Source organism: Pseudomonas sp. 18.1.10 (assembly GCF_024655625.1).
Lineage (GTDB): Bacteria > Pseudomonadota > Gammaproteobacteria > Pseudomonadales > Pseudomonadaceae > Aquipseudomonas.
Genome location: NZ_JANLGL010000028.1, coordinates 1 through 44,556 on the forward strand (window position 1 = coordinate 1; position 44,556 = coordinate 44,556).

At 57.3% G+C, this 44,556-nt stretch carries 30 protein-coding genes; 11 read left to right on the plus strand and 19 right to left on the minus strand.

What is annotated here, in order from left to right; genetic code table 11:
* Positions 1-73: 73 nt before the first annotated feature.
* On the minus strand, positions 74-1,789 hold the full coding sequence (aceK, locus tag NUV89_RS07515; protein ID WP_257780811.1) for a bifunctional isocitrate dehydrogenase kinase/phosphatase: 1,716 nt from the start codon (positions 1,787-1,789) through the stop codon (positions 74-76).
* A 403-nt stretch (positions 1,790-2,192) separates the two neighbouring features.
* Here aceK and NUV89_RS07520 point away from each other — a divergent pair, with 403 nt between their 5' ends.
* From NUV89_RS07520 to NUV89_RS07530, 3 genes are all read left to right on the plus strand, one after another.
* Positions 2,193-3,803, plus strand: coding sequence for a methyl-accepting chemotaxis protein (locus tag NUV89_RS07520; RefSeq protein ID WP_374684462.1), 1,611 nt, complete (start codon positions 2,193-2,195; stop codon positions 3,801-3,803).
* Positions 3,804-3,855: 52 nt separating this feature from the next.
* A complete protein-coding gene (locus NUV89_RS07525) occupies positions 3,856-4,752 on the plus strand; it encodes a DMT family transporter (RefSeq protein WP_257780813.1) in 897 nt (298 codons plus the stop codon).
* Between the two features lie 331 nt (positions 4,753-5,083).
* Complete coding sequence (locus NUV89_RS07530) at positions 5,084-6,550, plus strand: hypothetical protein (RefSeq protein ID WP_257780814.1); 1,467 nt, start codon at positions 5,084-5,086, stop codon at positions 6,548-6,550.
* A 137-nt stretch (positions 6,551-6,687) separates the two neighbouring features.
* On the opposite strand, the gene NUV89_RS07535 is transcribed toward NUV89_RS07530, so the two are convergent.
* The 16 genes from NUV89_RS07535 to NUV89_RS07610 all read right to left on the minus strand — a co-directional run bounded on the left by NUV89_RS07535 (position 6,688) and on the right by NUV89_RS07610 (position 29,152).
* On the minus strand, positions 6,688-9,012 hold the full coding sequence (locus NUV89_RS07535) for a hypothetical protein (protein ID WP_257780815.1): 2,325 nt from the start codon (positions 9,010-9,012) through the stop codon (positions 6,688-6,690).
* A 173-nt stretch (positions 9,013-9,185) separates the two neighbouring features.
* Positions 9,186-9,587 carry a GtrA family protein gene (locus NUV89_RS07540; protein WP_068937140.1) on the minus strand — a complete coding sequence of 134 codons (402 nt, stop codon included), beginning with the start codon at positions 9,585-9,587 and terminating at the stop codon, positions 9,186-9,188.
* Positions 9,584-10,870 (minus strand): NAD(P)/FAD-dependent oxidoreductase, encoded by a 1,287-nt coding sequence (locus tag NUV89_RS07545; protein WP_257780816.1) that lies wholly within the window; start codon positions 10,868-10,870, stop codon positions 9,584-9,586. The genes NUV89_RS07540 and NUV89_RS07545 overlap by 4 nt, the downstream gene beginning before the upstream one ends.
* Before the next feature lie 2 nt (positions 10,871-10,872).
* Positions 10,873-11,823: an NAD(P)-dependent oxidoreductase gene (locus tag NUV89_RS07550; protein WP_257780817.1), complete on the minus strand. Its 951-nt coding sequence runs from the start codon at positions 11,821-11,823 to the stop codon at positions 10,873-10,875.
* A 28-nt stretch (positions 11,824-11,851) separates the two neighbouring features.
* Positions 11,852-13,891: a hypothetical protein gene (locus tag NUV89_RS07555; protein WP_257780818.1), complete on the minus strand. Its 2,040-nt coding sequence runs from the start codon at positions 13,889-13,891 to the stop codon at positions 11,852-11,854.
* A gap of 103 nt (positions 13,892-13,994) precedes the next feature.
* Complete coding sequence (locus NUV89_RS07560) at positions 13,995-14,735, minus strand: SDR family oxidoreductase (RefSeq protein WP_257780819.1); 741 nt, start codon at positions 14,733-14,735, stop codon at positions 13,995-13,997.
* The gene (locus tag NUV89_RS07565; protein WP_257780820.1) at positions 14,732-16,045 is read right to left on the minus strand and encodes an FAD-binding oxidoreductase; all 1,314 of its coding nucleotides are present in this window, start codon (positions 16,043-16,045) and stop codon (positions 14,732-14,734) included. Before NUV89_RS07565 ends, NUV89_RS07560 begins: the two co-directional genes overlap by 4 nt.
* On the minus strand, positions 16,042-17,532 hold the full coding sequence (locus NUV89_RS07570) for a UbiA family prenyltransferase (protein WP_374684461.1): 1,491 nt from the start codon (positions 17,530-17,532) through the stop codon (positions 16,042-16,044). Before NUV89_RS07570 ends, NUV89_RS07565 begins: the two co-directional genes overlap by 4 nt.
* 275 nt (positions 17,533-17,807) lie before the next feature.
* Positions 17,808-22,505: a glycosyltransferase gene (locus NUV89_RS07575; RefSeq protein WP_257780821.1), complete on the minus strand. Its 4,698-nt coding sequence runs from the start codon at positions 22,503-22,505 to the stop codon at positions 17,808-17,810.
* Positions 22,498-23,853 (minus strand): ABC transporter ATP-binding protein, encoded by a 1,356-nt coding sequence (locus NUV89_RS07580; RefSeq protein WP_257780822.1) that lies wholly within the window; start codon positions 23,851-23,853, stop codon positions 22,498-22,500. The genes NUV89_RS07575 and NUV89_RS07580 overlap by 8 nt, the downstream gene beginning before the upstream one ends.
* Positions 23,843-24,670: an ABC transporter permease gene (locus NUV89_RS07585; RefSeq protein WP_257780823.1), complete on the minus strand. Its 828-nt coding sequence runs from the start codon at positions 24,668-24,670 to the stop codon at positions 23,843-23,845. Before NUV89_RS07585 ends, NUV89_RS07580 begins: the two co-directional genes overlap by 11 nt.
* A complete protein-coding gene (gene rfbC / locus NUV89_RS07590; RefSeq protein ID WP_257780824.1) occupies positions 24,670-25,215 on the minus strand; it encodes a dTDP-4-dehydrorhamnose 3,5-epimerase in 546 nt (181 codons plus the stop codon). The genes NUV89_RS07585 and rfbC overlap by 1 nt, the downstream gene beginning before the upstream one ends.
* 104 nt (positions 25,216-25,319) lie before the next feature.
* The gene (rfbA, locus tag NUV89_RS07595; protein WP_257780825.1) at positions 25,320-26,204 is read right to left on the minus strand and encodes a glucose-1-phosphate thymidylyltransferase RfbA; all 885 of its coding nucleotides are present in this window, start codon (positions 26,202-26,204) and stop codon (positions 25,320-25,322) included.
* Between the two features lie 2 nt (positions 26,205-26,206).
* Positions 26,207-27,103, minus strand: coding sequence for a dTDP-4-dehydrorhamnose reductase (gene rfbD, locus NUV89_RS07600; RefSeq protein ID WP_257780826.1), 897 nt, complete (start codon positions 27,101-27,103; stop codon positions 26,207-26,209).
* Complete coding sequence (rfbB, locus tag NUV89_RS07605; protein ID WP_257780827.1) at positions 27,100-28,170, minus strand: dTDP-glucose 4,6-dehydratase; 1,071 nt, start codon at positions 28,168-28,170, stop codon at positions 27,100-27,102. The genes rfbD and rfbB overlap by 4 nt, the downstream gene beginning before the upstream one ends.
* 4 nt (positions 28,171-28,174) lie before the next feature.
* Positions 28,175-29,152: a glycosyltransferase family 2 protein gene (locus tag NUV89_RS07610; RefSeq protein WP_257780828.1), complete on the minus strand. Its 978-nt coding sequence runs from the start codon at positions 29,150-29,152 to the stop codon at positions 28,175-28,177.
* 955 nt (positions 29,153-30,107) lie between these two features.
* On the opposite strand from NUV89_RS07610, the gene NUV89_RS07615 reads away from it, so the two are divergent.
* The 4 genes from NUV89_RS07615 to NUV89_RS07630 all read left to right on the plus strand — a co-directional run bounded on the left by NUV89_RS07615 (position 30,108) and on the right by NUV89_RS07630 (position 35,284).
* Positions 30,108-30,899 (plus strand): CPBP family intramembrane glutamic endopeptidase, encoded by a 792-nt coding sequence (locus NUV89_RS07615; RefSeq protein WP_257780829.1) that lies wholly within the window; start codon positions 30,108-30,110, stop codon positions 30,897-30,899.
* Positions 30,900-30,972: 73 nt separating this feature from the next.
* Entirely contained in the window at positions 30,973-32,538 is a 1,566-nt protein-coding gene (locus tag NUV89_RS07620) for a PAS domain-containing methyl-accepting chemotaxis protein (RefSeq protein WP_257780830.1), read from the plus strand.
* 1,486 nt (positions 32,539-34,024) lie between these two features.
* The gene (locus tag NUV89_RS29900; RefSeq protein WP_374684463.1) at positions 34,025-34,729 is read left to right on the plus strand and encodes a methyl-accepting chemotaxis protein; all 705 of its coding nucleotides are present in this window, start codon (positions 34,025-34,027) and stop codon (positions 34,727-34,729) included.
* A gap of 126 nt (positions 34,730-34,855) precedes the next feature.
* On the plus strand, positions 34,856-35,284 hold the full coding sequence (locus tag NUV89_RS07630) for a hypothetical protein (protein ID WP_257780832.1): 429 nt from the start codon (positions 34,856-34,858) through the stop codon (positions 35,282-35,284).
* On the opposite strand, the gene NUV89_RS07635 is transcribed toward NUV89_RS07630, so the two are convergent.
* Positions 35,231-36,007: a TatD family hydrolase gene (locus NUV89_RS07635; protein WP_257780833.1), complete on the minus strand. Its 777-nt coding sequence runs from the start codon at positions 36,005-36,007 to the stop codon at positions 35,231-35,233. The two genes, NUV89_RS07630 and NUV89_RS07635, sit on opposite strands and share 54 nt — an antisense overlap.
* Before the next feature lie 2 nt (positions 36,008-36,009).
* Positions 36,010-37,005: a catabolite repressor/activator gene (cra, locus tag NUV89_RS07640; RefSeq protein ID WP_257780834.1), complete on the minus strand. Its 996-nt coding sequence runs from the start codon at positions 37,003-37,005 to the stop codon at positions 36,010-36,012.
* 293 nt (positions 37,006-37,298) lie between these two features.
* Between cra and ptsP the strand changes: the two genes are divergently transcribed.
* The 4 genes from ptsP (at position 37,299) to NUV89_RS07660 (ending at position 44,473) form a co-directional block, all read left to right on the plus strand.
* Positions 37,299-40,157: a phosphoenolpyruvate--protein phosphotransferase gene (gene ptsP / locus NUV89_RS07645; RefSeq protein WP_257780835.1), complete on the plus strand. Its 2,859-nt coding sequence runs from the start codon at positions 37,299-37,301 to the stop codon at positions 40,155-40,157.
* Complete coding sequence (pfkB, locus tag NUV89_RS07650; protein WP_257780836.1) at positions 40,158-41,078, plus strand: 1-phosphofructokinase; 921 nt, start codon at positions 40,158-40,160, stop codon at positions 41,076-41,078.
* Positions 41,079-41,089: 11 nt separating this feature from the next.
* On the plus strand, positions 41,090-42,802 hold the full coding sequence (locus tag NUV89_RS07655) for a PTS fructose-like transporter subunit IIB (protein ID WP_257780837.1): 1,713 nt from the start codon (positions 41,090-41,092) through the stop codon (positions 42,800-42,802).
* Between the two features lie 129 nt (positions 42,803-42,931).
* A complete protein-coding gene (locus NUV89_RS07660; protein ID WP_257780838.1) occupies positions 42,932-44,473 on the plus strand; it encodes an alkaline phosphatase in 1,542 nt (513 codons plus the stop codon).
* Positions 44,474-44,556 lie beyond the last annotated feature (83 nt).

The window sequence follows — 44,556 nt, forward strand, 5'->3', positions numbered from 1 at the left end:
CGGTGTGTCAGTCAGCGCATGCATCGCTGATACACCGCATTCGCGGGCAAGCCCGCTCCCACAGGGGGCCGCGTCACACCGGTTCTCTGCGCCGGTACGGGAACACATCGATGACCTTGCCCGCACGAATCGCGTCCTGCAGGCCTTTCCAGTAGTCGGCGTTATACAGCTCGCCGTGCAGTTCATCGAACAGCTTGCGCTGGCCGGCATCGGCGAACAGGAACGGCGGGAACTCTTCGGGGAACACATCCAGCGGGCCGATGGAGTACCAGGGCTCGGAGGCCATTTCGTCCTCGGGGGTGCGCGGTGCGGGGATATGGCGGAAGTTGGCTTCGGTGAGAAAGCAGATTTCGTCGTAGTCGTAGAACACCACGCGGCCGTGGCGGGTAACACCGAAGTTTTTCAGCAGCATGTCGCCGGGGAAGATATTCGCCGCCGCCAGTTGCTTGATGGCCAGGCCGTAGTCTTCAAGGGCTTCGCGTACCTGGGCGGGGTTGGCGTTTTCCAGGTAGAGGTTGAGCGGGGTCATGCGCCGCTCGGTCCAGCAGTGGCGGATCAGCACCGTATCGCCTTCGACTTCGACGGTGCCAGCGGCGACCTCCAGCAGTTCGGCCAGGCACTCGGGTTCGAATTTGCTGAGGGGGAAACGGAAGTCGGCGAATTCCTGGGTGTCGGCCATGCGTCCTACGCGGTCGACGCTTTTGACCAGGCGATATTTCTCGATCACGGTGGCGCGGTTGACGTTTTTCGACGGCGAAAAGCGGTCCTTGATGATCTTGAACACGGTGTTGAAGCCCGGCAGCGTGAACACGCTCATGACCATGCCGCGCACGCCGGGGGCCATGATGAACTGGTCATCGGTGCTGGCAAGGTGGTTAATCAGCGCGCGGTAGAACTCCGACTTGCCGTGCTTGTAGAAGCCGATGGAGGTGTACAGCTCGGCAATGTGCTTGCCCGGCAGGATGCGCCGCAGAAAGCCGATGAACTCCGCCGGCACCGGCACATCGACCATGAAGTAGGAGCGGGTAAACGAAAAGATGATCGACACATCGGCTTCGTCGGTAATCAGCGCATCGATCTGGATGCCCTGCCCTTCGCGGTGCAGCAGCGGGATCACCAGCGGCCATTGCTCGTCGCGGGTGTAGATGCGTCCTACGAGGTAGGCGCCTTTATTGCGGTAGAGCACCGAGGAAAACAGCTCGACCTTGAGGTCGGGGTCTTTGCACACCCAGTCCGGCAGGTTCTCGCGCAGTTGGGCTTCAAGGCGGCGCAGGTCGGCGGGCAAGTCGGCGTAAGGCTCGCCGAAGCGATAGTCGGCGAAGATCTGCGCCAGCATCGCGCCGATATTGCCCGCCGGTGCATAGGTGCGCGTTTGCGCCGCGCGGGCCCGGCGCAGGCTGGGCCGGGTGGTGTGGATGAACATGCAGCCGTCGCTGATAAGGTCATGGCTGAACAGGCCGCAGAAGATCGAGTTGTACCAGGTCTCGGAGAGTTCATCGTCAAAGCGCAGGTCGATCAGGCCGATGTAGGCGCTTTTCACCAGGGGCCACAGGTCGATGTCCAGCAGCACCGTGGCGTCGAAACCGGCGTGCAGGCGCGTGGTCACTTCGCCGACCTTCTCTTCATACAGGTTGATCCGCGCCGCCGACGCCGCCTGCCCCTGCTGCCACTGGGCCTTTTCGAAGCGCTCGCGGGCGCCATCGGTGATCTGGCGAAAGTGCTCACGGTAATCGTCGAAGCCATCAAGGATCATCCGGGCGATGGCGAGGGCGGGGGTGGATGGCGACATGCGGGAAACCTCTACGGGTATCTGGAAGCCCTGAGCTTAGCCAGTGTAGGAAGGCAGGAGAAGGACGATTTTTCCGGGCGCGTTGTACAACTTCGTTCATCTCGTACATTTATTTTCAATTTTTTAATTCGACCAATCGGTCAATAAACGCACCAAAAAGTCGCAGGATGTTTTCGCCAGACGCCTACAACGGCGCTGCCTGGCGCTGTGCGGGCGAAAACCCGGCAGCGCAATGGCCGGCATCGCTCTGTAACCATCTTGATACACCGTAAGGGAAACCCTGATTACCTCATTAGTGGCACTTTGCTATACAGCGCGCCCTTTCCCCCTCTAACAAGGCTAAAAGGCCGGCCCGGGAACAGGTTCTAATCGCCCAAGGAGCATTGAGATGTCATTGAGGAATATGAGGATCGGCTTGCGTGCTGGTCTGAGTTTTGGGGTTTTGGCCAGCTTGCTGGTGATCGTTGGCCTGTTTGGCCTGGGGCAGATGGCCAAGCTGCGCGAAAGTGCGCTGGTGATCGAGCAATCGTGGATGCCGAGCATCGAGAATATCCACGACAGCGCCGCCTACGTGGCCAGCATCCGCCTGGAGGCTTTGCGCCTGGCGACCACCGACGAATCGCGGATTCGTGACACCAGCAAAAGCCTGCTCGGCCGCTACCGCAGCGAACTGCAAACCCTGCTGCAGCATCACGAAAGCCTGCTCAGCGACGCCGAAGAAGGCGAAAAACTCAAGCAACTCAAGGTCAACGTGGACGCCTATCTCAACCTGGTCGGGCAGATCGTCGCGCTGGTGGACAAGGATCAGCAACAAGACGCCATCGACCTGCTCAACACGCGCCTGGCGCCCCAGGGTGTGATCCTCAGCAAAAGCCTGGAAGAGCTGATCGTCTTTAACCAGAACGGCGTCGAAGCCGCGGTGGCCTCGGCGGCGCAGATGTATGTGAACGCACAATGGGTGGTCGGCCTAATCATCGCGTTCGCGCTGCTGGCCACCCTGGTCCTGGCGTGGCTGTTGACCCGCAGCATCACCACGCCCCTCGGCCAGGCGCTGAGCGTGGCACGCACCATCGCTGCCGGCGACTTGAGCCAGCCCATCGTCGTGCGCGGCCAGGATGAGCCGGCGCACTTGTTGACGGCCCTGGCCACCATGCAGGCGCAGTTGCAAACCACCATTCGCGGCATCAGCGAGTCGGCGCAACAACTGGCCTCGGCCGCCGAAGAAATGAGCTCGGTGATGGAACAGAGCACCCGTGGCCTGCAAGCGCAGAACGATGAAATCGAACAGGCCGCGACCGCCGTGACCCAGATGAGCGCGGCGGTGGATGAGGTGGCGGGCAATGCGGTGTCCAGCGCCGAGGCGTCCAAGGCGTCTGACGAAGACAGCAAGCACGGCCACTACCAGATCAGCGAAACCATCAGCTCGATCCAGAACCTGGTGGACGAAGTGCTCGGCGCCTCCAATAAAGCCGAAGGCCTGGCGGTGCAGGCGCAAGACATCAGCAAGGTGCTGGAAGTGATCCGCGGCATTGCCGGGCAAACCAACCTGCTGGCGCTGAACGCGGCCATCGAAGCCGCCCGCGCGGGCGAAGCCGGCCGTGGCTTTGCCGTGGTCGCCGACGAGGTGCGCTCGCTGGCCCAGCGCACCCAGGACTCCACCGAAGAAATCGAGCAGATGATCACCGGCATCCAGCAAGGCACCCAGGACACGGTCGGCGCGCTGAACAGCAGCGCCGAACACGCCGGGCAAACCCTGCAACGGGCCAACAGCGCCGGCAGCGCCCTGGAGAAAATCACCGCGGCCATCTCGCAGATCAGCCAGCGCAACCTGGTGATCGCCAGCGCCGCCGAGCAACAGGCCCTGGTGGCGCGCGAGGTGGACCGCAGCCTGGTGAACATTCGCGACCTGTCCACCCAGACCGCCGCCGGCGCCACCCAGACCTCGGCGGCCAGCCAGGAACTGTCGCGCCTGGCGGTGGACCTCAATGGGATGGTGACGCGGTTTGTCCTGTAATCAGTCGAGGTGGCGTGCAACACTCGCCGCCTGATTGATGTAGGAGAACTCCGTGAGACCTGTCGACACCTTGTACCTGCTGGGGCTCGCCGCCATTTGGGGCGCCAGCTTCCTGTTCATGCGCATCATCGCGCCGGAGCTGGGGGCGGTGCCGACCGCGTTTTTCCGCGTGTCGATTGCCGCTGCCGGCTTGCTGGTGATCCTGGCGGTGATGCGCGTGAAGTGGGATTTCCAGGGCAAGTTCAAGACCGTCCTGCTGCTGGGGGTCATCAACTCGGGCATCCCGGCGACGATGTACTCGGTGGCCGCCCAGGTGCTGCCGGCGGGTTACTCGGCGATCTTCAACGCCACCACGCCGTTGATGGGCGTGTTGATTGGCGGGCTGTTTTTCAGTGAGCGCCTGACCCCGTCGAAACTCGCCGGGGTCAGCCTGGGCCTGCTGGGCGTGGGCGTGCTGACCCGTGCGGGGCCGGTGGCGTTTGACCTGGAGCTGCTGATGGGCGCGCTGGCCTGCCTGGTCGCCACCACCTGTTATGGCTTTGCCGGGTTCCTGGCGCGGCGCTGGCTGGATCAGCGCGGTGGCTTGGACAGTCGTCTGTCGGCCCTGGGCAGCATGCTCGGCGCGACGTTGTTTCTGTTGCCGCTGTTTGCCTACAGCGCCATCAGCCATCCGCCCGCGAGTTGGGGCGGCTGGCCGGTGTGGGGCTCGTTGCTGGGATTGGGCCTGGTGTGTACGGCGCTGGCCTACGTGTTGTATTTCCGCCTGCTGTCTTCCATCGGCCCGGTGCGGTCGATGACCACTACGTTTTTGATCCCGCCGTTTGGGGTGTTGTGGGGGGCTTTACTGCTGAATGAGCCGTTGTCGATGGCGCATGTGTATGGCGGAGTATTGATTGCTGGAGCGTTGTGGTTGGTGTTGCGGGTGGGAAGGTTGGCCAAGCCCCTCTAAGCAAGTTGCAGATAGGCGCCCAGGGACGTGAGTTCTCACCGCCCCTTAAAACTTCGAACCCAGAGGGTTTCAGATCAAGCGACGGTGTTCCCGTCTTACCCCCAATCACCCTTGATTCCGTGTATGGCAGGAGGTATGGTTCCGCGCCCTTTGAACATAGCCAAACCTCACGGCCTCAAGTGTGAATGACGGGCCGCAGCCATCGTCTTTTATAAGGTATATGGCTGCCCACGCTCGACAGAGTTAAGTACTGGGCCGACACGCATTTGGCCCACAAAAATACAGGACTGAAATGCCGATAGCTCGGCCCGCAATTAAATGGATAACGGATATGGCAACTTTCAAGAAGTACCGCACCAGCACGCAGTTCCTCTTGTTCGCTGTAGCGGTACTGGCATTAATGGCGTTGCGTTATGGAACATTTGACGTCGTCAGCAACTCTCTCTGGGCAGAAGATGGGGCAGAGTTCTACCCACAAGCTCTTCGTCATGGGCTCTCCTCCCTGTTTATTCCCTATTCCGGCTACTTGCACCTTTTCCCCCGACTTTTCGCCATTCCCGCAACCGTCGTCAGCGTAGCGCTGATCCCCGTGGTGTTCTTCACCGGATGGCTAATCTCTACGCTTTTACTGTATTGGTCAGTAAGAAAAATTACACTCGACCGACCGCACTTCGCGCTGATCAGCTTTGTCATCCCCCTCGCGGCGCTGCTACAGCCCCATTCTGGAGAAACGTTCCTAAGCCTCACCAACGCACAGTGGTGGCTTGGTTGTGTGCTGGCCATCATCGCATCAATGCCTTGGGCGTTTGGCAATCGTTCTATCCCCGTAGTAGCCCTTCTTTCACTGACTGGGCCCTTCTCCATACTGGTGTTACCCATTGCCGCCATTCAATGCGTGCGCCATAAGCGTTATGCGCTCTTGGGCACCCTCGCAATAGGTGCCGTTATACAAACCGCGGTTCTGTTGAATAACCCGAGGAATGTGCAAGAGCTTGATACCAATATAGATCACTGGGTTTCGTGCCTGGAGACCTTCCTGACGTTTGGATCAAACACCCTCTTTACGCGTACAGCATCGGCAATCTTTTGGGTTGGATTCCTGATAACCATGGTGCGCCCATCCAAAGGCTCATGGCCGCTGGTTGCCTGCGGTCTTGCAGCTTTTTTTGCGGCACTTTACTCATTAAAGGGCATGCCGCAGGCATTGAGCCCGGTATTTAATGGTGGCCGATACTTTGTAGTGCCTTACACCCTTATCATCATCGCCACTTTTAACAACATGCGGAGTCTGTCAGCACTTAACGCTATTACACTGAGCGCCTTGGCATGTGTACTGATTTCCTCCCTGCAGACGATACGGCAGGTCGATACCAACTATCGTGGCTATGCGAAGTTTTCAAGGTTCGAGAAAGAATTGAAAATCCCGACCGCCCCGATCATTGACAACAGCAACGGCTACTCAGTGTCGCTAACCAATACCGGGCAACAACCAGGCATCGCCATCGAGCCTGCTGACATCAGCCATGGTTCGACAAAAATAGCCGAGGGCATTTGCGCGGACAAGCGCAACGTTGGGTACGCGGTTAGCCTCACGCTACCGCAGGGGGAATACGTCAAGATCAAGTGGCAGCGCGAGGGAAACCCTGAGTTCAAGAGCGTGAGCAGGTACTACGATGCCGGCGAAGCGCGTGTGCAGATCACGTTCACCAAAAGCAAAAAGCCGGTTGATCTCTTCATAGAAACCACCGGCACCCGCTCTACAACAGCCGTCGACAAGCAAGTTGTCGCGTGCTTCTAACGATTAGCTGTTTGTCCAGGGGTAGCGCTCACGCCCTACCCCGGATAGGCAGTGAAGAGGCTGGGGATTGAAACAGCCTCCCCAATCCCGCTCCACACTTTCAGCCTGTCCTCAATCGCCCCAAGCTGTGAAATCTTTTATCTAACGAAGATTTCAACCGGAGGCTGGGGGCAACGGATTACGTGTCCATTGCGCAGCATCCCTGTGGTCAACTGATAACGACCTTGCAGGTCCGTGACATCAATATAGCTGGTATAACCCGACCTGAGCATTTGCGGCGCGTTAAAGTGAACGGCTACGTCTGCACGTGCCTCACTGTTAACATTTGCCATGAGCAAGCCCTTATCCCCCTCAATAAAGACAACACGCTGAATTTGGTCCATGTTGGAGTCCACTTTCTCAGCGTTCCAGCCTCGAATGGAAATGAAATTCTTCACCTTGACAACACCATTAAGCACTGGACCGCCGTTAATAGCGTCCAGCGAGCCTACGCACTCCGCCTGCGCCGGTTGAGCAGACGCGTTAAGTTTAACGATATTCAACAACTGACCGGCGCGTTCACTCTGCGGGTTTTTCATGCCATAAAAATTGATAGTTACCGCATCCAGCCAACCACGATCGTTAACTTGCTTGCTATATATCGTGATGCTGTCCACCTTCTTTACATCAATAAAGTCAGCACTCACATACATCGACAAAAACTCTTTCGAACTCTCGACCAATGGTGACACGAGAAACGGCGTCTGCATCATTCCTGAGATAACCCGATACTCGAAGGCTTGCCCGCTTTTCAGCGTTACTCGGCTCAAAAGATAGCTAGGTTTGAATAGCAGAGACTTCAGTTTACCCAGCACACTGGGACGTACTTTAGCCGTCATATAAACTTGGCCGTCAAATTCAGGAATATTGACCGGCTGCCCCATTCGAGTGTCAATCTGTCCAAGGTCCACCAGCGTTGGAGCAGGATTGCTATTACGTGAAAGAACAATTCTCTGGCCAGCAACCGCTTGGGGTTCGTACTGCTGGAACAATGCAGGCCAGCTTGCACCATCTTCCTGAGATGGCATGCGCCCGTCGATGGTCTCTATATTGAAAACGATATTTTTGGGTGCCCGATTGCTTTGTAGAAAGTCGGCATTTTTTTCAAGCAACACAGGCGTGTACGCCGAGTAACTTTGAAAAATCGGTCGTGGCAACCACTCATTATCAGACGCGAGCAACGCAGCCTGACCATAGGAATAGATGTCGGTCGAACCGGCCAATTTAGGAATAGGATCGCTCGCTGCGATTGCTTGTTTGGCAGCCTTAAAGTCTGCTGCGAAAACATCCGGGTCCAATACTCGAATCAGAATGCCATTCAGGCTCGCTTCTGCGCGCCAAAAAAAGTAACTGGTGACTCCAACAGGATGGCTGGACAGACTCACAAAAGCCACTGCCGAACCCGCGACAATCGCGATAGTCGCTGTACCAAGGGTGCGTAACGAATGGGTCATGGGCCAAGCCAAAAGGGCAAGAATCATGATTCCAATACCGGTCATTGCAGGGTGCGTGTCCTGTCTAACGAAGCCTGCCTTGAACAGCAAAAATAAATAAGCGGCCCCTAATATCGCCGCAGCAACTGCGAGCAATTTGGGCAGTCGCGTGGTGCTGAACACACCATATAAAACCGCCACCGAGCCCACTAAAGCGACAGCAGGCAACAACAGGCTGCCGTAGATAGCCATGGCTTCGGTATAGCCGGAAATGATTGGAAGCGCATTCACAATGTACAGGGGGAGTTCGGTAAGCTCTTGCCCGACCAATACCCACAGTCCAACAAGGGTGACAATGGGCATCAGTATGACCGCTGGTATTACCTTGTATTCACGCTGGCGTACCAGAAGTAAAATCCCGATCAAAGCACTAAAGCCGCAAATAACCGAAAAACTAAGTTTGATGAGAGGTAAAATCCCAAAGGCGGGCAACAGAGCAATAAAGGCGTATAGACGGCGCCCCTTAAACTTCTCCCCCTCCAAATTCGACCCAATCAAATTAAACAAAGCTACCACTGGCAGCACCATGTAAAAGGCGTCTTTACGATCACCAAACCATGCGAAAATTATCGCCAAAACTATAACAGGTATCGCCCGACGCTTATCTACAAAGAGCGACCACAGGCCAAAGGACATTGCAACAGCGAGATACAAGGACAATATAAAATAAAGACCTCCGTACACAGATGAGTACATCCAAGTGTATACATTAGCCAGCGGACCGTAGGTAAAAATAATATCCTTGCCTAGACTGACCCCAGTATCAACTGCATGGCTGATCGCCCAAGCCCAAGACGGATCGAGACCATTTTCAGGCATCCGCGGAGCGAATGAAACGAAGGCTATAAGCACTGTAATAAACAAAAAGGTGCATGATGCTAGCCATACTTTTCGTGATGACATCAGGGGGACTGGCCCGGTACTGCTCATGCTCTTATTTCTCCAAATCTTTAATTGCACCCCGTCATCCGTGCTGCCCTTCTGCACAAAAAAACGACCGCATAAATATCACGTCATTTGAACAACGAAATCTTGCACGTATCGCCAACTGCCACGTTGTGAGCAACGACAGCAGTGACGATAGTTGGCAACACGTTAGAGCCTCAACGAAATGACCAGCGCTTGTGCCCCAGGTAACTGGTAAACACTGGCACAGCGACGCCGACTGCGTGAGCGATTTCATCAACAAACGTCTGCACGCCCAGAGCAGGCAGGACATAAAACGCCAACCCCATGCTGATCAACCACGTTTGCAGTGCCGCAACGATATTGACCAGGACAAAAATCACTGCAGATCGCTGGACCGATTGTTCACTGTCTTTGAAAACAAATAGTTTCGCGAGCACAAACGCTGTGATCATGCCGGTGATATAGGCGAGGATGACCGCTGTCGAAAATCCAAACCATTGGCTATAGATAATTCGTGAGCCGAAGTTAACGGCCGCAGCCGTTCCGCCGGTAAACAGAAACGTCAAGAACTGCCGGGACATGAACTGCTGAATCACTTCACAGCATCCCGTGCCATCTTCCGACCGAAGTCAATGCTTTCCGAAATGCCGCGATCCTCAGGATAGTAGTAAGAGGTGTCCGCCACCCACAGCCCATCCACTGGCAACGACACGGGAGGCAGCCTATCCAGATAACTCGGATCACAAATCGGTTGAGCATACCGATAACGGCTGGCACGCAGGTCGATAAAGTCATCGTCTGTCAGCGATGGATTGATCTTTTTAAAATAGCGTCGAACCTTGTCGAGAAACACTTCGTCCGGCTCGGCAAATTTAGGGTGTTCACCCGGGACATAGAACGGCACATAAACGATGTGCTGATCCAGAGGTCTCAGATTGCTGTACTCGACCAAACCAGGAATATCCATATCTGGATCATTGGTATTCAGCCAAAAGTTTTCAGTCAAGGGTTTGCGTAACTTTGCAATCACGCAAACCACCGCGACGTTCTGCAATGCCTTGAAGCGCTGAAGAATGTCTTCGGGCAAATCCGGCATGACCTTAGGGACGTACGGCAATGGAATGGTGCTGATCACTTTGTCGAACTGTTCAACTTCGCCATTTACCTCGACGCCTTGAACCTTCCCACCTTCGATCCGCACCTTTGTCACAGGTGACTTCAAGCGAATTTCGCCACCATGGGCTTCAATATCCCGCTTGATCGCCTGCAACAGCGTTTCTGAGCCGCCTTCCAGATAACCCAATTTTTCGCGGAATAAGCTATATCGGGAACGGCCTATACGGCGAATACGGCTCCAGATCCAGGCAGCAGAAAGATTGCTGGCGTAGCCATAGAACTTGTAATCAAACAAACGGCGCCATAGCACTTCCCAGGCCTCGTCACCGACCCAGCGACGGATCCAACCGGTTGCCTCAACATCGTCCAAAGGCTTCCAGTCATTGCGCTTGGTGCAAAGAAACGCGTGCAGGCCGTAGCGAACCTTCGCAACCAGGCTCAAACCCTTGAACTTGAGCAGCGCAATGGGGTTACCCCACGGTTGAAGACGGTTCTGGTACCAGTAACCCATCTTGGTTTCGACCCAGCGCATCTGGTCCGCCAGGTTCAACTCATCCAGCATCGTGAGGAACGCGTGGTCCGAAATGCAGTGAAAATGGTAATAACGTTCGATGGTCAGACCGGAAAAGTCGAACGCTGCCGTCATTCCACCAACACGATCATCGGCCTCGAAAATAACCGGCGTGTGACCGTCACGCGCCAACTGATACGCCACGGCAAGTCCCATGGGACCTGCACCCAACACTGCAATTCGCTGCCCCATGCTCAAAACTCCAGAACCACTTTGCCGTAAGTAGGATCGTTAAATGTCTCATCTACCGCCTCGGCAAAGGGCGTGTAAGGAACCCCGAAAATACCAGGCCAATCGATAACTTCGAACTCATCCTTGGTACTCAGCGCCGCTAGCTGCTGGGTCGTGAAGGGTGGGTTTTTATCGAACAAGGCCCAGGTCCAGATCAAGCCGTAGAACAGCGCATACGGGATTCGGACGATCGGGGTCTTGGCTCTTATGGCCGTCTTGATCACACGAATCATATCGATGTAATCGATTTTCTCGTGCCCGGAAATATTGTAGATGCCGTCTTTAATATTATTTTCTATGCAACTGATAATGACGTTACTGAAATCACCGACGTACAGGGGCTGGCGCATATAGCGGCCATGACCTGGAATAGGGAAAACCGGGACTTTCTTCATGAACCGCGACAGCCAGCCCAAATGCTTGCGGTCGAACCAGCCAAACATCAGGGTAGGTCGCAGGATAGGGCAAGGGACACCACTCTCAAGCACCATTTTTTCCTGGTCTTTTTTCGTCCTCGTGTAGAAGTCATCCGCCATCGACTCCACAACGGACGAGCTGATATGCACCAGGCAAGGCACATCATTTAACTTGATGGCGTCAAGGATCAGCGCGGTAGCGTCAACGTTGTTACGGACAAAATCCTGGTAATCGAGGCCGCCAATCTGCGCCTGCAGCATTACCACAACATCGGCACCTACGAAGTGACGCTGCCATTCTCCCGGCTCGGCAAGGTCGGCATACTCGACAGTGATGTCGGGCTGAACCTGCTTAAGCACCTGTAGATTCGCGCGATGCTTATCCAGCACCACGATATCGGTGTAGCCCTTTGCCTTAAAGCGGGCTACCAGATTTTGGCCCACGAGTCCGGCACCGCCTGGAAGAATGATTTTTTTGTTCAGCATTGCTTGTTGCATCAAATCGGCCTCACCCGTGGGCGGAAAATTAATTGTGCTCAGTCTTGAGCGCTATCGCAGACCACTCACCCCAAGCGTCCCCGTTGTCTGAAAGCTTAATAGTGAAACTTTCAGGGAGTCGCTTATCGGAGAAATCCAACGCCGCCCATTCGGTCGCAATAGGAAGCACAGAGATTGTTTTAGGATCTCCGTTCAACTCCAGCAACTGGCGGCCGCCAGTGGGGCCTGATCTATACAACAACTTATCGCCTCTGTTCATACGCAATACCATCGAGCCAGTATCTGCGTCTGTTTGTCGAAAACTTCCCATGACCGTCAGCCCATCAATCTTAGAATGCCAAGAGTCACTACCGCTCCATTGCGCGCCCTCAACAACAGTCGAAGTCGTCACAGCAGTGGCATTCACGTTGGCATTGACCAAACTGAAACTGTAAAGAATCGGGGTGGACAACACATTCAAATAACATGAGCCGCTGGAAATGACCTTCAATGGACCGCCCAGACCACCTTTGAGAACATAGCCCTTTAACTTGGAGCGAGCAGCACTGGCACCCTGAAGTTTGGCTATATCTTCGCGATCACCGCCCGTTATCGCGTACCCCACGACAATATTTTTTTGGTCAAGGATAACGACTGAACTAGGAACTGTTTCAGACGCTTCATCATAAATCCATCCACTTACCGCAGCCCAACGGTCCTCACCAACAACAGGAAGGATTTGCTCGATAGCACCCAGGCACTGCTTCCCATCAGTACGATTAGATAAGCTGCCGATTTTTTCCTGAGCGCCCAGAATAGGTTTAGCATCAAAAATAGAAATATTATTTGCAGATGCGATTCGAGCAACCTGAAGGGCATGTTCAACGCTCGGGTACACATAATTGACCTGAGTTTTGTCGCTGACCTTGAGTTCAAGTGCCAATGCTGCGACGAGCCGTTCAAAATGCAGATCGTTTTTCGATCCAAGCGCGCGCGTCTGGCCAATCAATAGAGCAACTGAGAGCATCAAGAAAACGGCGAGTATGGCTCGACTTTTTTCGGCCCAGCGAGACAGGATCGGCATCATCATTACAAACAAAGCCGCCCACACCATAAGCGCCGGTGTCGTGTATCGACTACTCGTTGCTTGCTCGACGCCAAGTTCAAGGCGCCCACCCGCAGTGCCCAGCGCCGTCCCACCGATATAAAGAATAAATAACAGCAGACTGAGATGGAGGTAGTTTTTCCGCACAGACCGGATATTCAAATAGGCGTAAACAGCGACGGCAACAATAAAGAAAAATCCAGCCACAGCGGCAACAGCCACCTTAAGCGAAATTTTTGAAAAAGGCGCAATGTAATAAAACGGGCTACCCACGTAGGCAAATATGTAATGTGCAATCCCCAATGGGTCGCTCAATACGGTATGCAGCAAAGAGCCTTCTTTTACCGGGGCCTTATAAAAGTAAAAACTTGCACAAACGACCGCAAGAACTCCTAATACCACGTTCTTACGCCAACCGATCCGACAAAACAGCCCATACAGCAACAACAGAGGCATGGCGATCACACCGTTCGCCATGGTACCGACAGCGAGCACACCGAACAGCGTGGCAAATGTAAAGTATTGCGTCGCCTTTTGCGGAACACTGGACATTTTATAAATAAAATAAAATGCACACAGCGGAAACAACTGCGCCATGAAAAATTGGCTTTGGAACCCAACCGTGAAATTTTCGTACTGACTCCAGCAAAACAACCAACTCACTAGCACGCACATGAAAAAAGGGCGAGTGTCTTTGTTCGGCAGTTGTTTAAAAGCCTCATTTAGAAACTGGGCAAATACGACACAACCCGCAGCTGCAAGCAGGTAGTTGATGACGATAAGCGAATAACTCAACCCACCAAACCAGCGAATATCACTCCAGAAGAAAAGCCTGGACAATACAATTCGATGCTCGTTATGCGGCGCCCACCAGGCTGCATAATCACCCGCTTGCACTTTTGAATAGAAATCCAAAAAGCCATCCCACATATCCCAATAGGGCACTGGGGAAAACCAGATTACACCGCCGATGAGTGACGTCATGACGATGAGGCCACACAAAATCAGTGCGAGTATTGTGAAGCGCCGAACAGCATTAGATGTCAAAATATTTCCCCCAACAAAACCCATACCCCAAGATAAAAAATTAAAGGCTGAGCCTTTTAAAGATCACACTGGGTACACTTTTTATAATCAACATTATCAAACGCCAGAACCCCGGCACATACAGTGTATCTTTTTGCTTTTCAACGCCCTTGATAATGAGCGCCGCGACCTGCTCCGGCGTCGCCAGCAACGCTGCTGGCAATGCCAAGCCCCGAGTCATCGGCGTATCAACAAATCCTGGCTTGATGGTCATCACATGAACGCCCACCTTGAACATCCGCGCGCGCAGGCCTTCACAAAAGGTCGACACCGCCGCTTTCGCCGTACCATAAAGATAGTTTGAAGGCCTGCCGCGGTCGCCTGCCACCGATGAGATCACTGCCAGCGTGCCACAACGCTGGGTCTCAAATTGATTGGCAAGCAGCGAAAGCAATCCAATTACCGAGGTACCGTTGTTACTGAGTTCTGCCAAGGCAACGGAGACATCCTGCTCACAGGCTTTTTGATCTGGCAACGTGCCGTGGGCAATGAGCGCAATATCAATCTGTTGCATTGTGCCCGTGCAGCTTTCAAGCATCGGGCCATGGGCGGCAAAATCGGTGGCGTCCATGCAGTGGACCGTGACCGTTTTTGCACCGCGCGCGGTTAGGTCTGCCGACACCTGTGCCAGCTTTTCGGCACTGCGGGCCACGAGAAAAAACTCACTGCCTTGTTCTGCCCAGAGGCGAGCGCAAGCCGTGGCAATGCCCGATGTGGCACCAATAATTAGAATTCGTTTCATTGAGTAACTCGTTTCCAGAAGTGGGAATTCAGAGAGGGGTCGCGCAAGGCTTCCAGCCGCTCCCAGCCTGCATAGGCCTGGCGAAAATCAGCGCCGCTCATGTGAGCATCCTTGGCCGGGTACAAGCGCCCGCCTCCTTCGCGAACAATGGCATCCAACCGCGCAAACAGCCGCGCCAGATCCGCCTTCTGCGGAAAGTCCAGCGCCAGGGAGGTGCCCGGCAAGGGAAAAGAAAGCAGCCCCGGAGAAGCAATGTCGCCACAGCGTTTCAGCACGGCGAGAAACGAGCCCTGGCCTGACTCGGCAATAGCGCTCAACAAGGCGCGCATGACCACATCAGCCACGGCGTCGGGAATCACGCATTGGTACTGCTGGAAACCTCGACGCCCGTAAATACGGTTCCAGTGCAGGATGCGATCCAAAGGGTAAAAAAACGGTTCGTAGCTGCTGCGCTTGCGTGTGCTCTGCGCAGGATGCACCCGCCAGTACAGATCATTGAACGCGCGCAACGAAAGATTGTTTATCAGAGAAATCGGCGGTGTCAGCGGAACACTCAACTTCGCCCGCTCGTCCACCTCCAGCGACCCATAACGAGCGTGGTCACCCACGATGAATACACCACGCCCCGTCTGAGCGCCCTTCGCCAGGCAGTCGATCCAGGCAACACTGTATTCATGCTGGTGATCCAGCTCAGCGGACAGGCTGAAAAACTCGGCCAGGTTGTCGAATCGCACCACTTTGCTGTCTATCTGGCTCGCGCGGATCGGGATCAACTGGATTTCGGCCCAGGTAATAATCCCAGTCAGGCCGAGCCCCCCGATTGTAGCGGCGTACAGCTCTGTATTTTCGTTAGGGGAGCAGCTCAGAGGTTCTTCGTTGTGGCGCAACAAACCAAAACATCGCACATGGTTGCCAAAGGTGCCGCGCAGGTGGTGGTTCTTGCCGTGGACGTCATTCGCGATAGCGCCGCCAAGCGTTGCGAACTGAGTGCCTGGGGTGACGGACAAGAACCAGCCCTGCGGTATGGAGATGGCCAGTATCTCGGCGAGCGTTACACCCGCCTCGGCTCGCACCACACCTTGCTGCCAATCCACGTGGATGAAGCGATCAAGGGTGCGCATATGCAACACATGATCGCTGGCGGCCATGCAGCTGTCGCCGTAGCTACGCCCGTTGCCATAAGCCAGGGTCGTCCCATGCGCGGCGAGCACACCATCACGTAAAGCTGCGACATCACTGACCCAACTGCACGCATGTGCAGCCTGTGGTGTATGGGGATAACGCCCCCATGAATGCAGCGGGCTACTCATGCTGCCACCCAGAACACCAACCCAAACAGTACGCCAACGACCAGGCTGATACGATCGCGAATGGCGAACACCACAGGGTCGTCATGCATTTGCCCGCGATGCGTGAGCATCCATACGCGGGTGATCCAGAACAACAGCAATGGGCAAGCCAACCAGATGACCTGCGGATGGGCATACAGACCGGACGTTGCCTGATCGTGGATGTACAGCGCCAATACCATGACCGCCAGATAACCGGAAGATGCGCCCAGCGAGGAGATCATTTCCAGGTCTGCGGGGTAATAGCCTCGTCCGCGAGTTTTCCCGGTATCGCCCTTTCGCTTTGCTTCACGCAGTTCGGCGTAACGCTTAACCAGTGCGAGGCTAAGGAAAATGAACATTGAGAACGCCAGAATCCAGAAGGTCAGTTCCAATCCGAAAGCTGCCGCGCCGGCAATGATGCGCAAGGTATAAAGTGCCGCCAGAGCGATCACATCGATAGCCATCTGCCGTTTCAAGGACAGTGAATACGCGAGCGTCAATATGTAATACACAATCAGCGCTGCCGAAAATTCCCACGGCAGAAGCCATGATGCTCCGGCAAACGCGCCGACCAACAGTATCGGAAAAACCAGCAATCCGTGCTTGATCGACAATCGCCCCGAGGCAAAAGGACGATTCCTTTTGGAGTGATGGTGTCGGTCATCCGCGAGGTCCAGCAAGTCATTGAGCAGGTAAACGCTGGACGCGCAAAGCCCAAAAAACAAAAAAGCCAAAGCCCCCTGCCATAACAACAAGGGGTTGGTCAGTTGATGAGCCGCCATCAGGGGTACAAAAATCAGTGCATTTTTCATCCACTGATGCAACCTGAACGCTTTCAGCCAGTCTTTCAGCCCGGAGGTGTTGGAGTGAATGACTTGCTGAACATTGCCGTGCAACCGGGCACGGCGTTCAACGCCGGATTCCGGGTTGACGACGTAGGCTTCACGGGCCGATGCCCAGACGAGGATGTCGTCGTGGGAGTTACCCACGTAGTCGAAGCCGCCCTCTCCGTAGCGCTGGACCAGAAGGTCTCGCTTGCGCTGGGCGGACAGATTGCGACTGGCATCCGAAGCCAACACTTCGTCAAATAACTGCAGATGTTTTGCAATGTCTTCGGCAAGGGTGTGATGACTGGCTGTCGCCAGCACGATGGTCCGCCCCTTGCGCCGCTCGCTTTCAATCAGTTCGATAACCACCGGATCGAAAGGCAGGACGCTAACATCAATAGGGTTGGCAAGCGCAAGCCCCTCTTTTAATGCAGCCTTTCCCTTTGCCAACCAGCCAAATACCTTGAACAGGCTAAATGGCTTATGCCGGACAAAAGCCATACCTGTTTCCAGCAGCATGTCGGAGCGCAGCAGTGTGCCGTCGAGATCGATAACTAGCGGAAAGCTGGGAGGTGTGAGATGGATAGTCACAAGAACTCTTCCCTGAACATAAGGTAACCCACTACAAAATAAATTCATGAAAATAACGGGAAGCGAACACCGGGGCCTACTCGATGGCAGCGCCCTTTATTCGCGAGAAACGTTACCACAGACGACATATTTCTTCATAAAAATGACCCGAGGATTGGCCGGAAGCGGCACCGTCACCAAGTGGTGGCGTCAGCCCCTCACCTACCGGCAGACGAGTGCCAGTAGGAGGGACTGATTCGATCAAAACGAAGAATGGGCAGTATTGCATCACGCTCACTACCGCTCGTACCGCCGCCTATATATCCGGCCCACCTCTAAGCGGATTAAAGTTTAACCCTGGGTGGCCACGCCAACCCAAAGTCCTCATGATCCAGAGTCAGATTCGGATTGTAAGCGTAGTCTTCCTGAATATTCGGCCAACGGCTTTGAATATAAACGACCTCGTTGGAAAACCGCTCCTTCTTCTCCGGCGTATCTTCCAGGCCGCGTGTAGCGGACTCGTGGTGATAGAGCTCGGCAAAAGGCGTCCACACGTTGATGTATCCCGCCTCCTGAACCCTCAGGCAGAAGTCGACATCATTGAAGGCAATCTTGAGGTTTTCTTCATCCAAACCACCGACCTGCTCAAAAATGCTTTTCTTGATAATCAGGCAAGCAGCGGTCACCGCCGAAAGCTCTTGCGTCAACGCGGCCCTGCAGAAGTAACCGTAGTCGCCTTTTGGCAAGTATTTATGCGAGTGACCTGCAACCCCACCCACGCCAACCACGACACCACCATGCTGCAGGCGATCATCGGGATACCAAAGCCGTGCCCCCACTGCACCAACGTTTGGCTGCAGTGCGATCGACACCATCTCATCCAGCCACTCCGGCGTAATGACTTCAATGTCGTTGTTAACAAGGCCAATCAGCTCGCCGCGCGCCATTCTGACGGCGCCATTATTCAGCGAGGAATAATTGAACGGCCCGTCATCACGCAATACACGAATGTTTTCTTGCTGAGCAAGCGCTGCAAAATAATCAAGAGATACCGCATCGTCCGAGCCGTTATCGATCAAGATAATTTCATAGTGACTATAGGTGGTCAGCGCCTGAATACTGTCAATGCATTGCTTGACCAGTGCGTAAGCGTTACGGGTGGGAATAATCAGTGTGACCAAAGGCGGCGTAACGGGACGCGTGTAGTGAACACGATACATACCCATCGGCAAAAGCTCTGTGGTACCGATATTACCTTTGCGCTGGAGATGCTCATCCAAGGCTTTGACGCCAGCCAGCGCGGCATAAGGTTTCTCATCGCCAGCCATGGCGGTACTGCCAGCATGAATCCGCCAGTGATAGAGAATACGCGGGATATGTACGATGTGGCTGCGATCAAGCTTCTCTATGCACCGCAAGGCCAGGTCGTAGTCTTGCGAGCCTTCAAAACCTGTGCGGAATCCACCGACTGCCTTCACCAGATCCGAACGGTAAACGCCCAAGTGGCAAACCATATTCTGTGAGCGGAACAAAAACTCATTCCAGTCCGACTTGAAGTAAGGCGAGCTGCGTTTACCGGCAGTGTCGATCTTGTCCTCATCAGAATAGATAACGCCAACATCCGGGCAATCATGAATGGCACGAGTCACCCAGTACAAGGCGTGTTCCGCAAGCAAGTCGTCATTGTCCATCAGCGCGACATACTGCCCCGATGCCAATGCCAGCGCCGAATTACTGGCATTGGAGATATGACCGTTTTCTTGGCGAAATACAACTTTAATGCGCTGATCCTGTTGCTTGAGCAACTTGAGATAAGCGATAACCTCGGGGTCACTGGAGGCATCGTCTGCGATGCACAATTCCCAGTTTTTGTAGAGCTGTGCTTGAACGCTCTCAACCGCTTCACGCAACAAGTCTAGAGGCGGATTGTAGACGGGCATAATGATCGAAATGAGTGGTTTTATTTTCCACTTACGAACTTCTTCGCTGATCTTCCAACGACCGTTATCGTCAAGAGTGTCGTAATACTGCACCCACCGAGAGTAGTCATGACGATCAGGCACCTCGCGCGTTTCCGTGCCTATAAAAGCAAAGTTACTTGCACCAGAGACCCACACGACTCTCGCCTTCAGACCCGCAACGCCTTGTTGGCGCCACACTGCGATAGCCTTGCGGACGGTACTGCGCAATCCGCCGCCCCGGCGGATAACAGCAGGCAACAGGCCCCATAGCCGTTTAACCTGCCTAACGCGCTTGACGAGCTTGCGCAGGGGCGCTGTGATCTTCCAACTCGACGATGACTGCATCTCTATGATGTGCAGGTTCAAGTTATGGATATGCGTATCTTTCTGAACCTGCTGTACACGCAATCGGTCTTCAAGGTTGGAGATGTGAACATCCTTCTCCAGCAAAGACTCTTGCCATTTGGCCAGCGTGTTCTGCAGCACTTCATCCTTGAGTGACGCCTGTTGGTGCAGCGTCGCAAGGATCTGACGACGCTCAGCCTCAGAATGCGCGTGCTCAAGTGCCGTCGAGGCTATGAACTCTTCAATTTGCGAGTCTTTTTCGTCCAGCTCAAGTTTTCTCTGTTCGGCCAAGCGCTGGAGGGATGCCTCATGTGCCTCAGCCAACAGTCGCAGTTGTTCGACGACCGCTTGAACTTCCTTATCTTTGTCACGAACAACTTGCGCGATTACTTCAGCATGACTGGACGTAATCGATGCTTTCAATAGCTCCAAAACGCCGGAGATCTCGCGATTTGAATCAACCAATAGGTCGAGCTTGTCATTCGAACCCAGGATAAGGTCGAGTTTACTGTTTGAGTCAGCGATCAAGTCCAGTTTGCTACTTGAATCCAGAAATTGGTCGAGCTTATTTTGCAATTCGTCATTATTGCGTGTGAGGCCAGATTGATTCAGCACATCGATCTCTTGAGCCAGTTGCTCTTCCGTGAATAAAGTGAAGCTTACTTCTAGCTCTACTTGATCAGTACCACTAAGCGTTTCTGCTTTCAGAGGAATCATCACGCTCGGATCGTCACTCAGCGCTAGATAAAGCGTGTCGCGCCCGACTTCGGAAATCCGCATCGCGGATGCAATGACAAGCGGCTGACTGATGTCATCTTGCCACTCCAAAATCTTTTCGGCGCTAGAGTACACCTTGATCGCGTGAATCGAAAAGCTTTGACGTCGATTAATCGGGTCAAACCGCAGCGACACCCCCTTGGACAGCGCGCGAGGAAGGGTGAACCTGATCAGTTGAGGCCCATCATCGACCACTCGGAGCAATGCGGACTCCTCTGAAAGATTTCCCGCCTCATCACTTATATAGAGCTTGGCGTGCTTGGACGGAGTGTGCGTCGCGCCGAGCTTGTGAATCATTGCTTCGGGCGACCAGTTGAGGAAACGATTCGCGTCAGCGCCAGTTACCCGCTCTTGAAAAGCCGCCTCGGTAGCGATGTAGCGCGTGAGGTCTTCAGGACTGATATCCATGCCAGCGCTTGCCAACAGCTGGGTCACGAATTCTTGCCGACTGACCGACGAAGTGCTTGGATAGAAGGGGCTCGCCGCCGCCATCAGCAGTAGCAGCGCGCGCATCATCAAGTAGCCGAGTTCAACCCCCTCAGCACTCTCCCACTCAACATCGATGAACTGCGGGATGTCGCCCGCTCCGACAACAATGTTTTGAGGGACGGCGTCAATATAACGCCCCGGAAGCAACGACTTGGTCGAGAGCAGGTCAACGTTGACCCCCTCCGCTTCCAGAAGTGCTTTCAGGCAGGCGAGGTACTTCTGCAAGAATGGCGTAAAGCCCTCTACGCTCCAGTCACGACGTGCTGCAACATCGAGAAACTCCAGGCTGAGCACGCTGCCTTTGGCGTAGGCATCCACGCTTGGCAGCACATATTTAAAACCATCCTCAAGGCTCGCCTGCGCCTCATCACTCACAACACTTCCCAGTTTTTTGTAGCGAACCTGAATCCCTTGTGGCGTTTTGACGAACACTGATTCCTTGCAATAACGGATCTTCCTGCCAGTACTGTAGTGGTAGGCAAGTACGTCACCGTCCAGCGATTCGTTTTTCTCGCAAGACGCCACAATCAGGAAGGAGTTCGCCAGATCCATCCCCAGGCGGTTGTCTATGACGACCGACCAGGCTTTTTCCAGGTTGAACGTGGTCTGCTCTGGAAGCTGCGGATCCTTCTTGACGTTCTGCCACGCCAAGGCCGCTGCGTCGAACTCGTCACACGCAAACCCCTCCTCCGTGATGATCGAATTGGGCAGTTTGTAATCGGGGCTGGGGGCCATGAAGCTGGAAGAGGTAAAACCAGCGCGCGCAATGAGATCTTTGAGTTCTTTCTTGCCGTAGGTCTTGGGTTGGCCGTGCTCGTATCGACCCTCAATACCGTACATGGTGATACCGACATGATCTTCGGGAGCCCCTGCAAAATACTTGAGCCCCAACTGGTTTTCGATAGCGATAAACAGATGCCCATCGGGCTTCAATAGTTTGCGGACCCGCATAAGCATTGCCAAGGCAGGATCATCGGCATTGCTGAACATACTGGCGTATTCGAGAACACCGATAAGCGTGACAACGTCAAATTGCTCTTCGATTTTAAAGTCGTCGAACCGCTCGGCCAATACCGTGACGTTACTCAGATCCCGTGTGCGACTGGCAGCAATCGCCGCGCGACGCGGACTGCCTTCCAGGCACAACACGTCCGCACCACATTCACCAAGGTAGCGACTGATGGCACCACAACCGGCACCGATCTCGAGCACACGCGACTTCAATAAATGTTCGAACGGACGCAGGATATTGGCCCGCGTTGCGCTCAAATGATAAAGCTTTGCCCAATCGGTACAGTACTGCGGAAGTTCATCCGACAACACGGAAACGTCTTGGGCGTTGTGGACGATGCTTGCGAGCTCGGTTTCGGCATTATCACCATCACTGTAGGCGATACCCTGAAAATCAGCGCGCACCCACACGTTCGTGGCGCAATCCTTGGTATAGCCATGTACATCGAGTTTAAACATTTGGATCTACCGGATCGATTGTCATGGCAGCGCCGAGGTCAATGAGCCCCAACAGTTTAGGGGTGGGTTCAACAATAAAGTGAATGGAGTCATAACGCCTATCATGGGGGATGATGTCTTCACCTTCTCTGGAGGCAATGCCCAAGGATATAAAGTAATCACCCGTCGCGAGTCTATTCACAAATTTGACATTCGCCGTCGCAACGCTTCCAGACTCTCCCATCGTTCTGCTCTCGGCACACGCCAATAGATAGGAATTGGTGCCGTAGACCGTGACACCCTCCTTGGTTTTAATCGTGAAACCAAGAATTGGATTAATCACTGAACGGTTAAATCTAAGTGCAAAACTCAGCACAATCTCATCACCTGATTCAGCGCTGGCCGGAAACTCACGACCGTTCGCGCTCAAGTGGAAATCCAGCAGCGTGGCCGCACCATCGCCCCAGCGATACTCATGAGGGTTGTACCCGATGCGGGATGCGTAAACGTCGTGCTCTAGAGACAATTGTGCCTCTGGCGTAACGGGCACTACCGCTTCTTCAGGCACCTCCAAAGGTGCGCATGCCTGGTCATCGTCAGCATTACGCCCGAAGAGAATATCGGTGTAGCGATTAATAACCGGGCGTGACTCGCCGATCATTTCCACGCGACTTTGCTCCAACAGAATTGCGCGCGAGCAATGCGTGACCACCTGCTCACTGGAATGAGTGACCAGCAGGATGCTTGTTCCATTCTCTTTAAGCTGACGTAGACGCTCGAAACATTTAGCTTGAAACCGCGCATCACCGACCGAAAGCGCTTCGTCTACCACCAGGATCTCTGGGTCCACCTGGGCCTGGACGGCAAAAGCCAGCCTGACCGCCATGCCGCTGGAATAGGCCTTGACCGGCTGATCGAGGAAATCGCCAATGTCTGCAAAACTGGCAATGGCATCAAAGCGATGATCCACTTCTTCACGGGTCAAGCCCAGGACTGCTCCGTTGAGATACACATTCTCACGCCCCGTAAACTCAGGGTTGAAGCCTGAACCCAATTCGAGCAGTGCAGCGATGCGTCCGCGGGTTTCAATCTCGCCAATCGTCGGCGCAAGGGTGCCGCAGATAATCTGCAACAGGGTCGACTTACCCGAGCCATTTCGGCCTACGATGCCGACTGTTTCGCCTTTCTTGACCTCGAAGCTAATGTCCCGCAACGCCCAGAACTGCTTGCCGTAAGTGTCGACCGGATCACCGACCCAACGCTGCAATTGCGGCACGATCGCCTGCTTCAACCGATCGCGCGGCTTGTCGTAGGTGTAAAAACATTTGGAGACGTTCCGAACGCTGATTACCGACTCATCAGATGACATCAGCGAACCCTTTGCGTGTTTTTTGGAAAAACCAAAAGCCAATGGCGGCAACCACTGCGCCAATGATGATAGCGACACCCAGACTTGACCAATCTGGCAAGTGCCCGAAAAGCAGGACGCTTCGGCTCTCCTCAATGATGTAGGTCAGCGGATTGAGCTGTAGCCAAGGCCTGTAAACTTCCGGCAGTGCTGCGATCGGGTACAGCACAGGGGAGAGAAAAAGAAGTACGGTCGTCAGTACCGTGATGACATGACCGACGTCTCTCAGGTAAACCCCCAGCGACGCCAATAACCAGCTGACCCCAAGCGTTGCCAGGATCAAAGGCACCAGAATCAACGGAAATAGAAGTGCCGTCCAATAGAGCTGCCCCATAATCAACAGCTGGGCGGCCAATAAAACGACCAAGCTGATGCAGCTATGAAACAGTGCCGAGCCCAGCGTAATGACCGGCAGGATCTCCAGCGGGAACACCACTTTTTTCACATAGTTACTGTGGCTCATCACCAACGAAGGCGCGCGGTTGGCACACTCGGCAAACAGCCCATGGACGATCATGCCGACAAACAGCAAAACCGCGAACCCTCCCTTGCCTGTTTCCACACCCGCCCAACGAGCCTTGAAAATCTCGGAGAACACAAAGGTGTACACGGCAAGCATAAGGATCGGATTGAAGAAGGACCATGCCAGGCCCATAACCGAGCCACGATAACGCCCAATGACTTCACGCGTCGTCATCTGCGAAATCAACGAACGGTTTTTCCAGAGGCTGTTAACCAGGCTGATAGGCCCCGCAGGCGGTGCGCGGTGAGGGTCCACTAGGCAAACACCTCGGCATTCAGCAAGCGAGGGGCGTTGGCATCTTTAGCGGACAGTGTCGGCGCCTCGCTGATCGGCCAGTCAATCGCCAGATCGGGGTCGTCCCAGGCAACACTTCGCTCGTGCTCAGGCGCCCAATAATCCGTGGTTTTATAAAGAAATTCAGCACTCTCCGAGAGCACGACGAAACCATGCGCGAAGCCTTCTGGCACCCAGAGCTGGGCTCTGTTGCTCGCGCTGAGATGGACGCCCACCCACTTGCCGAAATTCGCCGAACTTCTGCGTAAATCTACCGCGACGTCAAATACTTCACCGTGGGTAACGCGTACGAGCTTTCCCTGGGCCTGCTTGACTTGATAGTGCAGCCCACGAAGCACGCCTTGGGCGGAGCGTGAGTGATTGTCCTGGACAAAATGAACTGGTTTTCCGACAGCCTCTTCAAAAACTTTCTGATTGAAGCTTTCGTAGAAAAAACCACGCTCGTCCCCAAACACTTTTGGCTCAAATAGAAGAACGTCCGGGAGGGCGAGTGAGGTAGCTCTCATCTTTACAATATCTCCAAAATGTAGCCAGCGCCGAGGGGTCGGCGCTGCTGGGCAAAAAAGATCTTAGGGCAGCAGCCTTGGGCGACGCATTGCGGTCACGCCCTTCAAAAGATCTTCTCGTGCAGTAAGCGCTTCAGGTACTGGCCGTAACCGTTTTTGGACAGCGGAGCAGCGAGTTTCTCCAGCTGCTGCGCATCAATCCATTTTTGCCGGAATGCAATCTCTTCCGGGCAGGCCACTTTAAGCCCTTGGCGACGCTCAAGTGTGGCAATGAAATGGCTCGCTTCAAGGAGAGAATCGTGGGTGCCCGTATCCAGCCAGGCATACCCTCGGCCCATGATTTCTACCGATAGTTTGCCGCGCTCCATATAGATACGGTTCAGATCGGTAATTTCCAGCTCACCTCGAGGTGACGGTTGGATGCTTTTAGCAATATCAACCACTTCCTGGTCATAGAAGTACAGACCGGTTACCGCATAGCTTGATTTTGGCTGGAGCGGTTTCTCCTCCAGGCTCATCGCCCGGCCTTGACCATCAAACTCTACAACCCCATACCGCTCAGGATCATTGACGTGGTAAGCGAAGACGCTGGCGCCCTCTTCCCGAGCCATCGCGTTTTTCAACAGCTCATTGAAGTGGTGACCGTGGTAGATATTGTCGCCCAGTACCAGTGCCGACAGATCATTACCGATAAAGTCTTCACCAATGATGAACGCCTGCGCCAGGCCGTCCGGGGAAGCCTGCACCGCATAGGAAATATTCAAGCCCCAATTGCCGCCGTCGCCTAGCAATTGCTCAAAACGTGGCGTGTCCTGGGGGGTGGAGATAATCAGGATATCGCGGATGCCTGCCAACATCAGTGTGGTCAGCGGGTAATAGATCATCGGCTTGTCGTAGACCGGCAGCAACTGCTTGGAAATAGCCAAAGTCGCCGGGTGCAGGCGCGTGCCCGAGCCACCGGCCAGAATGATTCCTTTACGTTTAAGCATGTTCATTTCTCTAGTGTTTCAATAAGCATCCGTGCCACACCGTCTTGCCACTCCGGCAAGTGCAATGAGAAGGCGCTTTGCAGTTTTTGAGTATTAAGCCTTGAATTGGCCGGGCGCTTGGCCGGCGTGGGATAGGCCGCCGTCGCTATGGCGCCGACTGAAGCCGGACTCACTTGAAGCTGTACCCCCGCAGCGTGCGCTTGCTCAAGCACGAATCGCGCATAGCGATACCACGTGGTCTCACCGGCCGGCGCGAGGTGGTAGACCCCGCTCAGGTGCGGTTGCTGGCGAGTCGCACGTATGGCGTGGGCGGTGACATCCGCGAGCAGATCGGCGCCAGTCGGCGTACCGAACTGATCGTCAATCACATTCAGACTGTCGCGCTCGCGAGCAAGGCGCAGCATGGTCTTGGCGAAATTATTGCCGCGCGCGGCATACACCCAGCTAGTACGGAAGATCAGGTGCGAACAGCCAGATGACTGAATCGCTCGTTCACCTGCGAGCTTGGTCGAGCCATAGACACTCAGAGGGCCGACTGGATCGCTTTCCTGCCAAGGTGTCTCACCATCGCCGGCGAAAACGTAGTCCGTTGAGTAATGCACCAGCAAGGCATTCAGCTTCAGGGCCTCTGCGGCCAATACCGCCGGCGCTTCTGCGTTGACGCGCAGCGCCTGGTCCGGCTCGCTTTCGGCCTTGTCCACGGCGGTGTATGCAGCAGCGTTGACAATGACGTCAGGAGCAAACCGCCGCACAGTCGCAGCAAGCCCTTGCAAGTCGCTGAGGTCACCGCAGTAGTCCAGGCTCTTGGAATCCAACGCAAGTACTTGGCCCAACGGGGCCAGACTACGCTGTAACTCCCATCCTACTTGGCCATTCTTGCCAAGCAGAAGGATCTTCATACCGAACGCCCTGAATAGTTTTTCTCCACCCATTCGCGGTAAGAGCCCGACTGGATATTGCTGACCCACTGCTGATTGTTCAGGTACCACTCTACCGTCTTGCGAATACCCGTCTCGAAGGTTTCCGCCGGTTTCCAGCCCAACTCGCTCTCCAGCTTTCGCGCGTCAATGGCGTAGCGACGGTCATGCCCAGGGCGGTCGGTGACGTAAGCAATCTGTTCGCTGTATGGCTTGCCATCCGGGCGAGGACGCTGCTCATCAAGCAAGGTGCAGATGGTACGAACAATGTCCAGATTTGGCTTTTCGTTCCATCCCCCGACATTATAGACCTGACCGACGGTACCGGCTTCCAATACACGGCGAATGGCACTGCAATGGTCTTTCACGTACAGCCAGTCACGAATCTGCTGACCGTCGCCGTACACAGGCAGCGCCTTGCCCGCTAATGCATTGACAATCATTAACGGAATCAACTTTTCCGGAAAGTGGTAGGGACCATAGTTGTTGGAGCAATTGGTGGTCAGTACTGGCAAATCATAAGTGTGGTGGTAAGCACGCACCAGATGGTCGCTGGCTGCCTTGCTCGCTGAATAGGGACTATTGGGCTCGTACTGGTGGGCTTCAGTAAAGGCAGGATCGTTCTTGGACAAAGAGCCATACACTTCGTCTGTCGAAACATGCAGGAAACGAAAAGCCTGCTGAGCATCCACCGGCAAGTTTTTCCAATAGGCGCGCACCGCTTCCAGTAAGCGGAATGTGCCAACAACATTGGTCTCGATAAAATCTTCGGGGCCGTGGATGGAGCGGTCAACATGCGACTCGGCAGCAAAGTTCAGAATGGCCCGGGGTGCGTGCTCAGCGAGCAAACGTTCGACTAACTGCGTATCGGCGATATCGCCCTGTACGAACAGATGGCGTTTATCACCGTCAAGGGAACTGAGGTTCTCCAGATTGCCTGCGTACGTCAGCTTGTCGAGGTTAATGACCGGCTCTTGCGTCTGAGCCAACCAATCCAATACAAAATTCGCACCGATAAAGCCAGCACCGCCGGTTACCAAGATAGTCATTTATTCAGATCTTTTTCAGTAGTGTTGCGAGGATTAAACCAAGGTTGCCGAACAGGGTCTGTCGGTACAGACCGGCCAACCGCATTCCGAGTACCCGTCGAAATAGTGTTTGATTTCTTGCGTCCTTGAAGCGGGCAAGCATAGTACGCTGCTCTTCACCAAGACGATGCTGCATGGATTCGAGCGCATTAATATTCTGCTCATTCCACTCATAAAATCGCCCCTGGAAAACCATTCGCAGACGTACCAACCGGGCAGACCAGCCAGAATTGCTACCTATCAAGTTTTCACTGTGTTGCCGATAGCGCACTTTGGGCTCAAGGTCATAGTTGATGATCCCTCCTACACCCGAGACCAACTGATAGGCCCACCAGTCGTGAGCTGGAACATTGATATCAGCACCGGCCTCCCGGATAAGATCGCGGGTTGCCCGGTTGAAAACCATCGTATTGCCACCCGCGATACTTTGAACCAGTGCATTGGCGAAACTTGGCGGCAAACAGAACCGGGGGGAACCCCCTAGCAGCGCTCCTGATTCACTAATCAGTTGAGTACGACCGCAATAGAGGGCCGGAATATGCTGAGGAATGGTTTGCAGCCACGCGAGCGCCGCCTCGATTTTGTCTTCATTCCAGATATCGTCCTGATCTGACCACGCAAAAAAATCGGCGTCGATGTCATCACGAGCAGTCAACGATAGAAAATTGGCGGCGAAGCCCCTTTTGGGGCCGCGCACCACTCTAAGACGCTCTACACCCCAGCTATTGTTTCGATAGTCATCCAGAAGCGCCAAGGTTCCGTCTTGGGAGTCGTCATCTGAAACAACCACAACCCAGTTACCATGAGTTTGTCGCTCAAAGGAATCAAGCTGCTCGGCCAGAAAGGATTCGCCGTTGTACGTGCACATCAACACCGCGACTTTTGCTTTGCAAAAATCGTGTGAATGAAGAAGAGAGGCAACACGCGGAGCAAGAATAGACACGAAACTCCCTTCATGGCGGAAAATTCCGTAGGAAATACGGACGCAAATTGCACGAAATGGAGAAGTATACAGCTATCTTCTGCTGACACAATCCAGCGTTATAGGGTTGCCAGGATCCACCCACCTTCCCGGGGACCCGCACGCGCCACTTACCGACACTCGCTAGCAGAGCTATGCAACACAGAGCCAGCGCTTGAACAACAACACAAACCGGCAAGAGCTAATATTAAATGGCCACACCCAATCCCCCTCTCACCCCCTTACACAGCGCTCACCCCCTCAACATTCGTCATGGAACCATGTGAAACACTGAAACAAGACCGCCTGTTCCATTGATACCCCCCAAGCATCCAGAGGCAAACGAATGTCCTCGCACTGAAGCCGTTACGAGGGACATCTGCATCACTTAAAACTTGGAGTTTGACCAGCACGACCTGAACACACCACTGACACCACAGGGCAACTCGATATTTCGGAAGGCGATCCATCATAACCAAACCGATAAGGAAAACAGACCGCATCACACAAACCCCAAAGACCGCCAGCAAGTACAACGATCACTGCCACACCAAACGGAAAGTCGAATCTGCGAGATCCCTTTTTTGATATAAGGGTGAATACATCCAACTCCACCAAAAGTTCATTATATATATTTAAATATTTTAACAACCCCCTCGATAGCGACCAAGCACACCCTCTGTTGAAACGCGCTAGAACAGCCACTCCTTCAGACAGTGCACATCTATCAAAAAAAGGAATAAACCCGAGCGAGCCGTTATAGGACGTCCGAACGGAGCCTTAATTTATCCAACCGGGTGATTTCGAGTACTCCATGCCGCGACAGCAACCCTAACGAGCTCTCTGAGGCATAAGTGTCCGCTGCGTGGAGGAGTTTTCATGTGTTGCCTGTAGGACGCTCGCTATAATGCCGCCCAGATTTTTCCAAGGATTCCCCATGCTCGCACTGCCCTGGCTGTACCTGGCGCTTCTTTCAATTGGCTACGTACTGGCCCTGATCTATGGGCAATTGGGCCTACTCGCCGGCATCTCGGTGGCCCTGTTGTTGCTGGCCGGGTATGCCGTGCGCCAGCAGCACACCCCCTGGGCGCGCTACCTGGGCCACGGCTTGTTTATCGTGCTGGCCCTGGGCCTGGCGATGCACTGGCTACCGGGTTTCTACAATGGACGCGGGATTGCCCCGCAACGGTTCACCGCCGACGCGGTGCCCTTCTCGATGTACCTCAATCAGGACAAACCGCTGATCGGCTTCTGGCTGCTGCTGGCCTGCCCGTGGATCGTGGCGCGCCGTTCGTTGCGCCTGTCGATCTGCGTCACCGCGCTGGCCTTGACCTTGACCGCCGTGGCCGCGCTGGGTGGTGCCGCGTTGCTGGGCATCATCAGTTGGGCACCTAAATGGCCGGAACAAGCGTGGCTGTGGGTGTTGAACAATCTGCTGCTGGTCACCCTGGTGGAAGAAGCCCTGTTCCGTGGCTACGTCCAGGGTGGGCTGAGCCAGCGGTTCAAACAGCTGCCCTACGGTGACAATCTCGCGCTGCTGCTGGCCTCGCTGCTCTTCGGCCTGGTGCACCTGGGCGCGGGTTGGCAGTGGGTGCTGCTGGCGAGCATCGCCGGGGTCGGTTATGGCCTGGCGTATCGCTTCGGCGGCTTGGGCGCGGCGGTTGCCACGCACTTTGGCTTGAATCTGCTTCACTTCGGCTTGTTTACGTACCCGATGCTGGCCGGTTGATTGTTGCAAAAATAAGTTAAATAAACCCCTGCCCGTGCCGATAACCCCTGAAAGCCTTGCGGATTGAACAATCATGCGTAATAACCAACCCGTTACCCAGCGCGAACGTACCTTCCCCGCTCAGCAACGGTTGATCTCCACCACGGATGCCAAGGGTGTAATCACTTACTGCAACGACGCGTTTGTCGAAATCAGTGGGTTCACCCGCGAAGAACTGCTGCGCGCGCCCCATAACCTGGTGCGTCACCCGGATGTTCCGGGAGCGGTGTTTGCGCATATGTGGACCACGCTCAAACAAGGCTTGCCATGGATGGGCATTGTCAAGAATCGCTGCAAGACCGGTGACCACTACTGGGTTAACGCCTATGTGACGCCGGTCTTCGAGGGCAACCAGGTGGTCGGCTACGAATCGGTGCGCATCAAGCCCACCGCCGAGCAGATCCGCCGTGCCGAAGCGCTCTACCAACGCATCAACCAGGGCAAGTCGGCGATCCCGCAGAAAGACAAGTGGCTGCCGGTGTTGCAAGACTGGCTGCCGTTTATCCTGGTGAGCCAGTTGAGCTTTATGATCGGCGCGTCGCTCAACTCCCACTGGGGCTTCGCCCTGGCGGCGGGGTTGTCGGTGCCACTGGGCCTGCTGGGCCTGAGCTGGCAACAGCGCGGCCTCAAGCGTTTGCTGCGCCTGGCCGAGCAGACCACCTCCGACCCGTTGATTGCGCAGATGTACACCGACAGCCGTGGCGCCCAGGCGCGCCTGGAGATGTCGATCCTCAGCCAGGAGGCGCGTCTGAAGACCTGCCTGACGCGCTTGCAGGACACCGCCGAGCACCTCAACGACCAGGCGGCGCAGTCCAACACCCTGGCGCACAACAGCTCCAGCGGCCTGGAACGCCAGCGCGTGGAAACCGAACAGGTGGCCACCGCCGTCAACCAGATGGCCGCGACCACCCAAGAAGTCGCCAGCCATGTACAGCGCACGGCCGATGCGACCCAGGAAGCCAACCGCCTGACCGGCCGCGGCCGCGATATCGCCGGGGAAACCCGCGAGGCGATTCAGCGCCTGTCGGCGGCCGTTGGCGAGACGGGTGTGACCGTTACCCAATTGGCCAAGGACAGCGATGAAATCGGCGGCGTGGTCGATGTGATCAAAGGCATCGCCGACCAGACCAACCTGCTGGCGCTCAACGCCGCCATCGAAGCGGCGCGTGCCGGTGAGATGGGCCGTGGTTTTGCCGTGGTGGCCGACGAAGTGCGCCAACTGGCCCAACGGACGGCTGAGTCCACCGGGCAGATCCACGCCCTGATCGCCAAGCTGCAGCAAACCGCTGCCGCTGCCGTACAGACCATGGACGCCGGGCATCGCCAGGCCGAAGAAGGTGTCGCGCGGGTGATGGAGGCGGACCAGGCGTTGGTGGGGATCAGTGAAGCGGTGGCGCATATCACCGACATGACCACGCAGATCGCCGCGGCGACCGAAGAGCAAAGCTCGGTGGCTGAAGAGATCAGCCGCAATATCAGCACGATTGCGCTGTTGGCGGACCAGACGTCGGAACAGGCGTTGAATTCGGCGCAGTTGAGTGAAGAGCTGACGCATACCGCCAATACCCAGTATTCGCTGGTGGAGCGGTTTAACCGTTAGACCGCTTTCGCGAGCAAGCCCGCTCCCACATTGGTTTTGTGGAGTCCCGGCGGTCGTTAACCTTACGTTACAAAACTCCCTTTCAAATTGAGCTATATAGGTGGTGGCGTTCTGCCGCTGCCCTGCGCCTCAATAAAAATAAAAGAAAGGGAGTTCACCTGTGAAGAGCTTGCTCTATCCCGCCGTCGCGCTGATGAATCGCTTGAGCTTCGGCATGAAATTCAGCCTGATCAGCGTGTTATTCCTGCTGCCGATGCTGGCCACCAACTATTACCTCGTGCGCGATTCCTGGCGCGAATTCCAGGGCACGCGCATCGAATTGCAAAGCCTGGATTTACTCGGCAGCAGCCTGGCCCTGCGCCGCGACCTCGAAACCCTGAACAACCAGGTGCAGATCAACGCGACCCTTGGCCAATCCGGCAAGGCCGGTGACCTGGAGGGCAAGATCAGCGCCTTGGAACAGAGTGTGCTGAGCCGCCTGCAAAGCCTCACTGCGATGGCCACCGACCCCGAGCAAATCGCTGCTTTTGACGCCAAGCGCGATGAGTTGATCGCCGCCTTCAAGGCCCAGCAACAAGAAACCTCGCTGTTGAGCAAAAGTGCGCTGATCGGCAAGTTGCTCAACAAGGCGCACATGCTCAGCCAGGTGATTGCCAGCCAATCCGGCCTGAGCCGTGACCCTCAGGGCGATTTGCGCCAACTCACCGAGCTGATTACCAGCATCACCCCGCAAGTCACCCAGACCCTCGGCGAAGGCCGGGCGATGGGCGCGTATTCCCTGGGCCAGGGTTTTCTCAACTCATCCTCCAGCACGCGCTTTGACGAACTCCTCCAGCAGCTGGAAAAACTCCACGGCGAATACGCCCTGAAACTGCAGGATGCCCTGGGCGCGAGCAAGCCCGCCCACGCCGCGCTCGATGGCCTGGCCAAGGCGAGCAATGCGAGCCTCAAGCAAGGCAGCGAGCTGTTTGAAGAACAGGTGGTCATGGCCGAAACCCTCGACGCGCCTTGGCAAGGCTTCTACGACCACGTCAGCCAACTGATGGCCCAGACCTACCAACTCGACGAGGCGACCCTGACCTTCCTCGGGCAGCAGTTGGAGCTGCGGCTGGCGCAAAACCGCACGCACATGGTCGGGCTGGTCTGCGCCCTCTCGGCGGTGTTTTTGCTGATCTTCTATCTGTACGCAGGCTTCTACGCCTCGACACGCACCACCCTGCGCCGCCTGGGCGCGATGATGGACAAGGTTGCGGCGGGCGATATGACGGTCACCTTCGTTGCCCATAGCCGCGATGAGCTGGGCGAGTTGGGCCAGGTGTTCAACGGCACCGTGGCGAAAATCCATGACCTGATCGAACGCGTCGGCCACACCGTCAGCCAGGTCGAACTCCAGGCCGGCCAGGTGGAAACGGTATCGGCCCGGAGCAATCACGCGGTGTCCGGCCAGCGCAGCCAGATCGAACAGGTGGCGACGGCGATGAACCAGATGTCGTCCACCGCCCAGGAAGTGGCGCGCAGCGCGGCGGCGGCGGTCAGCAGCGCCCACAGCGTCAACGATGAAACCGTCAGCGGGCGCAGCCTGGTGCAATCCCAGCAGGGCAGCATCGCGCGGCTCGCCTCGGAGATCGACCAGTCGGTGCGGGTCATCAACCAATTGGCCACCGACAGCCAGTCCATCAGCAGCGTGTTGGAAGTGATCAAAAGCATTGCCGAGCAAACCAATCTATTGGCGCTGAATGCCGCCATCGAGGCCGCACGCGCCGGTGAGCAGGGGCGGGGCTTTGCAGTGGTGGCCGACGAGGTGCGCACCCTGGCCCGGCGCACGCAACATTCCACCGAAGAAATCGAGCAGATGATTAGCCGCTTGCACAACGGTGTGGCGGCGGCGGTGAAGGCCATGGGCAGCAGCCATGAAATGGCGAATGGCACGGTGGGGCAGTCGGAAAAAGTCCAGCAGGCCCTGGAAAACATCCTCGGTGCCGTAGGCATGATCGTCGATCAGAACCAGCAGATTGCCGCCGCCGTGGAGCAGCAAACGGCGGTCGCCCACGATATCGACCAGAACATCGTCGAAATCAATCGTGCCGGTGAGCATGCGGCCCAGGGCGCCCATCAGACCGAGGCGGCCAGCCGGCAGCTGTCGCTGCAGGTGATTGAGTTGAAGCAACTGATCGGCGCCTTTCGGGTGTAGGAGGAGAGGGTAGGATTAAGCGTTCAATGGCGTGGCGTTTGTCCTGATTTTGCTGCGGATCTTTTATTGCCAACGGAATAGGTGAGAATTTGTTTCACCTAATCACGGTCTCCAGGGGACTCGGCGATGACCGCAGTAATCGGCATTCGGGGGCATTGCGCCCAATGCGATATGACGTTTGAACTCAAGCCCTGGCAGTTGAATGCCATCGCCATCGACGAACCTTTTGAATGCACGTATTGCCAGGCGTGTCTCAAGCTCGGCAGCCATAAACAGCTGTGTCAGTTTCGCGCCTTGAACCAGTGGGCGTTGGTGCGCCCGAGCATGATAATCCTGACCTGCGCGGCTTTGCTGGTGGCGCTGGTGGCCGAGTGGGTGGGGCTGATAAGCGTGATCGGGCAGTTCAATATCTCGCTGGTGACGGTGCTGATTCATTTCCTGGTATTGCGTTATGCCCGCTACCGGCAACGCATGACCCTCAACCTGCACAGCGTCAGCCGGCTACCAATCGAACAACTCGCACGCATTGCGTGTACTCGCCTGCGCGAGCAATAACGGTTCGATGCCCATGCGCGCGGCCAGGGCGCGGCAAATGTCCGGCAGGTGCTGCGGGCTGTTGCGCTGGCCGGGGTACATGGCCGGCGCCATGTCCGGCGAGTCGGTCTCCAGCACCACGCTGTCCAGCGGCAACTGCGCCAGCACCTTGTGCATGCGCAACGCCTGGGGCCAGGTGGCTGCGCCGCCCAGGCCGAGCTTGAAACCCAGCTTGATGTACTCGCGCGCTTCTTCCCTGCTGCCGGCGAAGGCATGGATGATGCCGCCCCGTGGCAGGCGGATGCGCTTGAGGGTGGCGATCACGGCCGCGTGGCTGCGGCGTACGTGCAGCAGCGCGGGCAGTTGGAAGTCCACCGCCAGTTTCAGCTGGGCGTCAAACAGGCTTTGCTGGCGCTCGCGGTCCAGGTGTTCGAGAAAGTAATCCAGGCCGATTTCACCCACGGCACACAGTTGCCGATGGCCGTGCAGGCGGGTCAGCCAATCCCCCAGTTCCACCAGGTCGGCGGGGCGATGGTCATCGAGATACACCGGGTGCAGGCCGAAGGCTGCGAACAAACCTTCATCCGCCTGCACCAAATCCCACAAGCGTTGCCAGTTCTGCTGATACACCCCCAGCACCACCATGCGCCGCACGCCGAGTGCGCGGCTGTGGGCGAGGACTTCGCGGCGGTCGCTGTCGAAGTCCGCGAAGTCCAGGTGGGTGTGGGTGTCGATCAGCTCCACGTTCAGGCCTCGCGGATACGCTGCTTGAAGGTCCGGCCGATGGCGTGCACGCCGGGCTGGTAGTGCTGTTCTTCGATGGCCGCCAGGGCCAGCTTCAGCGCGGTGTCGGCGATCAACTGATGTTGCTGGGCCATGGCGTTGACCGGCAGCGGCAGGAAATCCAGCAACTGGGTGTCACCAAACGTGCCCAGGCGCAGGGCGCGCGACTTCAGCGGGAAGTCATGCAGCGCATCAAACACGCCTTGCAGCAGCACGTAGGACGTGGTCACCAGCGCGTCAGGCAAATGCCCCAGGCGTTGCAGCAGTTGCTCCATCAACTGTCGGCCACAGTCACGGCTGAACGACTCGCCCTGTTCGACGATCACCTCACCACTGAACCCCTGCAGCGCTTCACGGAAACCCGTCGCGCGCTCCTGGCTGATGCTCAGCTCCGGCCGTGCGCCGATCAGCACGATCTGCTTGGGCAGCGGTTGCAGCAGGCTGCTGGTCAGTTGCTGGCAGGCCTGGCGGTCGTCGCTGACCACCGAGCAGAACTGCGCGGTTTCCATTACCCGGTCGATGGCAATGATCGGCAGGCCCTTGGCTTGCAGTTCGCGGTAGCTGTCGTCGCTGGCCGGCAGGCAACTGGCGACAAACAGCGCATCACAGCGCCGCGCACGAAACAGTTGCAGCAACTGGCGCTCGCTGGTGGCGTCATCGTCGGAGCTGGCGATCAGCAACTGATAGCCGCGTGCCCGGGCGCCTTGTTCCAACAGCTTGGCGATACGTGCGTAACTGGGGTTTTCCAGGTCGGGCAGGATAAAACCCAAGGTGCGCGTGTGCCGGCTGCGCAGCCCGGCGGCCTGAGGGTTGGGTGTGAAGCCATGGGCTTCAACCACGGCACGCACCCGTTCGACGGTGGCGTTGCTGATCCGTTGTTGTTCGGCCTTGCCATTGATGACGTAGCTGGCGGTGGTCACGGACACACCGGCCAGGCGTGCAATATCACTGAGTTTCAAACCGGGATTTCCTTGTTTTTTGGAGCTTGCCCCGACATTTTGTCCAATCGTAACCGATTACTGCATACAACCAATGTCCAGGCTCAAGTGCCGAGTGGTCCTTCAAGGATGCTCAATTAACGCGTAATCTGCCATAAATTCTAGATTAAACGTTTCAGCAGGCGTATTTTTACGATCTTCGCTACTGAGTGACCACTGCCAATTGACTACTCAGTCAGCTATTACGAGACGCCATTACACTGTTTATTCAAAACAATACCTAGTGCGCCCATCGCACTAACTAGGAGAACGGCATGCTTGAGCTCACCCACGAGCAGATTTCCATGGGCCAGGTGGCTGTGGATAAGTCTGCTGCCTTGCACCTGCTCGCTGAAAAACTGGTGGCCGACGGCCTGGTCGCCGAGGGTTACCTCAGCGGTTTGCAAGCCCGTGAAGCCCAAGGCTCGACCTTTCTCGGCCAAGGTATTGCGATCCCCCACGGCACCCCCGAAACCCGCGACCAGGTGTTTGCCACCGGCGTGCGCCTGCTGCAGTTCCCTGAAGGGGTGGACTGGGGCGACGGCCAGATCGTCTACCTGGCAATTGGCATTGCCGCCAAATCCGATGAACACCTGCGCCTGCTGCAGCTGCTGACCCGCGCCCTCGGTGAGACCGACCTCGGCCAGGCACTGCGCCGCGCCGGCAGTGCCGAAGCCTTGCTCAAACTGCTGCAAGGCGCGCCCCAGGAACTGGCGCTGGACGCACAGATGATTAGCCTGGGCGTGTCGGCCGATGATTTTGAAGAGCTGGTGTGGCGCGGCGCGCGTCTGTTGCGCCAGGCCGACTGTGTGAGCAACGGTTTCGCCGCCGTGTTGCAGCAGGTCGATGCGCTGCCCCTGGGCGATGGCCTGTGGTGGCTGCACAGCGAGCAAACGGTCAAGCGCCCGGGCCTGGCGTTTGTCACCCCGGACAAACCCATGCGCTACCTCGGCCAGCCGCTCAACGGCCTGTTCTGCCTGGCCAGCCTTGGCGAAGCCCACCAAACCTTGCTGGAGCGCCTGTGCGCCTTGCTGATCGAAGGCCGTGGCCAGGAACTGGGCCGCGCCACCAGCAGCCGCGCGGTGCTCGAAGTGCTCGGCGGCGAACTGCCGCCCGACTGGCCCAGCGCGCGTATCACCCTGGCCAACGCCCACGGCCTGCACGCGCGGCCGGCGAAGATCCTCGCGCAATTGGCAAAAAGTTTTGACGGCGATTTGCGCGTACGCATCGTCGATGGCCCGGTGGGCGCGGTCTCGGTGAAGAGCTTGAGCAAACTGCTGAGCCTCGGCGCCCGCCGGGGCCAGGTGCTGGAATTTGTCGCCGAACCGACGATTGCCGGCGATGCATTGCCAGCGCTGTTGACCGCCGTAAAAGAAGGCCTCGGTGAAGAGATTGAGCCGCTGCCCACCGTCAGTGCGCAACCGGCCACGGTCGACATCGAACCGCAAATCAGCGCGCCGCTCAGCGGCAGCCAGCTCCAGGCCATCGCCGCCGCGCCGGGCATCGCCATCGGCCCGGCACATATCCAGATCCAACAGGTGTTCGACTACCCGCTGCGCGGCGAGTCCTCGGCCATCGAGCGCCAACGCCTGCAAGCCGCCCTGGCCGATGTGCGCCGTGATATCCAGGGCCTGATCGAACGCAGCCAGGCCAAGGCGATCCGCGAGATTTTCATCACCCACCAGGAAATGCTCGACGACCCGGAACTCAGCGACGAAGTCGACACCCGTCTCAAACAAGGCGAAAGCGCCGAAGCCGCGTGGATGAGCGTGATCGAAGCCGCCGCCAAGCAGCAGGAATCGTTGCAGGACGCCTTGCTCGCCGAGCGCGCCGCCGACCTGCGGGACATTGGCCGCCGTGTGCTGGCGCAACTGTGCGGCGTCGAAAGCGCCCGCGAGCCGAGCGAGCCGTACATCCTGGTGATGGACGAAGTCGGCCCGTCCGACGTGGCACGCCTTGATCCGGCCCGCGTCGCCGGCATCCTCACCGCCCGTGGCGGCGCGACGGCCCACAGCGCCATCGTCGCCCGTGCCCTCGGCATTCCGGCGCTGGTGGGCGCCGGCCCCGCTGTGTTGCTGCTGGCCTCCGGCACGCCCTTGCTGCTGGACGGCCAGCGCGGCCGCCTGCATGTGGACGCCGACGCTGCCACCCTGCAACGGGCCACCGTCGAGCGCGACACCCGCGAACAACGCCTGCAAGCCGCCTCGGCCCAGCGTCATGAACCGGCGTTGACCCGTGACGGTCACGCCGTGGAAGTGTTCGCCAATATCGGCGAAAGCGCGGGTGTGGCCAGCGCGGTGGAGCAGGGCGCCGAAGGCATTGGTTTGCTGCGCACCGAACTGATTTTCATGGCCCACCCGCAAGCGCCGGACGAAGCCACCCAGGAAGCCGAATACCGCCGCGTCCTCGATGGCCTCGGCGGGCGTCCGCTGGTGGTGCGCACCCTTGATGTGGGCGGCGACAAACCGTTGCCGTATTGGCCGATTGCCCAGGAAGAAAACCCCTTCCTCGGCGTGCGCGGCATTCGCCTGACCTTGCAGCGCCCGCAGATCATGGAAGCGCAATTGCGCGCGCTGCTGCGCTCGGCCGACAACCGCCCGCTGCGCATCATGTTCCCCATGGTCGGCAGCGTCGATGAATGGCGCGCCGCCCGCGACATGACCGAGCGCCTGCGCCTGGAAATTCCGGTGGCCGACCTGCAACTGGGGATCATGATCGAAGTGCCATCCGCCGCCTTGCTCGCCCCGGTGCTGGCCAAGGAAGTGGACTTCTTCAGCGTCGGCACCAACGACCTGACCCAATACACCCTGGCCATCGACCGTGGCCACCCGACCTTGTCCGCCCAGGCCGATGGCCTGCACCCGGCAGTGTTGCAACTGATCGACATCACCGTGCGCGCGGCCCATGCCCATGGCAAATGGGTCGGGGTGTGCGGCGAGCTGGCGGCGGACCCGCTGGCCGTGCCGGTGCTGATCGGCCTGGGTGTGGATGAGTTGAGCGTGTCGGCCCGCAGCATTCCCGAAGTGAAGGCGCGGGTGCGTGAATTCAGTCTGAGCGAGGCCCAGGGCCTGGCGCAAAAAGCACTCGCGGTGGGCTCGCCCGCCGAAGTGCGTGCCCTTGTGGAGGCCGTGTAAATGGCAAGGATTCTGACCCTGACGCTGAACCCGGCGTTGGACCTGACGGTGCGCCTGGCGCGCCTGGAACCGGGCGAAGTCAATCGCAGTGACAACGTGCTGACCCACGCCGCCGGCAAGGGCGTTAACGTGGCGCAGGTGTTGGCCGACCTGGGGCATCTGGTGAGCGTGGGCGGTTTTCTCGGCGAGGAAAACCCCCAGGCGTTCAACGCCCTGATCGCCCGTCGTGGTTTTGGCGACGCGTTTATTCGCGTGGCGGGTGAAACCCGCAGCAATATCAAGATCGCCGAACAGGACGGCCGGGTCACCGACATCAACGCGCCGGGGCCGTTTGTCGATGAGCACGCGCAAAAGCAACTGCTGAAGATGGTCGACATCATCGGCCCTGAATTCGATGCGGTGGTCGTAGCCGGCAGTTTGCCGCGCGGTGTCAGCCCGCAGTGGTTCCAGGGCTTGTTGGAAACCCTGAAAAACCTCGGTTTGAAAGTCGTCCTCGACACCAGCGGCGAAGCATTGCGTGCCGGTTTGCAGGCAGGCCCGTGGTTGGTCAAACCCAACACCGAGGAACTGGCCGAGGCCCTGGGCAATGCCAGCGATGCCGTCAGCCAATTGCACCAATTGGGCGTGGAACATGTGGTGGTGTCCGACGGCGCTGCCGGCGTGAACTGGTACCGCCCCGGCGCCGCGCTGCATGCCACGCCGCCAGAGGTCACGGTGGCCAGCACGGTGGGCGCGGGCGACTCGCTGCTCGCCGGCATGCTCCACGGTTTGCTCAGTGGCGATACCCCCGAGCAGACCCTGCGCCGCGCCACGGCGATTGCCGCGATGGCGGTGACGCAGATCGGTTTTGGCATCAGCGATGACGCGCAGTTGGCGCGCCTCGAAAGCGGCGTCGATGTACGCACGCTGACCGAACAATAAGAGGGTTTGTGATGAAGTTAGCCATTGTTACTGCCTGCCCGAACGGCATGGTCACCAGTGTGCTGTGCGCCCGCTTGCTGGACGCCGCCGCGCAACGCCAGGGCTGGAGCACCAGCGTCGAAGTGGTCGACGTGCAGCGCCCGGAACGCCAGTTGTCCCAAGGGATCATCGACGACGCCGAGTGGGTGTTGCTGGTCAGCAGCACGCCGGTGGACATGCAGCGGTTTGTCGGCAAGCGCGTGTTCCAGAGCACGCCAGCGCAGGCGCTGGCAGATGTCGAAGCGGTGTTGCGTCGTGGCGCCGAAGAGGCAGCGGTGTATGTCGCCCCTGAAGGCGCTGCCAAGAGCGCGCCGCGTATCGTGGCCGTCACGGCTTGCCCAACTGGCGTGGCCCACACCTTCATGGCCGCCGAAGCCTTGCAGCAGACCGCCAAGCGCCTGGGCTACGACTTGCAGGTCGAGACCCAGGGCTCGGTCGGCGCGCGTACGCCGCTGAGCCCGCAAGCCATCGCCGATGCCGACGTGGTGTTGCTGGCGGCGGATATCGAAGTCGCCACCGAGCGTTTCGCCGGCAAGAAGATCTACCGTTGCGGCACCGGCATTGCCCTCAAGCAAGCCGAGGCGACCCTCAACAAGGCCCTGGCCGAAGGCGCGGTGGAAAGCACCGGCAGCGCGGCGGTGGCCAAGGCGGAAAAGACCGGCGTGTACAAACACCTGCTCACGGGTGTGTCGTTCATGCTGCCGATGGTGGTGGCGGGCGGGTTGTTGATTGCGTTGTCGTTTATGTTCGGCATCACTGCGTTTGAAGAGAAAGGCACCCTCGCGGCCGCGTTGAAAACCGTGGGCGATCATGCGTTCACCTTGATGGTGCCGTTGCTGGCAGGCTACGTCGCCTACTCGATCGCCGACCGTCCGGCCCTGGCCCCCGGCATGATCGGCGGGCTGCTGGCGACGACGTTGGGCGCGGGCTTTATCGGCGGGCTGTTCGCCGGGTTCCTGGCGGGCTACTGCGTCAAGCTGATAACCCGTGCGATCCCCTTGCCGCAAAGCCTGGATGCGCTGAAACCGATCCTGATTATCCCGTTGCTGGCGAGCCTGGTCACTGGGCTGGCGATGATCTACCTGATCGGGCCTCCGGTGGCGCGCATGCTGGCGGGCCTGACGGAATACCTCAATTCCATGGGCACGACCAACGCGGTGCTGTTGGGCATCCTGTTGGGCGGCATGATGTGCGTCGATCTGGGTGGGCCGATCAACAAGGCGGCGTATGCGTTCTCCGTCGGCATGTTGGCGGCGCACAGCGGTGGCCCGATTGCGGCGACCATGGCGGCCGGCATGGTGCCACCGATTGGCATGGGCATCGCCACCTTCCTCGCACGGCGCAAGTTTGCGCAGACGGAGCGCGAGGCGGGCAAGGCCGCGATCATTCTGGGGATGGTGTTTATCTCCGAAGGTGCGATTCCCTTTGCCGCCAAGGACCCGCTGCGCGTGATCCCGTCCAGCATCGCCGGCGGCGCGTTGGCCGGTGCCTTGTCGATGTACTTCGGTTGCAAACTGGCGGCGCCCCACGGTGGCCTGGCGGTGCTGGTCATTCCGAATGCGATGAACCATGCGTTGCTGTATTTGCTGGCGATTGTCGCCGGTAGCGTGCTGACAGGGTTGGTGTACGCAGTGATAAAGCGCCCGGAAGTGGTCGAACTGTCGGTTGCCCCCGCCAAGGCTTGACTTGGAATGCAGTCAAAAACTGTGGGAGCAGGCAAGCCAGCTCCCACAGTTTGATCTTCATTGGTCGCAAGATTAGTGTCATCTGTCCGTGGTTAAGTTGTCCTTTTGATCCTCAAGAGGGCACCTCGCATGAGCCACTTCGATCTCGGCCGTCGCCGTGTGATGCAAGCCGTCGGCGCCGGGCTGTTGCTGCCGGGTCTGGCGCCGGCGGTGATTGCTTCGGTCAAGGACCGCCCGCAACTCACCGATGGCGTGCAGTCCGGCGACTTGCTCGGCGACCGCGCGATGATCTGGAGCCGCAGCGACCGCCCCGCCCGCATGGTGGTGGAGTGGGACACCCGCAGCACGTTCAGCAACCCGCGCAAGTTCATCTCACCCCTGGCCGACAACCGCACGGACTTCACCGCCCGCGTCGAACTCACCGGCCTGCCCGCCGACCAGGCGATTTTCTACCGTGTGCACTTCGAAGACGCCCAGACCGGCGTCGCCAGCGAGCCCTGGTTCGGCCACCTGCGCAGCGTGCCGCAACTGCGCCGCGACATCCGTTTTGTGTGGAGCGGCGACACCGTCGGCCAGGGCTTCGGCATCAACCCGGACATCGGCGGCATGCGCATCTACGAAGCCATGCGCCTGCGCCTGCCGGACTTCTTTATCCACAGCGGCGACACCATCTACGCCGACGGCCCGGTGCCCGCGCAACTGGTCACCGAAGGCGGGCGCGTGTGGCGCAATATCACCACTGAAGCCAAGAGCAAAGTCGCGCAAACCCTCGATGAATATCGCGGCAACTACCGCTACAACCTGTTGGATGAAAACGTGCGCCGCTTCAATGCCGAAGTGCCGCAGATCTGGCAGTGGGACGATCACGAAGTGGTCAACAACTGGTCGCCGAGCAAGCAGCTCGATGAGCGTTACCAGACCAAGGACATCAACACCCTGGTCGGCCGTGCGCGCCAGGCCTGGCTGGAATATTCCCCGATGCGCCGCCAGGCCGCCGACGGTGGCGGGCGGATCTATCGCAAGCTCAGCTACGGTCCGTTGCTGGATGTGTTTGTGCTGGATATGCGCAGTTATCGCGGGCCCAACGATGACAACCTGGGCGGCGAAAAAGCCTTCCTCGGCCGTGAGCAGTTGGACTGGCTCAAGCGTGAGCTCAAGGGCTCGCAGGCGCAGTGGAAAGTGATTGCCGCCGATATGCCCATCGGCCTTGGCGTGCCAGATGGCGAGGTGAGCCCCGGCGTGCCGCGTTGGGAGGCGATTGCCAACAATGACCCGGGCGCGCCCCAGGGGCGTGAGTTGGAGATTGCCGAACTGCTGGGGTTTCTGCGGGCGCAGAAGGTGCGCAACCATGTGTGGCTGACTGCCGATGTGCACTACTGCGCGGCGCATCATTACCACCCGGATCGGGCGGCGTTCCAGGATTTCGAGCCGTTCTGGGAGTTTGTCGCGGGGCCTTTGAATGCGGGGAGTTTCGGGCCGAATCCGCTGGATAAGACGTTTGGGCCTGAGGTGGTGTTCGAGAAGGCGCCGCCGGCGCAGAACACTTCGCCGTTTGCGGGTTTCCAGTTTTTTGGTGAGGTGCAGATTGATGGGCAGACGGCGGAGTTGACGGTGGTGTTGCGGGATTTGGATGGCGTGTCGGTGTTCCAGCAAAAACTCCAACCTGTCTGACTTGGAATGCAATTAAAACTGTGGGAGCGGGCTTGCTCGCGAATGCGGTGGATCAGCCAGCACATGCTGTGAATGACACCTGC

Coding starts and splice junctions, on each gene's coding strand:
- NUV89_RS29900 (WP_374684463.1), top strand. CDS start 34,025: ATGTCGTCCACCGCCCAGGAAGTGGCGCGCAGCGCGGCGGCGGCGGTC.
- NUV89_RS07655 (WP_257780837.1), top strand. CDS start 41,090: ATGAAGTTAGCCATTGTTACTGCCTGCCCGAACGGCATGGTCACCAGT.
- NUV89_RS07580 (WP_257780822.1), bottom strand. CDS start 23,853: ATGTCATCTGATGAGTCGGTAATCAGCGTTCGGAACGTCTCCAAATGT.
- NUV89_RS07575 (WP_257780821.1), bottom strand. CDS start 22,505: ATGTTTAAACTCGATGTACATGGCTATACCAAGGATTGCGCCACGAAC.
- aceK (WP_257780811.1), bottom strand. CDS start 1,789: ATGTCGCCATCCACCCCCGCCCTCGCCATCGCCCGGATGATCCTTGAT.
- ptsP (WP_257780835.1), top strand. CDS start 37,299: ATGCTTGAGCTCACCCACGAGCAGATTTCCATGGGCCAGGTGGCTGTG.
- rfbC (WP_257780824.1), bottom strand. CDS start 25,215: ATGAGAGCTACCTCACTCGCCCTCCCGGACGTTCTTCTATTTGAGCCA.
- NUV89_RS07520 (WP_374684462.1), top strand. CDS start 2,193: ATGAGGATCGGCTTGCGTGCTGGTCTGAGTTTTGGGGTTTTGGCCAGC.
- rfbD (WP_257780826.1), bottom strand. CDS start 27,103: ATGAAGATCCTTCTGCTTGGCAAGAATGGCCAAGTAGGATGGGAGTTA.
- NUV89_RS07630 (WP_257780832.1), top strand. CDS start 34,856: ATGACCGCAGTAATCGGCATTCGGGGGCATTGCGCCCAATGCGATATG.
- NUV89_RS07535 (WP_257780815.1), bottom strand. CDS start 9,012: ATGAGCAGTACCGGGCCAGTCCCCCTGATGTCATCACGAAAAGTATGG.
- NUV89_RS07550 (WP_257780817.1), bottom strand. CDS start 11,823: ATGCAACAAGCAATGCTGAACAAAAAAATCATTCTTCCAGGCGGTGCC.
- NUV89_RS07570 (WP_374684461.1), bottom strand. CDS start 17,532: ATGAATTTATTTTGTAGTGGGTTACCTTATGTTCAGGGAAGAGTTCTT.
- NUV89_RS07620 (WP_257780830.1), top strand. CDS start 30,973: ATGCGTAATAACCAACCCGTTACCCAGCGCGAACGTACCTTCCCCGCT.
- NUV89_RS07660 (WP_257780838.1), top strand. CDS start 42,932: ATGAGCCACTTCGATCTCGGCCGTCGCCGTGTGATGCAAGCCGTCGGC.
- NUV89_RS07530 (WP_257780814.1), top strand. CDS start 5,084: ATGGCAACTTTCAAGAAGTACCGCACCAGCACGCAGTTCCTCTTGTTC.
- NUV89_RS07560 (WP_257780819.1), bottom strand. CDS start 14,735: ATGAAACGAATTCTAATTATTGGTGCCACATCGGGCATTGCCACGGCT.
- rfbA (WP_257780825.1), bottom strand. CDS start 26,204: ATGCTTAAACGTAAAGGAATCATTCTGGCCGGTGGCTCGGGCACGCGC.
- NUV89_RS07545 (WP_257780816.1), bottom strand. CDS start 10,870: ATGGGGCAGCGAATTGCAGTGTTGGGTGCAGGTCCCATGGGACTTGCC.
- NUV89_RS07615 (WP_257780829.1), top strand. CDS start 30,108: ATGCTCGCACTGCCCTGGCTGTACCTGGCGCTTCTTTCAATTGGCTAC.
- NUV89_RS07565 (WP_257780820.1), bottom strand. CDS start 16,045: ATGAGTAGCCCGCTGCATTCATGGGGGCGTTATCCCCATACACCACAG.
- rfbB (WP_257780827.1), bottom strand. CDS start 28,170: ATGACTATCTTGGTAACCGGCGGTGCTGGCTTTATCGGTGCGAATTTT.
- NUV89_RS07555 (WP_257780818.1), bottom strand. CDS start 13,891: ATGACGTCACTCATCGGCGGTGTAATCTGGTTTTCCCCAGTGCCCTAT.
- pfkB (WP_257780836.1), top strand. CDS start 40,158: ATGGCAAGGATTCTGACCCTGACGCTGAACCCGGCGTTGGACCTGACG.